Source organism: Streptomyces kanasensis (assembly GCF_043077165.1).
Classification (GTDB): domain Bacteria; phylum Actinomycetota; class Actinomycetes; order Streptomycetales; family Streptomycetaceae; genus Streptomyces; species Streptomyces changanensis.
Genome location: NZ_JBIBSF010000002.1, coordinates 489,202 through 546,872 on the forward strand (window position 1 = coordinate 489,202; position 57,671 = coordinate 546,872).

The 57,671-nt window shown below is 73.5% G+C and carries 52 protein-coding genes, 2 tRNA genes and 1 pseudogene (2 of these 55 only partly in view); 40 read left to right on the top strand and 15 right to left on the bottom strand.

What is annotated here, in order from left to right; genetic code table 11:
* Together ACF053_RS07335 and ACF053_RS07340 are read left to right on the top strand one after the other, a co-directional pair.
* Positions 1-314, top strand: partial view of an SCO2584 family spore wall biosynthesis protein gene (locus ACF053_RS07335; protein ID WP_391952960.1) — the 3' portion only. The gene continues 241 nt to the left of window position 1, outside the view; only the last 314 of its 555 coding nucleotides appear in the window; the start codon falls outside the window, past its left edge; the stop codon is at positions 312-314.
* Between the two features lie 143 nt (positions 315-457).
* A complete protein-coding gene (locus tag ACF053_RS07340; protein WP_391952961.1) occupies positions 458-1,618 on the top strand; it encodes an SCO2583 family membrane protein in 1,161 nt (386 codons plus the stop codon).
* Positions 1,619-1,936: 318 nt separating this feature from the next.
* Here the strand turns inward: ACF053_RS07340 and ACF053_RS07345 are convergent, their stop codons facing one another.
* Complete coding sequence (locus ACF053_RS07345) at positions 1,937-3,049, bottom strand: M48 family metallopeptidase (RefSeq protein WP_391952962.1); 1,113 nt, start codon at positions 3,047-3,049, stop codon at positions 1,937-1,939.
* A gap of 215 nt (positions 3,050-3,264) precedes the next feature.
* Between ACF053_RS07345 and ACF053_RS07350 the strand changes: the two genes are divergently transcribed.
* From ACF053_RS07350 to ACF053_RS07385, 8 genes are all read left to right on the top strand, one after another.
* Positions 3,265-3,432 carry a hypothetical protein gene (locus ACF053_RS07350; RefSeq protein ID WP_391952963.1) on the top strand — a complete coding sequence of 56 codons (168 nt, stop codon included), beginning with the start codon at positions 3,265-3,267 and terminating at the stop codon, positions 3,430-3,432.
* 53 nt (positions 3,433-3,485) lie between these two features.
* Positions 3,486-4,106: a nicotinate-nucleotide adenylyltransferase gene (nadD, locus tag ACF053_RS07355; protein ID WP_391952964.1), complete on the top strand. Its 621-nt coding sequence runs from the start codon at positions 3,486-3,488 to the stop codon at positions 4,104-4,106.
* Between the two features lie 19 nt (positions 4,107-4,125).
* Positions 4,126-6,171 carry an LCP family protein gene (locus tag ACF053_RS07360; protein ID WP_391952965.1) on the top strand — a complete coding sequence of 682 codons (2,046 nt, stop codon included), beginning with the start codon at positions 4,126-4,128 and terminating at the stop codon, positions 6,169-6,171.
* A 70-nt stretch (positions 6,172-6,241) separates the two neighbouring features.
* On the top strand, positions 6,242-6,706 hold the full coding sequence (gene rsfS / locus ACF053_RS07365; protein ID WP_391953202.1) for a ribosome silencing factor: 465 nt from the start codon (positions 6,242-6,244) through the stop codon (positions 6,704-6,706).
* Positions 6,703-7,356: a histidine phosphatase family protein gene (locus ACF053_RS07370; RefSeq protein ID WP_391953203.1), complete on the top strand. Its 654-nt coding sequence runs from the start codon at positions 6,703-6,705 to the stop codon at positions 7,354-7,356. Before rsfS ends, ACF053_RS07370 begins: the two co-directional genes overlap by 4 nt.
* A 73-nt stretch (positions 7,357-7,429) precedes the next feature.
* A tRNA-Ala gene (locus ACF053_RS07375) sits at positions 7,430-7,502 on the top strand.
* A gap of 228 nt (positions 7,503-7,730) precedes the next feature.
* Positions 7,731-7,895: a hypothetical protein gene (locus ACF053_RS07380; protein WP_391952966.1), complete on the top strand. Its 165-nt coding sequence runs from the start codon at positions 7,731-7,733 to the stop codon at positions 7,893-7,895.
* A 3-nt stretch (positions 7,896-7,898) separates the two neighbouring features.
* Complete coding sequence (locus tag ACF053_RS07385) at positions 7,899-8,132, top strand: hypothetical protein (RefSeq protein WP_030494108.1); 234 nt, start codon at positions 7,899-7,901, stop codon at positions 8,130-8,132.
* Here the strand turns inward: ACF053_RS07385 and ACF053_RS07390 are convergent.
* The gene (locus tag ACF053_RS07390; protein WP_391952967.1) at positions 8,111-9,502 is read right to left on the bottom strand and encodes a glycosyltransferase 87 family protein; all 1,392 of its coding nucleotides are present in this window, start codon (positions 9,500-9,502) and stop codon (positions 8,111-8,113) included. The genes ACF053_RS07385 and ACF053_RS07390 overlap by 22 nt on opposite strands.
* Before the next feature lie 145 nt (positions 9,503-9,647).
* Between ACF053_RS07390 and ACF053_RS07395 the strand changes: the two genes are divergently transcribed.
* Positions 9,648-9,720: transfer RNA gene (locus ACF053_RS07395), tRNA-Ala, on the top strand.
* Positions 9,721-9,777: 57 nt separating this feature from the next.
* On the opposite strand, the gene ACF053_RS07400 is transcribed toward ACF053_RS07395, so the two are convergent.
* Positions 9,778-11,358, bottom strand: coding sequence for an NADH-ubiquinone oxidoreductase-F iron-sulfur binding region domain-containing protein (locus tag ACF053_RS07400; protein ID WP_391952968.1), 1,581 nt, complete (start codon positions 11,356-11,358; stop codon positions 9,778-9,780).
* Positions 11,355-12,758 carry a ferric reductase-like transmembrane domain-containing protein gene (locus ACF053_RS07405; protein WP_391952969.1) on the bottom strand — a complete coding sequence of 468 codons (1,404 nt, stop codon included), beginning with the start codon at positions 12,756-12,758 and terminating at the stop codon, positions 11,355-11,357. Before ACF053_RS07405 ends, ACF053_RS07400 begins: the two co-directional genes overlap by 4 nt.
* Before the next feature lie 431 nt (positions 12,759-13,189).
* Here ACF053_RS07405 and leuS point away from each other — a divergent pair, with 431 nt between their 5' ends.
* From leuS to holA, 7 genes are all read left to right on the top strand, one after another.
* Complete coding sequence (gene leuS, locus ACF053_RS07410) at positions 13,190-16,057, top strand: leucine--tRNA ligase (protein WP_391952970.1); 2,868 nt, start codon at positions 13,190-13,192, stop codon at positions 16,055-16,057.
* Between the two features lie 129 nt (positions 16,058-16,186).
* Positions 16,187-17,095, top strand: coding sequence for a hypothetical protein (locus ACF053_RS07415; RefSeq protein ID WP_391952971.1), 909 nt, complete (start codon positions 16,187-16,189; stop codon positions 17,093-17,095).
* A 150-nt stretch (positions 17,096-17,245) separates the two neighbouring features.
* Positions 17,246-18,091, top strand: coding sequence for a DegV family protein (locus tag ACF053_RS07420; protein WP_391952972.1), 846 nt, complete (start codon positions 17,246-17,248; stop codon positions 18,089-18,091).
* Between the two features lie 830 nt (positions 18,092-18,921).
* Positions 18,922-19,650 (top strand): helix-hairpin-helix domain-containing protein, encoded by a 729-nt coding sequence (locus ACF053_RS07425; protein WP_391952973.1) that lies wholly within the window; start codon positions 18,922-18,924, stop codon positions 19,648-19,650.
* A gap of 56 nt (positions 19,651-19,706) precedes the next feature.
* Positions 19,707-22,229, top strand: coding sequence for a ComEC/Rec2 family competence protein (locus tag ACF053_RS07430; RefSeq protein WP_391953204.1), 2,523 nt, complete (start codon positions 19,707-19,709; stop codon positions 22,227-22,229).
* A gap of 160 nt (positions 22,230-22,389) precedes the next feature.
* Positions 22,390-22,617, top strand: a complete 228-nt coding sequence (locus ACF053_RS07435) for a hypothetical protein (RefSeq protein ID WP_391953205.1) — start codon at positions 22,390-22,392, stop codon at positions 22,615-22,617.
* Positions 22,618-22,708: 91 nt separating this feature from the next.
* The gene (gene holA, locus ACF053_RS07440) at positions 22,709-23,692 is read left to right on the top strand and encodes a DNA polymerase III subunit delta (RefSeq protein ID WP_391952974.1); all 984 of its coding nucleotides are present in this window, start codon (positions 22,709-22,711) and stop codon (positions 23,690-23,692) included.
* A 536-nt stretch (positions 23,693-24,228) separates the two neighbouring features.
* Here the strand turns inward: holA and rpsT are convergent.
* On the bottom strand, positions 24,229-24,495 hold the full coding sequence (gene rpsT / locus ACF053_RS07445; RefSeq protein ID WP_257375370.1) for a 30S ribosomal protein S20: 267 nt from the start codon (positions 24,493-24,495) through the stop codon (positions 24,229-24,231).
* 219 nt (positions 24,496-24,714) lie between these two features.
* Here rpsT and lepA point away from each other — a divergent pair, with 219 nt between their 5' ends.
* The 3 genes from lepA to hemW all read left to right on the top strand — a co-directional run bounded on the left by lepA (position 24,715) and on the right by hemW (position 30,296).
* Positions 24,715-26,583 (top strand): translation elongation factor 4, encoded by a 1,869-nt coding sequence (lepA, locus tag ACF053_RS07450; RefSeq protein WP_058945495.1) that lies wholly within the window; start codon positions 24,715-24,717, stop codon positions 26,581-26,583.
* Between the two features lie 372 nt (positions 26,584-26,955).
* Positions 26,956-28,845 (top strand): AMP-dependent synthetase/ligase, encoded by a 1,890-nt coding sequence (locus ACF053_RS07455; RefSeq protein ID WP_391952975.1) that lies wholly within the window; start codon positions 26,956-26,958, stop codon positions 28,843-28,845.
* Positions 28,846-29,054: 209 nt separating this feature from the next.
* On the top strand, positions 29,055-30,296 hold the full coding sequence (gene hemW, locus ACF053_RS07460; protein ID WP_391952976.1) for a radical SAM family heme chaperone HemW: 1,242 nt from the start codon (positions 29,055-29,057) through the stop codon (positions 30,294-30,296).
* A gap of 284 nt (positions 30,297-30,580) precedes the next feature.
* On the opposite strand, the gene ACF053_RS07465 is transcribed toward hemW, so the two are convergent.
* Complete coding sequence (locus ACF053_RS07465) at positions 30,581-31,396, bottom strand: DUF3097 domain-containing protein (protein ID WP_391952977.1); 816 nt, start codon at positions 31,394-31,396, stop codon at positions 30,581-30,583.
* Between the two features lie 84 nt (positions 31,397-31,480).
* Positions 31,481-32,218 carry an MBL fold metallo-hydrolase gene (locus ACF053_RS07470; RefSeq protein WP_391952978.1) on the bottom strand — a complete coding sequence of 246 codons (738 nt, stop codon included), beginning with the start codon at positions 32,216-32,218 and terminating at the stop codon, positions 31,481-31,483.
* A gap of 193 nt (positions 32,219-32,411) precedes the next feature.
* Here ACF053_RS07470 and hrcA point away from each other — a divergent pair, with 193 nt between their 5' ends.
* From hrcA to era, 14 genes are all read left to right on the top strand, one after another.
* Complete coding sequence (gene hrcA, locus ACF053_RS07475; protein ID WP_391952979.1) at positions 32,412-33,428, top strand: heat-inducible transcriptional repressor HrcA; 1,017 nt, start codon at positions 32,412-32,414, stop codon at positions 33,426-33,428.
* The gene (dnaJ, locus tag ACF053_RS07480) at positions 33,429-34,562 is read left to right on the top strand and encodes a molecular chaperone DnaJ (RefSeq protein WP_058945243.1); all 1,134 of its coding nucleotides are present in this window, start codon (positions 33,429-33,431) and stop codon (positions 34,560-34,562) included.
* Positions 34,563-34,752: 190 nt separating this feature from the next.
* Positions 34,753-35,826: a nitronate monooxygenase gene (locus ACF053_RS07485; RefSeq protein WP_391952980.1), complete on the top strand. Its 1,074-nt coding sequence runs from the start codon at positions 34,753-34,755 to the stop codon at positions 35,824-35,826.
* Positions 35,823-36,566, top strand: coding sequence for a 16S rRNA (uracil(1498)-N(3))-methyltransferase (locus tag ACF053_RS07490; RefSeq protein WP_391952981.1), 744 nt, complete (start codon positions 35,823-35,825; stop codon positions 36,564-36,566). Before ACF053_RS07485 ends, ACF053_RS07490 begins: the two co-directional genes overlap by 4 nt.
* Positions 36,567-36,831: 265 nt before the next feature.
* Entirely contained in the window at positions 36,832-37,191 is a 360-nt protein-coding gene (locus ACF053_RS07495) for a histidine triad nucleotide-binding protein (protein WP_058945240.1), read from the top strand.
* Between the two features lie 5 nt (positions 37,192-37,196).
* A complete protein-coding gene (locus ACF053_RS07500) occupies positions 37,197-38,102 on the top strand; it encodes a ribonuclease Z (RefSeq protein WP_391952982.1) in 906 nt (301 codons plus the stop codon).
* Between the two features lie 6 nt (positions 38,103-38,108).
* Complete coding sequence (locus ACF053_RS07505) at positions 38,109-39,113, top strand: adenosine deaminase (RefSeq protein WP_391952983.1); 1,005 nt, start codon at positions 38,109-38,111, stop codon at positions 39,111-39,113.
* A 323-nt stretch (positions 39,114-39,436) separates the two neighbouring features.
* Positions 39,437-40,558 carry a carbohydrate kinase family protein gene (locus tag ACF053_RS07510; protein WP_391952984.1) on the top strand — a complete coding sequence of 374 codons (1,122 nt, stop codon included), beginning with the start codon at positions 39,437-39,439 and terminating at the stop codon, positions 40,556-40,558.
* A gap of 158 nt (positions 40,559-40,716) precedes the next feature.
* The gene (locus ACF053_RS07515; RefSeq protein WP_391952985.1) at positions 40,717-41,709 is read left to right on the top strand and encodes a PhoH family protein; all 993 of its coding nucleotides are present in this window, start codon (positions 40,717-40,719) and stop codon (positions 41,707-41,709) included.
* Between the two features lie 30 nt (positions 41,710-41,739).
* Positions 41,740-42,237: an rRNA maturation RNase YbeY gene (gene ybeY, locus ACF053_RS07520; protein ID WP_228982569.1), complete on the top strand. Its 498-nt coding sequence runs from the start codon at positions 41,740-41,742 to the stop codon at positions 42,235-42,237.
* Positions 42,234-43,529, top strand: a complete 1,296-nt coding sequence (locus tag ACF053_RS07525; protein WP_058944698.1) for a hemolysin family protein — start codon at positions 42,234-42,236, stop codon at positions 43,527-43,529. Before ybeY ends, ACF053_RS07525 begins: the two co-directional genes overlap by 4 nt.
* A complete protein-coding gene (locus ACF053_RS07530; RefSeq protein WP_391952986.1) occupies positions 43,526-43,882 on the top strand; it encodes an MmcQ/YjbR family DNA-binding protein in 357 nt (118 codons plus the stop codon). The genes ACF053_RS07525 and ACF053_RS07530 overlap by 4 nt, the downstream gene beginning before the upstream one ends.
* A gap of 93 nt (positions 43,883-43,975) precedes the next feature.
* Positions 43,976-44,329 carry a cytidine deaminase gene (locus tag ACF053_RS07535; protein WP_391952987.1) on the top strand — a complete coding sequence of 118 codons (354 nt, stop codon included), beginning with the start codon at positions 43,976-43,978 and terminating at the stop codon, positions 44,327-44,329.
* 84 nt (positions 44,330-44,413) lie between these two features.
* The gene (gene era / locus ACF053_RS07540) at positions 44,414-45,364 is read left to right on the top strand and encodes a GTPase Era (protein ID WP_391952988.1); all 951 of its coding nucleotides are present in this window, start codon (positions 44,414-44,416) and stop codon (positions 45,362-45,364) included.
* Between the two features lie 21 nt (positions 45,365-45,385).
* Here the strand turns inward: era and ACF053_RS30230 are convergent, their stop codons facing one another.
* The 3 genes and pseudogenes from ACF053_RS30230 to ACF053_RS07550 form a co-directional block, all read right to left on the bottom strand.
* On the bottom strand, positions 45,386-45,610 hold the full coding sequence (locus ACF053_RS30230; protein WP_449336532.1) for a protealysin inhibitor emfourin: 225 nt from the start codon (positions 45,608-45,610) through the stop codon (positions 45,386-45,388).
* A 45-nt stretch (positions 45,611-45,655) separates the two neighbouring features.
* A pseudogene (locus tag ACF053_RS07545) lies at positions 45,656-45,799 on the bottom strand (protealysin inhibitor emfourin); the annotation flags it as partial.
* Positions 45,800-45,808: 9 nt separating this feature from the next.
* Positions 45,809-46,879, bottom strand: coding sequence for a M4 family metallopeptidase (locus ACF053_RS07550; protein WP_391952989.1), 1,071 nt, complete (start codon positions 46,877-46,879; stop codon positions 45,809-45,811).
* Positions 46,880-47,174: 295 nt separating this feature from the next.
* Here ACF053_RS07550 and leuA point away from each other — a divergent pair, with 295 nt between their 5' ends.
* Positions 47,175-48,932: a 2-isopropylmalate synthase gene (gene leuA, locus ACF053_RS07555; protein ID WP_391952990.1), complete on the top strand. Its 1,758-nt coding sequence runs from the start codon at positions 47,175-47,177 to the stop codon at positions 48,930-48,932.
* 157 nt (positions 48,933-49,089) lie between these two features.
* Positions 49,090-49,794 (top strand): TerB family tellurite resistance protein, encoded by a 705-nt coding sequence (locus ACF053_RS07560; RefSeq protein ID WP_391952991.1) that lies wholly within the window; start codon positions 49,090-49,092, stop codon positions 49,792-49,794.
* 84 nt (positions 49,795-49,878) lie between these two features.
* On the opposite strand, the gene ACF053_RS07565 is transcribed toward ACF053_RS07560, so the two are convergent.
* Positions 49,879-51,246: an FAD-dependent oxidoreductase gene (locus ACF053_RS07565; RefSeq protein WP_391952992.1), complete on the bottom strand. Its 1,368-nt coding sequence runs from the start codon at positions 51,244-51,246 to the stop codon at positions 49,879-49,881.
* A gap of 259 nt (positions 51,247-51,505) precedes the next feature.
* Between ACF053_RS07565 and recO the strand changes: the two genes are divergently transcribed.
* A complete protein-coding gene (gene recO, locus ACF053_RS07570) occupies positions 51,506-52,252 on the top strand; it encodes a DNA repair protein RecO (protein ID WP_058944707.1) in 747 nt (248 codons plus the stop codon).
* A 28-nt stretch (positions 52,253-52,280) separates the two neighbouring features.
* On the top strand, positions 52,281-53,141 hold the full coding sequence (locus ACF053_RS07575) for an isoprenyl transferase (protein ID WP_391953206.1): 861 nt from the start codon (positions 52,281-52,283) through the stop codon (positions 53,139-53,141).
* A gap of 131 nt (positions 53,142-53,272) precedes the next feature.
* Here ACF053_RS07575 and ACF053_RS07580 read toward each other — a convergent pair whose 3' ends face one another.
* The 4 genes from ACF053_RS07580 to ACF053_RS07595 form a co-directional block, all read right to left on the bottom strand.
* Positions 53,273-53,689, bottom strand: a complete 417-nt coding sequence (locus ACF053_RS07580; protein WP_391952993.1) for a Fur family transcriptional regulator — start codon at positions 53,687-53,689, stop codon at positions 53,273-53,275.
* A 128-nt stretch (positions 53,690-53,817) separates the two neighbouring features.
* A complete protein-coding gene (locus tag ACF053_RS07585) occupies positions 53,818-54,711 on the bottom strand; it encodes a metal ABC transporter permease (protein ID WP_391952994.1) in 894 nt (297 codons plus the stop codon).
* A gap of 2 nt (positions 54,712-54,713) precedes the next feature.
* Complete coding sequence (locus ACF053_RS07590; RefSeq protein ID WP_391952995.1) at positions 54,714-55,481, bottom strand: metal ABC transporter ATP-binding protein; 768 nt, start codon at positions 55,479-55,481, stop codon at positions 54,714-54,716.
* 37 nt (positions 55,482-55,518) lie between these two features.
* Positions 55,519-56,556 (bottom strand): metal ABC transporter substrate-binding protein, encoded by a 1,038-nt coding sequence (locus ACF053_RS07595; RefSeq protein WP_391952996.1) that lies wholly within the window; start codon positions 56,554-56,556, stop codon positions 55,519-55,521.
* Positions 56,557-56,700: 144 nt separating this feature from the next.
* On the opposite strand from ACF053_RS07595, the gene ACF053_RS07600 reads away from it, so the two are divergent.
* Positions 56,701-57,671, top strand: partial view of a glycine--tRNA ligase gene (locus tag ACF053_RS07600; protein WP_391952997.1) — the 5' portion only. It continues 412 nt past the right edge of the window; 971 of the gene's 1,383 nt are visible here — the first part of the coding sequence; its start codon is at positions 56,701-56,703; its stop codon lies off the right edge, out of view.

The following is a 57,671-nucleotide window of genomic DNA, read 5'->3' on the forward strand; positions in this document are numbered from 1 at the left end:
CCCTCCACGACGACGACCGGGACGACGACCCGTACGAGTCCTGCGACCCCTACGGGCCCTACGGCGGCGCCCTGCGTCCGTACCGGCCCGGATCGGGCTGGTACCGCCCCGTCGCCTGGATCGTCGCCCTGCTGATGGGCCTCGGCATGGTCGCCCTCGCCTTCGCCGCCGTGTACCGCAGCTCCTCCGGTGAGCGCGAGGAGCAGGTGCCGACACCGGCGAGCACCGATGTGAGCCCGGACGGGCCCCCGCCCCCCTCACCCCCCGCCGCCCACCCCGCCCCACCCGTCCCCGCCACCCACCACACCCCCTGATCCCCGCGGCACCCGCCCCGGCACCACGCCTGCCCCTGCCGGCGCGGCCGGACCCGAGGTCCGCCCACACCGCCGCCGCCCATCCCACCACTCGGGGCCGCGTGCCGCGTTTACCGGCTCCGCCTCGGACCCACCCTGAAGGTATGGCAGGGAGTGTCGACCCGCCCGACGAGACGCCGGAGGGCCTCCCCGGCGGAGGGGACGAGTACCGGTCCGTCGTCTTCGACGAGTCCTTCGTCCGCGCTGCCCGCATCAGGGAGCTCTCCGCCCTGGAGCGGATGGCCGATGACACCACTGCCGACCCCGAAGACCCCGGCATCCGGCACGGCGGATCCTCCGGCGGCGACGGCGACATGGCGATCGACGACGACCGGTACGCGTACCGCCCCGGCCGGGTCCGCCGGCGCGGTCGCGGCGCGGGCGCCGGTGCCCTGCTGGTGGTCCTGCTCGTCGCGGTGGTCTTCGCCGCCGCCGTCCACTTCGGTTCCCGCTACCCCTACCAGCCCCCTTCCGACCAGCGAGCGGAACCGCTCCGCATGACCCTCGTCGCCCTCGCCCCCGCGGGCGCGGTCACGGGCGGCGAACCCGGCGACCTGTTCGCCCGCGGACCCGCGGCCTCGGACCGTTCCGGTGCGGCCGGTGTCGCCCTGCCCGCCGCGCGGCGCACCACCCACTTCTCCGAGGGGCAGGTGACGGCCGCCCTGAGCGTTGCCAGGGACTACCTGGTGCGATCGTCCCTCGACCCGGCCGTCGTCACCGGCGCCACCGTCCGCCCGGTGCGGGCGCTGCTCGACCCGGGCCAGCTCGCCCAGTTCGACCGGAGCCTCGACTCCCCGGCCGCCGACGGGCAGCACGCCACGGGTGGCTGGCTCGTCCGCTTCGACCCGGCCCGTGTGGCACTGGCCGACCCCGGTGTCCGGGTCAGGGGATCCCTCCGGGTGGCCGAGGTGTCCGCGGGTGTCCTGGAGGTGACGGCCGACCACACCACCACCTACGCGTTGCGTCCCGCCGCCTCGGGCGGCGACTCCGCGGACGCCTCCCTCTTCACCGTCCGTCGTGAACTGCGCCTCCGCTTCGACCGCGACGACCTGCGGACACACCGCGTCGAGCTGGTGGCGAGCCACGTGCAGGCGGGTCCGATGGACTGCTCCGCCGACCTGTCCGGGGCCTTGCGCCCCCTGTTGGCCGGGGAGCGGGCCCGGGCCACGGCCCCGCCGGCGGCCGACCCGTACGCCTCCGCCCCCGCCACGGCCGCCCGCCACTGCGCGCCGCTGTCCCCCGCCTCGCAGCCCGCGCCGCCCTGACGCGCGGGGGCGCAGGCAGCGGACCACCCGGCCGCACCGGTCGGGGCCGCAGATCCACCCGACCCGGGCGCCGGTCCGAACCGATCCGCCGGGCGGCCTCACCCCGGCCGACCCCGGCTCGTCGGCACCTACTCGTCGGCCGCCCCGGCTCGTCCGCGCCGACCCATGGCCGCCCCGGCTCGTCCGGCGCGGGCCCGGCCCGCCGGGTCCGAGGCATCAGTCACCCTGGGGTCGAACCTCCGGTGTCGGCCCCCACCCGCTCGGCCCGGGACGCGGCCACCCGACGACCACTCGCCCCGGACGGACGCGCCCCGCCCCTCATGCCTTGCCGGGACCGTCCCCGTCGGCGCCGGCCGCCCCGCCACCGTCACCGCCCGCGCCGGTACTCGGGCGGTTGCCGCCCCCGCCCCCGCCTCCGGTGAACCTCTCGAAGAGCTTTCCGCCGAGGTCCCCGGCGCCACCGGCTATGTCACCGACCAGCTTCATCAGCGGGTCCTTGCTGCCGCGCACCGTGTCCGCGTAGTGGCCGGCGGACTCGCGGAAGGAGTCGGCGACCGAGGTGTCCCCGTCCTCCGAACGCCGCGTGTAGTGCCCGTCCATGATCCGCTGGTAGTCGCGGCTCTCGGACCACCTCTTCAGCTCGGCCGCCCGCACCGTGGTGAACGGGTGGCTGCGCGGCAGTACGTTCAGGATCTTCAGCACCGAATCGCGCAGGTCACCGCCCGCCTCGTACTCCTCCGCCTGTGCCAGGAAGGCGTCGACGTTCATCTCGTGCAGGTGATGGCCGCCCGCCAGCTTCATCAGACCGCGCATCGAGGCCTGCACGTCCTGGCCGACCAGGAGGCCGGCCCGGTCCGCCGACAGCTCCGACTTGCGGAACCACTCCCGCAGCGCCGTGACGATCGCCATGATCGCCACGTTGCCCAGCGGTATCCACGCGACCTTGAGCGCCAGGTTCGTCAGGAACAGCAGCACCGTCCGGTAGACGGCGTGGCCGGACAGGGCGTGGCCGACCTCGTGGCCCACCACCGCCCGCATCTCCTCTTCGTCCAGCAACTCCACCAGGCTCGTCGTCACCACGATGATCGGCTCGTCCAGACCGATGCACATGGCGTTCGGCTTCGGATCCTGCGTGACGTACATCGGCGGGACCTTCTCCAGGTCGAGGATGTAACAGGCGTCCCGCAGCATGTCGTGGAGGTGGGCGAACTGGGCGTCGCTCACGCGCACGGAGTCGGAGAGGTACAGCAGGCGCAGGCTCCGCTCCGGCAGCAGTCCGCTCAGCGCCTTGAACACGGTGTCGAAGCCGGTGAGCTTGCGCAGCGCGACGAGCGCCGATCGGTCCGCCGGATGCTCGTAGGCGCGGGAGGAGATCCCGGGGAAGCGCCGGCGCGTACGGCTCGGCATCTTCTCGTGGCCGTTCTCAGTCATGGTTGCCCCCATATGTCGTACGAGATCTGCCTCGTCCCCCGGACAGACCTCAGCGTAGGCGCTGGTCTCAGAGACCGCCGAGGCTGTGGACAACGGCCTGTGGACAACGGCCCGTGCGACGACAACGCCTGAGTCGGCGTGAGCGTGCCCGCACCGCCCGCATACGATGTGCGCGAAGTCTCCGCCCCCGACCCCGATGGATTGGTCCGCAGAAGATGAGCAGCCTCCACACCGCCGCCGCCCACCTGGTCACGCTCGCCGAAGGCGGCTCCGGGCACGGCGGCAACCACGAGAGCCTCAACCCCTACCTCACCGGCGGCGGCGCGCTCCTCGCGCTGCTCTTCCTGCTCTGGGTCACCACCCGCTTCAACCGCGACCGCTGAGCCGGCGCCCGCCGGGACCAGGCCGCAGCGACGTGCCGTTAGGCTCTGCACGCATGGGAGAGCAGGAAGTGCCGAGAAGTCCCGGCAGACGCCGCCTTGGCGTGATGGGTGGGACGTTCGACCCGATCCACCACGGACACCTGGTGGCCGCCAGCGAGGTGGCCGCCCTGTTCCACCTCGACGAGGTGGTGTTCGTGCCGACCGGGCAGCCGTGGCAGAAGACCCACAAGGTGGTCTCCCCGGCTGAGGACCGCTACCTGATGACGGTCATCGCCACGGCGTCGAACCCACAGTTCTCGGTCAGCCGCATCGACATCGACCGCGCCGGCCCCACCTACACGATCGACACCCTGAGGGAGCTGCGCTCCCTCAACCCGGACACCGATCTGTTCTTCATCACCGGCGCCGACGCGCTGTCGCAGATCATGCCGGGCTGGCGCAACGCCGAGGAGCTCTTCTCGCTCGCGCACTTCATCGGGGTGACCCGCCCCGGTCACGACCTGTCGGACGACGGACTGCCCAAGGGCGGCGTCTCCCTGGTCGAGGTGCCCGCGCTCGCCATCTCCTCGTCGGACTGCCGCGCGAGGGTCGCCAAGGGCGACCCGGTCTGGTACCTGGTACCGGACGGTGTGGTGCGCTACATCGACAAGCGCCAGTTGTACCGGGGCCGATGAGGCACGGAGAGGGGCACCGGTGAACGACCGGAACGACCACCACGACCCGTACTACCCGCCGCAGCCGCAGATCGTCGGCTACGACGAGTACGGGCAGCCGGTGTACCAGCAGGGAGCCTCGGACCGGCAGCAGCCCGGGACGGGCCGGACGGGGGACGGCGGACCGCAGCAGTACGGGTACGGCTACGACCCGTACGCCCGGGCACAGCCGTACCCCGACCCCCAGCAGTACCCCCAGGCCCAGCAGTACCCCCAGGCCCAGCAGCACTCCGGAGACCAGCAGTACTCCGGAGGTCAGCAGTACCCCGGGAACCAGGGCCACCCGCGGGGGCAGGCGTACTCCCAGGACCAGCCGTACCAGGACCAGCCGTACCAGGACCAGCCGTACCAGGGCCAGGCCCACGCGGCGCAGCAGCAGCCCCGGCAGGCGCAGGCCCCCGGGCAGCCCCGGGACGACGGCCGGCCGTATGGCCACGACCCGTACGGCGCCCAGCAGTGGCAGCCCCAGGGGCGCCCGTCCGCGCCCGGACAGCCGGCCGCGCACGCCACACCCCAGGCCGCCCCGCAGGCCGCGTCCGCCCCGACCACCGGGCACGCCGTCGCGCCCGCGCCGGTGCCCGGGCAGCGGCGCCCCGCGTCGGAGCCGGAGCAGCCCGCGGCGCCCGAGACGCCCGCGCGGGGTCGCAGGGCCCGCGGCCCGCGCGACGAGCGCCGCGCCGCAGGGGAGCGCGCCGCCGGGCAGGCCCCCGGGCCCCGGGAGCGCCCGAAGACCGGGGACGCCCGCGGGGCCCGTGACGCCGGCGACTACAGCACGGAGCAGTTCGCCTTCGTCGACGAGTCGGACGAGGAGTCCGAGGACGTCATCGACTGGCTCAAGTTCACCGAGAGCCGCTCGGAGCGCCGCGAGGAGGCCAAGCGGCGCGGACGCAACCGGATGGTCGCGCTCGTCGTCGCCCTCGCCCTGGCGCTCGTCGGCGGCGTCGGTTACCTGTGGTACGCCGGGCTGCTCCCCGGCCTGTCCCAGGAGGACGCGCAGCAGGGCGGCGCCACCGCCACCGGCCCGCAGAAGCGGGACGTCATCGTCCTGCACCTGCACAACACCAAGGACGAGGCCACGTCCACCGCCCTCCTGGTCGACAACGCGACGACCAAGCAGGGCACGACCGTCCTCCTGCCGAACGCCCTCGCCGTCACCAACGACGACGGGACGGCCACCACCCTCGGCAAGTCCGTCGAGGACGACGGCTCCTCCGGCACCCGTGAGGCCATCGGTTCCCTCCTCGGCACCAGGATCACCGGCACGTGGCGGCTCGACACCCCGTACCTGGAGAACCTCGTGGAGCTGGTCGGCGGCATCGAGGTCACCACCGACGCGGAGGTGCCCGCCGCAAAGGAAGGGGAGCCCCCGCTCGTCAAGCAGGGCGAGAACCAGACCCTCGACGGCCGCATGGCCGTCGCCTACGCCACCCACCGCGGCGACGGCGAGTCCGAGGCCGAGCAGCTCCAGCGGTTCGGCCAGGTCGTCCACGGGGTCCTGCGGAAGATGTCGGACGACCCCGCGAGCGCCACCACGACGATCCAGTCCCTGGCGCAGATCCTCGACCCGTCCCTCCCCGACAAGGATCTGGGCGCGTCCCTCGCCAAGCTCGCCGAGCACGCCAAGAAGGGCGCCCACAAGACGGCGATGCTGCCGGTGGAGGGCGACGGACGGCTCACCGAGGAGGCCGGGCGCAGCGTGGTCGAGGACATCCTCGGCGGCTCCGTCACCGCCCCCGAGCAGGGCTCCGTCGTGCGCGTCGGCGTCCGCAACGCCAGCGGCGACCCCGACGCCACCGAGGCGGCGCGGATCGTCCTCGTGAACGGCGGCTACGCGGTCGTCGACGGCGGCAGGACGGACGGCACGGAGAGCACCTCCGAGATCGTCTACGGCGACGCCGCCCAGAAGGCCAAGGCCGACGAGGTCGCCAAGACCCTGGGCCTGCCGGCCAAGGCGGTCCGCCAGGGCAAGGCGTCCGCCAACGCCGACGTCACCGTCGTCCTGGGCAAGGACTACGAGGTCCCCTGAACGGTTGGTCGGGCTGTCGGCGGCACGTGAGACCCTTGAGGTGTCCTTGACCGCCGACGAAAGCCTGCTTGTGACCGCCACGGACCGTTCCATCGAGCTCGTCAACGCCGCCGCCCAGGCGGCCGCCGACCGGCTCGCGCACGACATCATCGCGTACGACGTCAGCGACGTGCTGTCGATCACCGACGCCTTCCTGCTCGCCTCCGCGCCCAACGACCGCCAGGTCAAGTCGATCGTCGACGAGATCGAGGAGCGGCTCAACAAGGAGCTGGGCGCCAAGCCCGTGCGCCGCGAGGGCGACCGCGAGGCCCGCTGGGTCCTCCTCGACTACGTGGACATCGTCGTCCACGTCCAGCACAGCGAGGAGCGGGTCTTCTACGCCCTGGAGCGGCTGTGGAAGGACTGCCCCGAGCTGCCGCTGCCCGAGGACGCCGTGAAGACCCGCGGGAAGGCCGAGGAGCACGCGCGGCTCACCGGCGCCGACGCCTCCGAGGGCGACGACCTCGGTGCCGGTACGGACGGTGAGCTGCGCTGAGCGCCACCAAGGGCGGCAGGGGCCGCCGCATCGTCCTCTGGCGCCACGGCCAGACCTCCTGGAACCTGGAGCGCCGGTTCCAGGGCAGCACCGACATCGAGCTGACCGAGACGGGCGTCGGCCAGGCGCGCCGCGCCGCCCGGCTGCTCGCCGCCCTGAAGCCGGACGCGATCATCGCCTCCGACCTCAGGCGCGCGGCGGCCACGGCGGCCGAGCTCGCCGCGATCACCGGCCACCAGGTCACCCACGACGCCGCGCTCCGCGAGACGTACGCGGGTGTGTGGCAGGGCCTGACCCACGAGGAGATCCTCGCCCGGCACGGTGACGAGTACCGGGCGTGGAAGCGCGGGGAGCCCGTCCGGCGCGGCGGTGGGGAGCTGGAGACCGAGGTGGCCGACCGGGCGGCCCCCTTCGTGCTGCAGCACGTCGAGAAGGTGCCCGAGGACGGCACCCTCGTGGTCGTCAGCCACGGCGGCACCATCCGCACCACCATCGGTCGGTTGCTCGGCCTCGACCCGCACAGCTGGGAGAGCCTCGGCGGCCTGACGAACTGCTGCTGGTCCGTGCTCGGTGAGGGCGCCCGCGGCTGGCGGCTGATGGAGCACAACGCCGGCACGCTCCCCGAGCCGGTCCTCGGCGACGACGACTGACCCGGATTTCACTTTCGGGCAGGTGACAGGCTAAAGTTCTTCTTGTTCGCAGCGCGGAGCGCGAAGAACACGAGGGGCTATAGCTCAGTTGGTAGAGCGCTTGCATGGCATGCAAGAGGTCAGGAGTTCAATTCTCCTTAGCTCCACAGTCAAGGATCCCGTCCCCGTCAGGGGGCGGGATTTCTGTTTGCCCTCGCAGTGCCGCCCTCGGCCACCTGGTACGGGCTGTCTGACCGGCCCTCCCGGCGGTTCCGCCCGGCGCCCCCGGTCGGTCACCCGCCCCGTCACCCGACCGCACTCCCGGCCGCGCGGGGCCATGGCAGAATCGGACGGCCGGAGGGGGCTGACGGACCGGACGGGAGGAGTGCGCGCGCATGGCCGCCAGGAGTAACGAGGAACCCGCCGCCCGGCTCGCCACCCCGAAGGCGCGCACCGCCCTCAGCTGCCCCGCGTGCGGTTCCGCGGACGTCGCGCAGGTGCTCGGTGACAACGGCGGCGTGACCTACGTCTGCACGTCCTGCGGCCACAGCTGGAGCTGAGTGATGGGTGCACACAGGCGGAAGTGCGACTGGTGCGGCAGTGGCACGCCGATCGTCCGCGACATGGATCCGGTCAACCCGGACTACCAGTACTGGTGCGAGGAGTGCGCGCGGGCGCTGATCATAAAAGGCGACCCCATCGAGACCTACCGGGAGCTCGAAGGGGAGCCCATCTACGGGCGCCTGCTCGACGAGCACTGCACCCTCAAGCGCTTCTACTCCTTCGCGACGGCCTGACCCGACCGGGCGCCCTCCATGGCCGCGCCCGAACCCGCAGGGGCCTCGTCCGGCCCCGCCGGGCCCTCGCCCGACTCCGAGCCGGGCCGCGACTGCGGGTGGTCCCCGGCCGGCCCCGCGCCGGGCCGCGCCGCCGTACGGTCCCGCACGGCGGCGACGGCGAACACCGCCAGCAGTGCCAGCCCCAGCAGCGTGTAGAGCCCGGACAGCAGCATCTGCCAGCCGTTCTGGTGCAGTTCGAGCCGTACCGGCGCCGGGGCGTGCGGAACCCACCACAGGGAGAACGACCCGAAGACCAACGCCACCCCGGCCACCCACAGCGGCCGCACCCGGCTCGCCAGCAGCACCAGCGCCGGCACGCACCACACCCAGTGGTGCGACCACGAGATCGGGCTCACCAGCAGCGCCGTCACGGCACACGCCACCACGGCCACCGGCCAGTCGCCGTCCAGCGCCGCCCGTACCGCCACGGCGAGACCCGCCGCGGCCACGAGGGCCGCCGCCACCACCCACCACAGCCCCGGGTCGGTGGTGTGCAGCAGACGCGCCAGCACCCCGCTCAGCGACTGGTTCGCCGTCTCCTCGCTGCGGCCCACCCGGCTCGTCTCGAAGATCATCTCCGTCCAGAAGCGCCGCGAGTCGTACGGCAGCAGCACCGCCGACGCGACCGTCACCACCAGGAACGTCACCGTCGCCCGCACCCCCCGGCGGAGCCACTCGTTCCACCGATCGGCGCCACCCCTGAGCGCGCGTGCCACCCCGACCGCGAACAGCAGCACCACGAACAGCCCCGGTGTGAGCTTCACCGCAGTCGCCAGCCCGATCCCGACCCCCGCCCACCGGCTGTCCCCGCGGCGCGTGAGGTCCCACAGCACCGCGACCGCCATCAGCAGGTTGATCTGCCCGTACCGGAACGTCTGCCACACGGGCTCGCACCACACCAGCGCCGCGGCCACCCACAGGGCCGCTCCCGGCCGCTCCCAGAAGGCTCCGCCCCGGCGCAGCCGTCCCGCCCCGCCCGACGCCACCAGGCGCAGCGACAGGTGCGCCAGGGCCACCATCAGGAGCATGTTCCCCAGCGTCGCCAGCACCCGCATCTCCGCCACGCCCACCAGGGTCAACGGCGTGAACAACAGCGCCGCGAACGGCGGGTACGTCGTCGGCAGGTTCGCCGAGGTGGCGCGCATCGCGTACAGGTCGCCGCCGGCCAGGACGGTCTCGCCCTCCGCCCGGTAGACCGACAGGTCCAGCATCGTGACGTGGGCGGCGCGCTGCGCGACCCAGAAGGCCACGAACGACAGGAGGCAGACCCCCAGGGCTGCCAGCGGCAGCGTGCGGAGGCGGGAGCGGATGGTCACGGTCACGGTCACGTGGGCCGACGCTACCCGCCCCGTCGTGGCCGCGACCGGGGGGCCGGGGAATCGATTTGGTGGTTCACCGGGGGGACCGTGTAATGTTCTCTGTGTCGCCGCGAGGGAAGCCCGCAAGGGAAACCGGACAGGCGGCACACCGCAAGGGGCTATAGCTCAGTTGGTAGAGCGCTTGCATGGCATGCAAGAGGTCAGGAGTTCAATTCTCCTTAGCTCCACAGCACGAGAAGGCGGGCCATCCGATTCGGATGGCCCGCCTTCCGCGTTCACGGGGGTCAACTCCTGCCGCTGCCCAGCGCCTTGCGGTTCGAGGTGGGCAGGGCGGGGCGCTCCTTGGGCGCGGCCGCCTGCTCCAGGCGCAGCGCCAGCGCGGGGCAGCGGCCCACGGCGCGCTGCGCCCGCCCGCGCAGGTGCGTCGGCACGGACGCCTCCGCCAGCACGGGGAAGCCGTCCGCGCCCATCCGGATCAGCTCCGGCACGATGTCCGCACACAGCCCGTGCCCCTGGCACAGCGTCCAATCCACGGCCAGCCGCTCACCGCTCGGAACGGACTCCTCCACGTCCTGGTAGCCGGGCGCGGGCAGCGGCAGCACCCCCGTCGTCGGACGGCCGCAGCCCCCGTCCAGGACGTGCGCGGCGAGATCGTCGGTGAACGCGGACAGCGTCGAGGCGAAGAAGCGCGCCGAACCGTCCGGGTGCTTGCACGCGCCGCGCCCCTTGACGGCCTGCACGACCTCCCGCAGCGCCTCCAGCGCCGCCGGGCCGCCGCCGTTCAGGACGTCCGACAGGCCCCCGGCCGCCGCAGGCAGGCCCAGCCTGCACGGCCCGCACTGCCCGGCAGTCTCCGCGGCCAGCCAGTTCGCCACGCGCTGCGCCTCGCCCAGTGGACAGGTCTCCGGGCCGATCGGGAGGATGGCACCCGCCCCCAGGGAGCCGCCCACGGCGGCCAGGGACGCCCGGGACACCACCGCCTCGTGCACGGCGGCGGAGTCGATCCAGTTGCCGTGGTACCCACCCGTGAGCACGCCCTGCGGGACCGGCGGGGCACCCGCCAGCTGGAGGACGTACCGCAGCGGGACGCCCGTCGGGACCTCCACCACCATCGGGCGGGCCACCGCGCCCGACAGGGTCAGCAGCACCGTTCCCGGCTCCTGCTCCAGCCCGGCGTGCGCGTACCGGTGCGCACCGATCCGCGCGGCGACCGCCAGCTGCGCGAAGGTCTCCGCGTTCGACAGCAGCGTCGGCGCGCCGCCCACCCCGGACTCCGAGGCCCGCTCGCGGCGGCCCGGCGGCAGAGCGGGACCGCCCCCTATGGCGCGGATCACGGCGGACGCCTCACCCGACACCATGCGCTCCGGCGTGCGCACCACCCGCGCGCGCAGCTGCTGCCCGCGCCGGTCCGACAGGCCCCGCTCGGCGAGTGCCGCCCGGAGGGAGATCTCGGTGGAGTTGCGGGTGACCGCGACGACGAGCATCCGGGCGCCCAGGGCCTCCGCGGCCAGCAGGGCGCCGTCCAGGATGAGGTGCGGGGCACGGTTCAGCAGGACCGTGTCCTTGCGGCAGGCGGGCTCGCCCTCGCTGCCGTTGACGACGACCACCGGCCGCACCCCGCGGCGTATCGCGGCCTCCGCGACCGCCCGGAGCTTGCGGCCGAAGGGGAAGCCCGCGCCGCCGCGGCCGCGCAGGGAGATGTCGTCGGCGAGACGGGCCAGCCGCTCGCCGCCCACCGGCTCCAGCGGGCCGTGCACCTTCAGGTGCATGGCCAGGTCCAGCCGCTCGATCAGGTCGAAGCCCTGGGTCAGCTGGGGGAGGCCGACGACACGGACCTCGGGGACGTCGGGCAGAGGGGTGTTCACGGGCGTTCTCCTGCGGGTGCTGTCCACGGCTCGCCGGCGGGCGGGCGGTGGAAGGGGCCGGGCGTCGGCTCGGCGGTACCGCCGTACGGGGACGGCGGCTGAGCGGGGTCGTACCGGGAGGGGGAGGGCGCCGCGAGCGGGGGCTCCGAGGGGGGTGCGGGAGCGTCGTACGCGGACGGGGACGGGGACGCCGGAGCGTCGTACACGCGCGGGGGCTCGGACGGTGGCGGGGGAGCGTCGTACGCGCGCGGGGCGGGGGACTGGGCGGGCGGCGGCGGTGACGGGGTGGGCCAGTAACCGGCGCGCACGGGCTGCTCCCCGGAGATGACGGGCAGCTCCTCGGTCATGGGTACCCGCTCGGCGAACGGCACCTCCTGGGGGGCCGGTTCCGCAGCCGCGTCACCGCCGCCCAGGGAGACGGCGCGGTACCCGGCGGCGAGACCCGCCCCGGCGCGACCCGGGCGGCGGCCCTCGGCCTCCGGCGGGACGGGACCGGGCAGGCGCTCGGCCTGCGCGCGGCGCGGGGGCTCCCAGCGGGCCTCCGGCTCGTACGGGTGCGGGCGGGGCGCCTCACCGGGGTCGTACGGCCCCGCGCCGGTCGTGCCGGGCAGCGGCTGGGTCGAGGGGTCGCGGCGCGCCGGCCGGGATCCGGGCCGGGCCGGGCCGAAGCCGGCGGCAGGGCCCGCGGCGACGGGGTCGGGGAGGGGCCCCAGGAGGTTCAGGAACCGCTCGGTGAGGTCGCGCTGCAGGTGGGAGGGGAGCAGCCGCACCGAGACGGCCGCCGCGACCGCCGCCAGTGACGTGCCGTACAGGACCATCACCCAGGGCGCCGCGGGGCGTCCCGCGTACAGGCCGTGGATCAGCGCCGCGCACCAGGCCGGGTAGGCGAGCATGTGCAGGGGGCGCCAGCGGGCGGCTATCGCCCCGCGGCCGGCGAGGGCGCTGCGCAGGGCGCCGGTCGACGCGACGACCACCATGAGGAGGCCGGCGAGCGACCCGAAGCCGATGAGGCCCGCCGAGCCCGTGACCCCCAGCCCGAACGGCACGAGGGCGCCGATGAGTTCCACGTGCCCGAGGGACACCTTCACGGTGCCGTGCAGCAGGAGGAAGCCCAACGACGCGACGGCCGTGCCGCGGTGGACGGCCTGGGCGAGCAGCCGCTGGCGCGGGGTGAGCAGCAGCCGGTCGGTGGCGACCAACGCCCACGCGACGGACGCCGTCAGGGAGACGAGCGACAGGACGCCGGTGCCGAAATCCAGGAACTCGCGGAAACCGTCGCTTCCGCCGATGACCAGAAGGGGCAGGAGGACGAGAGCTGCCGCGTACAAGCCGCCCTGTACCGGCCGGCTCAGGCCCGCCTTCTCGGCAGGGGAGGAACGGATCTTGCGATGAGGGGTCATGGGCGACTCCGAATGGTGCGGATGAGGTCCCGTCGGCGCATGCTATGGCCGCGCATACCAGCGAGTACGGCGTTTCCGGGTTTACGGAGACGACTGGCCGACAACTGACTCGGGGGTTGCCCGGGAACGCGCCGATACGCCGAGTAACCGTTCCTGCAGGGGTAGCGCGACCGTCACGCGACTGTCCGTGTCCGCGTGGTGGGACGGTGCGATGCGGCCCGCGGGGGCCCTGCGGTACCCTGACGCCATGCGTGCCGTACGCCTCCTGCTTAGCGAGCCGCGCTGATCAGTGCCGGCGGATGAGAAATCCGACCGGAATCGGCGCGGCGTCCCCTCCTGTGCGAGGGGTTTTTTCATTTCGCCGTGCCGACCGAAATCGGGGCGCGGCGGCGGCAGCGACGCAGAGACGATCGATGGAGCTTCAGAGGATCATGACCGAGACGAATTCGGCTGCCGAGACGGCGGCCCCGCATCGTTATACGGCGGCCATGGCGGCCGACATCGAGGCACGCTGGCAGGACTTCTGGGACGCCGAGGGGACCTACGCGGCGCCCAACCCCGTGGGTGACCTGGCGGGCGACCCGCGGGCCGTCGCGCGGCCCAAGAAGTTCATCATGGACATGTTCCCGTACCCCTCCGGCGCCGGCCTCCACGTCGGCCACCCGCTGGGCTACATCGCGACCGACGTGTACGCCCGGTACCAGCGCATGACCGGCCACAACGTCCTGCACACCCTGGGCTTCGACGCGTTCGGCCTGCCCGCCGAGCAGTACGCCGTCCAGACCGGCACGCACCCCCGGGTGTCGACCGAGGCCAACATCGAGAACATGAAGGCCCAGCTGCGCCGGCTGGGCCTGGGCCACGACAAGCGCCGGTCGTTCGCCACGATCGACCCCGAGTACTACAAGTGGACCCAGTGGATCTTCCTGCAGATCTTCGAGTCCTGGTACGACGAGGAGGCCGGGAAGGCCCGCCCGATCGCCGAACTGGTCGCCCTCTTCGAGAGCGGTGAACGGCCCGTACCGGGCACCACGCGCGCGTGGAGCGAGCTGAGCGCCGCCGAGCGCGCCGAGGTGCTGGGCGACTACCGCCTGGCCTACGCCTCCGACGCGCCGGTCAACTGGTGCCCCGGCCTGGGCACCGTCCTGGCCAACGAGGAGGTCACCGCCGACGGCCGCTCCGAGCGCGGCAACTACCCGGTCTTCAAGGCGAAGCTGCGCCAGTGGAACATGCGCATCACCGCCTACGCCGACCGGCTGCTGGACGACCTGGACGCGCTGGACTGGCCCGAGGCCATCAAGCTGCAGCAGCGCAACTGGATCGGCCGTTCCGAGGGCGCCCGCGTCGACTTCGCCGTCGGCGACGACGCCATCACCGTCTTCACCACGCGACCCGACACCCTGTTCGGCGCCACCTACATGGTCCTGGCCCCCGAGCACGAGCTGATCGAGAAGATCGTCCCGGAGGCGTGGCCGGCCGGCACGCAGGCGCTGTGGACCGGCGGGCACGCCACCCCGGCCCTGGCCGTCGACGCGTACCGCAAGCAGGCCGCCGCCAAGTCCGACGTCGAGCGGCAGGCGGACGCCAAGGAGAAGACCGGTGTCTTCACCGGCGCGTACGCGGTCAACCCGGTCAGCGGCGAGCGGGTCCCCGTCTTCATCGCCGACTACGTCCTGATGGGGTACGGCACCGGCGCCATCATGGCCGTCCCGGCGCACGACACCCGCGACTTCGCCTTCGCCCGCGCCTTCGACCTGCCCATGCGCTGCGTCGTCGAGCCGGCCGACGACCGGGGCACGGACCCCGCCGCGTGGGCCGACGCGTTCGACTCGTACGACGCGCGGATCATGGCCTCCGCCAACGACGACGTGTCCCTGGACGGCCTGGGCGTCGTCGAGGCCAAGGCGCGCGTCACCGAGTGGCTGGAGTCCCGCGGCATCGGCGAGGGCACCGTCAACTACCGGCTGCGCGACTGGCTGTTCAGCCGCCAGCGGTACTGGGGCGAGCCCTTCCCGATCGTCTACGACGAGGAGGGCGTCGCCCACCCGCTGCCCGAGTCGATGCTGCCCCTGGAGCTGCCGGAGGTCGACGACTACGCGCCGCGCACCTTCGACCCGGACGACGCCGACACGCAGCCCGAGACGCCCCTGTCGCGCAACGCGGACTGGGTGAACGTCACGCTGGACCTGGGAGACGGCCCCAAGCGGTACCGCCGCGAGACCAACACCATGCCCAACTGGGCCGGTTCCTGCTGGTACGAGCTGCGCTACCTGGACCCGCACAACAGCGACCAGCTGGTCGACCCGGAGATCGAGCAGTACTGGATGGGTCCGCGGGACGGCATGCCGCACGGCGGCGTCGACCTGTACGTCGGCGGTGCCGAACACGCCGTCCTGCACCTGCTGTACGCGCGGTTCTGGTCCAAGGTGCTGTACGACCTGGGCCACGTCTCGTCCGCCGAGCCGTTCCACCGGCTGTTCAACCAGGGCATGATCCAGGCGTTCGTCTACCGCGACGCGCGCGGCATCGCCGTCCCGGCCGCCGAGGTCGAGGAGCGCGACGGTGCGTTCTGGTACGGGGGCGAGAAGGTCAGCCGCGTCCTCGGCAAGATGGGCAAGTCCCTGAAGAACGCCGTCACCCCGGACGAGATCTGTGCCGAGTACGGCGCCGACACGCTGCGCCTGTACGAGATGGCCATGGGCCCCCTGGACGTGTCCCGGCCGTGGGACACGCGCGCGGTGGTGGGCCAGTACAGGCTGCTGCAGCGGCTGTGGCGCAACATCGTCGACGAGTCGACCGGCGAGGTCACCGTCGTCGACGCGGAGCCGGACGAGGACACGCTGCGCGCCCTGCACAAGGCCGTCGACGGCGTGTCCCAGGACATGGCCGCGATGCGCTTCAACACCGCCATCGCCAAGATCACCGAGCTGAACAACCACCTGACCAAGTCGGGTGGCGCGGTGTCCCGGTCGGTCGCCGAGCGGCTGGTCCTGCTGGTCGCGCCGCTGGCCCCGCACATCGCCGAGGAGCTGTGGCGCAGGCTGGGCCACACCGGCTCGGTCGTCCACGAGGAGTTCCCGGCCGCCGACCCGGCGTACGTCGTGGACGAGTCGGTGACCTGCGTCGTGCAGATCAAGGGCAAGGTCAAGGCGCGTCTCGAGGTCCCGCCGTCCATCACGGACGGGGAGCTGGAGGCGCTGGCGCTGGTGGACCCGGCGGTCGTGGCCGCCTTGGGCGGCGCGGGCATCCGCAAGGTGATCGTGCGGGCGCCGAAGCTCGTGAACATCGTCCCGGCGTGACGGAACACCGGGGCGCCGAGCGGCGCCCCGGGTTTTTCCCCTAGGGGGCGGGTCGAGGGGTCCCTAGGAACCCCCGACCCGCCCTTCGCCGTTTACCGTGGAGAGAACAACCGACGGCGAGGGGACCCCATGTCAACCGCGATCGTGATCTTGGCGCTGCTCTTCGTGGCCCTCGTCACCCTCGGCGTGTACGCGAGCGTGAAGGCGATCGGGGCCGCCAAGCGCGGGGTCGACCGCACCCTCCACCAGGCGCGCCGCACCGTCGAGGACACCACCCTCCGCGCGAAGAGCATCGGACAGGGCGGTGTCGCGGGTGAGCTGGCACAGCTGCGGCTGTCCCTGCGGACCTCGATGCGCGCCACGCAGGACGCCCTCGCGGCCGGTGCGGCGGAGGACGCCTCCCTCCAGGAGTCGCTGGATCTGTTCAAGCGGCTGAGCGCCCACGGGCACGAACTGGACGAGGACCTCAAGCGGATGGAGCGCGACCCGGACCGGGTTCGGGTGGCCGCCCACCTGGACGACCTGCGGGAGCGCACGCGCCGCATCACCGACTCGGCGGACGCGCTGCGGTGGGCGGCCCGGGAGCGGGCGCAGAAGTTCGCCGACGAAGAGTTGGACACGCTCAGCGCCCAGATCGACATGGAGGCCGGCGCCCTGCGCCACTGGACCACGTCCGAGACCCCCGGGACGACGGACCGGCGACCCCCGGAGACGTCGGGTACGCGGTCTCCCGGGGCCCCGGACACGCAGGCGGCGGAGCCCGCCCCGCCGTGGACGGCACGGCCCGAGACCCAGGACCGCACACGGACGTCGTGGCCCGAGGCCGGCGCCGGGCAGACGGCCACGCAGACGTGGCCCGCCGACGCCGACGGAGACCGGGACGCCGCGGCGGACCCCGCCCGGGGTGCCGCCGCGGGTGGCGACCGGGGCGCCGGTGGCGCGGCGGAGGGCGCCCGACCCGCGATCACCGCGCGTGACCCCCGTCTGGAGACCGGCTACCCGTGGCAGAAGGCCCCGCGGCCCGAGACCACCAACTGACCGCGCGGCAGGAGCGGGGCGCCTGCCGGCCGCAGGAGCCCGGGCCTCGGCACTTCCACCGGGCCCGGCCGGGGCGGTCGGGCCTGCCGGAGCCGGAGCCTGACGGGGCCGGGCTGCTTCCGCACGCCGCCTGCGGGTAACCTCCGGGTCATGTCCCGCCATGTCGCGATCGTCACCGACTCCACGGCCTACCTGCCGCCACAGACGATGGAGCGGCACGGTATCAGCGCGGTACCGCTGACCGTGGTCCTGGGGGACCGAGCCCTTGAGGAGGGCACCGAGATCTCGGCGCGGTCCCTCGCGCAGGCCCTGCAGAAGCGGCGTTCCGTCACCACGTCACGGCCCAGCCCCGAGGTGTTCGCCGCCCGCTACCGCGAGGTAGCCGAGGCGGGTGCCACCGGCATCGTCTCGCTGCACCTGTCGGCGGAGCTGTCCGGCACGTACGAGGCCGCGCTGCTCGCCGCCCGCGAGGCGCCGGTACCGGTCCGCGTCGTCGACACCGGGATGGTCGCGATGGCGCTGGGCTTCTGCGCCCTCGCGGCGGCCGAGGCCGCGCAGGCCGGATGCACCCTGGACGAGGCTGTCGCGGCGGCCGAGAAGCGCGCCGCCGGCACGTCCGCGTACTTCTACGTCGACACCCTCGACTACCTGCGCCGCGGCGGGCGCATCGGCGCGGCCCGTGCCCTGCTCGGCTCCGCCCTGGCCGTGAAACCGCTGCTGGAGCTGACCGGCGGGCGGATCGAACCGAGGGAGAAGGTCCGCACCGCCTCGAAGGCCATCGCACGCCTGGAGGAGATCGCCGTCGAACGGGCGGGCAGGGCCCCCGTCGACATCGCCGTGCACCACCTCGCCGCGGCGGACCGGGCGGAGACGCTCGCCGGGCACCTGCGCGAACGCGTTCCCGGGCTGGCCGACCTCCACGTCAGCGAAGTCGGCGCCGTGATCGGCGCCCACACCGGGCCGGGGTTGCTCGGAGTGGTCGTCGCACAGCGGTGACCTCACCCTGAAGAGTGGCCGAGTTATCCCCAAGTGCCGTGTTATCCACGGAAATCGATACGGCCGCCCACGCTCGCACGCTTGTGTCTACCGTGTGATCCATGACGACACGAACACACTCCGTGACCGGCCACGCGGCCGCCCTTCCCCGATCCTCCGCGGCCACGAGCGGACCCGGCAGGCCTGCGGGCTCGGACGGCCGGACGCGCGGCCGAACAGGCGCGCCGCGGGCACGCGGACGACACCGTGCCCGCGGCGACGCGGCACGGGACGCGCTGGCCGCGTACGCGCTCCGACGCAGGGCGGACGCGCTGATGGCGGGCACTCCCCGGCCTGCGCGTGCGCGCCCGCCCGTGAGCGAAACACCCGTGTCCGCGCCACCTGCGAGCGAACCACCCGCGCCCGCCGCGCCTGCGCCCGAGCCGCCCCTGTCCCCAGCGCCTGCGTGCGAACCGGCCGTGTCCGAACCCCTCGCGTCCACAGCGTCCGTGCCCACACCGTCCGTGGCCACACCGCCCGTGCCCGCACGGCTCGCCGGCGGTGAGCCGGGTGCGGGGGAGGTGGGCGTCGGTGAACCGCTCGCGGGGGAGGCGGGCCGCGACGAGCCGGTCAGGGTGACCGCCACGGGAGGACCCGTCGCGGAGCCGCCGGCTGCCCGCCCGTCCGTGATGGGGCCGTCGCAACCGCCGCCGCGCGCGGTCCCGCCCCGGCGGGGGCGACTGACCGGGCATCCGGAGCCGCCGCCTTCCCCGGGCGCGCCGCAGGCACGGCGACCCTCCCCGTCCCTGCCGCCGCCCCGGACCGGCGGGGCGCCCGAACCCCCTTACCCGGTGCCGTCGCCCGTCGCGCGGCCGCAGCGGTGGCTCGCCCTGCGTGAGCGGTTACCCCTGTGGGTGCAGCTCCGGTGCGGTCTCGAACGCCGCACGCTGGCCGCGCTCGCCGTCCTGCTGGTCGTGGGCGTCGTGCTCGCCGGACGCCTCTTCTGGTCGGGCCGACCCGAGACGGTCCACGCCCCGGAGGTGGTGGTGCGCGCCGAGCCCGCCGCCACCACTTCGGCGGACCCCGTGCCACCGGCCGACCGTCAGGTCGCCGCGCCACCGGCGGCGGCGCCGTCCGTGGTCGTCGTCGACGTGAGCGGCAAGGTGCGGCGTCCCGGTGTGCTGAGGCTGCCGACCGGCGCCCGGGTCGTCGACGCGCTGCGGGCGGCCGGAGGCGTCCCGCCGGGCACGGACACCACCGGGCTCAACAGGGCCCGGGTCCTGGTCGATGGCGAACACGTCCTGGTCGGGGTGCCCGCGACCGCCGGCCCGCCGGGGACGCTGCCCGCAGCCGCCCTGGAGGGCGCCGCCGGAAGCGCCCCGGCGGGCGGGCCGATCAGCCTCAACAGCGCCACCGTCGAGCAGCTCGACACGCTGCCCGGCGTGGGCCCGGTCCTCGCCCGCCACATCGTCGACCACCGCACGCGGCACGGGGGCTTCCGGTCCGTGGAGGAGCTGAGGGAGGTACGCGGCATCGGCGCCCGCCGATTCGCCGACCTCCGTACGCTCGTCAGGCCGTGACCCGCCCTCAGACGCCGTCCGCGCACCGGTCGGCCGGGCGGCCGGGCACGGGCCACGTGCCGGGGCGGTCCTCCCGGCCGCCGGTCCACAGCGCGTCCGGTCACCGGCTCGGAGCCGCCCGTCCACGGCAGGAGGTACCAGCCGATCTGAGGCTGGTCGGACCCGCCCTGGCGGCCTGGGGAGCGGCCGCGCTGGCCCTGGGCGTGCCGGGCTGGTGGACCGTCCTCGGTGTCACCTCGTGCGGGGGTGTGGCTGCCGTCCTCCTGCTCCGTGGGCGGACGGCGCGGAGACCGGCGCCCGTCGCGCGGCGGGGGAACACCACCGTGTGCGCCGCGGTGTTGCTGTGCGCGGCGGCCGGGGCGGCGTCCGCCGGACTGCACGGCGCGGACCTGCGGCGTGGGCCCCTCCCGGGTCTGGCGGCGGAGCACCGGCGGATCGGGGCAGAGCTGTCGGTCGTCTCCGACCCGCGCGCCGTGGTCCCGCGCGTGCGCGGCAACCACGCGATGCCCGCCTCGATCATGCTGAGCGCCGAGGTGACGCGGGTGACGGCACTCGACGGGGCCGTCGCGCGGGTCCGCACCCCGGTCCTGCTCCTCGCCCGGCCGGGCAAGCGCCACGGCGACGCGGCCGCCTGGCTGCGGCTGCTGCCCTCCACCACGCTCCGAGCGGAAGGCCGGCTGGCGCCACCGCGCCGGTCCGCCGACCCCTTCGCCGTCGTGCTGTACGTGGACAGCGGTCCGCCGCGGGTCACCGGCCCGCCGAACGGGCCGCAGCGCGTCGCGGGCCGGCTGCGCGCCGGACTGCGGGAGGCGACGGACGGTCTGCCGCCGGACGCGCGGGCGCTGCTGCCGGGCCTGGTCGTCGGTGACACGTCGCGGATCCCGGAGGACCTGGGGGCCGCGTTCCAGGCGACGGACCTGACGCACCTGTTGGCGGTTTCGGGGAGCAATTTGACCATCGTCCTGCTGTTGCTGATCGGGCCTGCGGGGAGAGCCCTGAACGCGGAGCGCGGTGGACTGGCACCCCGGCTGGGCGTGTCCCTGCGCGCGACGGCCCTGCTGGGTGGGGTCCTCACGCTGGCGTTCGTGGTGGTGTGCCGACCGGAGCCGAGCGTGCTGCGGGCGGCGGCGTGCGGGGCGGTCACCCTGCTCGCCATCGCCACGGGTCGCCGCCGGTCGCTGATCCCCGCCCTCGCCGCCGCCGTCCTGCTCCTGGTGCTGTTCGAACCCTGGCTGGCCCGCGCCTACGGGTTCCTGCTGTCCGTCCTCGCCACTGGTGCCCTCCTCACCATCGCGCCGCGGTGGAGCGCCGCACTCCAGGCACGCGGTGTCCCGCCCCGGCCGGCGGAGGCGCTGGCCGCGGCGGCTGCCGCACAGGCGGTGTGTGCCCCGGTGGTGGCGGTCTTCGCGGGTCGCGTGAGCCTGGTGGCCATTCCCTGCAACATCCTGGCCGAACTCGCGGTCGCACCGGCGACGGTGCTCGGGTTCGCCGCGCTGGCGGTGGCGCCGGTGGCCATGCCGGTGGCCCGGCTGTTCGCCGAGTGCGCGGCTTGGCCCGCCGGGTGGGTGGCGACCGTCGCGCGCACCGGAGCCGCGCTGCCCGGCGCGGAGGCCGCCTGGCCCGGCGGCTGGCGGGGCGGGCTGCTGCTCGCCACCGTGACGGTCGCGCTGGTGTTCGCCGTACGGCGGCTGCCGCACCGGCCCTGGGTGGCCGCCGGCTGCGTCCTCCTCCTTCTGGTGGCGGTCGTGCGGCCGGCGCCGCTCACCCGCGTCGTCACCGGCTGGCCGCCGCCCGGCTGGGTACTCGCGATGTGCGACGTCGGTCAGGGGGACGCGACCGTCCTGGCCGCCGGGGACGGCACCGCCGTCGTCGTCGACACAGGACCGGATCCCGAGCCGGTGGACCGGTGCCTGCGCGACCTGGGCGTCAGTCGCGTGCCGTTGGTGTTGCTCACCCACTTCCACGCCGATCACGTCACCGGGCTCCCCGGAGTGCTGCGCGGACGGTCCGTCGGTGTCATCCAGACCACCGGGCTCCACGATCCGCCCGCGCAGGCGGCGTTCGTCCACCGGACGGCGGCGGTCGCACGGGTGCCGGTGGTCCGTGCGGTACCCGGCGAGCGCCGCCGTACCGGACCGCTCGACTGGCAGGTGCTGTGGCCGGCGGTCCGGCCGGGGTTCGTCCCCGAGGGCCCCAACGACGCCAGCGTCACGCTGCTCGCGCGCACCCGGTCGGGGGTGACGCTGCTGCTCCTCGGCGACCTGGAGCCGCCCGCCCAGCGCGGCCTGGCGCTGGCGCACCCGGCGCTGCCTCCGGTGGACGTACTGAAGGTCGCCCACCACGGCTCCGCCCATCAGGACCCCGGCCTGCTCCACCGGGCGAGACCCAGACTCGCCCTGGTGTCGGCCGGCCGGGGCAACCCGTACGGTCACCCCTCCCCGCACACCCTGGACGCCCTGCGTGAGGCGGGCGCTGCGGTCCTGCGCACCGACCGGGACGGCGCCATCGCGGTGACCGGCTCCGGCCGTGACCTCAAGGCGGTGGCCATGCATCCGCCCCGCGGCCCGGACCCGCCGTGACCGGGGTCCCGCACGCGCACGCTCGCTACCGCCGGGGCCGGGCGTCCCGCGTTGCCGGTCCGGGTAGGGCCGACCTGGCGGCCGGTCGCACCGGAAGGGGTTGAACAATGGTCTCGTGAACGGAGTGAACGAAGAGAACCGCACCGACGACGTCCGGCACGTGCTGGTCCTGCCCGACCGGGACGCCGCCGCGGAGGTCGCCGAGGCGCTCGGTGAGCGGTTCGCACTGGACGAGGAGCCGCGCCTCGTCCGCGACGCCCTCGCGGGCGAGGACGACGCCGAGGACGCCCAGTGGCTCGTGGTGGTCGAGGACCCGGACGGCCGGCTCTCCGCTGCCGAGTTGGACGACCTGGCAGCCGAGTGGGACGGCTGGCGCGAGGAGCCGTAGGAAGCCGAAGCCGCCTGGGGCGACGGCGTCCCGGACCGTCGGGCGGGCAGGACGCGGCCGGGTGTCGGCGGGCCGTGGGATGCTGGGCGTGATGGCTCCCAAGAACCCGACCGACGACCCGCTCGCCCCCGTCACCCTCGCCGTGGGCCAGGAGGACCTCCTCCTGGATCGCGCCGTCCAGCAGGTGGTGGCCGCGGCCCGGGCCGCCGACGCCGACACGGACGTCCGTGACCTGACCGCCGACCAGCTCCAGCCCGGCGGCCTCGCCGAGCTGACCAGCCCCTCGCTGTTCGCCGAGCGCAAGGTCCTGATCGTGCGCAACGCCCAGGACCTGGCCGCGGACACCGTCAAGGACGTCAAGGCGTACCTGGCCTCGCCCGTCGAGGACATCTCGCTCGTCCTCCTCCACCCCGGTGGAGCGAAGGGGAAGGGCCTCCTCGACGCCGCCCGGAAGGCGGGCGCCCGAGAGGTCGCCTGCCCCAAGACGACGAAGCCGGCGGAGCGTCTGACGTTCGTGCGGCAGGAGTTCCGGGCGCAGGGCAGGTCGGCCACCCCGGAGGCGTGCCAGGCGCTCGTCGACGCGATCGGCAGCGACCTGCGCGAGCTGGCCAGCGCCGTCTCCCAGCTCACGGCGGACGTCGAGGGCACGATCGACGAGGTTGTCGTCGGCCGCTACTACACCGGCCGGGCCGAGGCCTCCAGCTTCAACGTCGCCGACCGCGCGGTGGAGGGCCGTACCGCCGAGGCGCTGGAGGCCCTGCGCTGGTCCCTGTCGACCGGCGTGGCTCCCGTGCTGATCACGAGCGCGTTGGCGCAGGGCGTGCGCGCCATCGGCAAGCTGTCGTCCGCGCGGGGCGGCCGGCCCGCCGACCTCGCACGCGAGCTGGGCATGCCGCCGTGGAAGATCGACCGAGTGCGCCAGCAGATGCGGGGCTGGACCCCGGACGGCGTGGCCGTCGCCCTGCGGGCCGTCGCCGAGGCCGACGCGGGCGTCAAGGGAGGCGGGGACGACCCCGTGTACGCCCTGGAGAAGGCGGTCGTCACCATCGCCCGCGCCGCCCGCTCCCGCCGCTGAGGCTCCCGCACGCGGTGGGCGGTGCCCGCCCACGGGGTCGGTGTCCGCACGCGGTGGACGGGGGCCGGCCGGGGGCAGGGCCGGCCGATGGGCGCGCCTGTAGAGGGTGCGGCCGGTCCGGGGGCGGGTTCGACCGGGTGGGTCAGACGTCCCGGTCCTGAGTCTCCGGTTCTGACGTCCGGTCCTGATCGTGGGGCCCCGCGCCTGGTCCCGCATCCGCGGTCCTGGCCGTGGTCCTGCGCCCTGGCCCCGGTGGCCCGGACCCGGTGGGCGTGGTGGCGTCCGGGCATGCCGAAGGCCCCGGAGCCGTTCGGGGAAGAACGGGCCGCCGGGGCCTTCGGTTCACGATGGTGAGCCCGTACCCGCGTGGCGAACGCAGGCCGCGTACGAGCTCGGGGGTGCCGGTCGGGAGCGTGGTTGAGAGGGCCCGCTTGGGTCCCTTCCGGCGATCAAGTCTTCCGGGTCGGGCACTCCGGGGCGTGAGCCCGGGAGGTTCCGGCCGGTTCCGGGGACGGTGTCCCCGGGACGGGGGAAGCTCAGCCCTGCAGGGTGGCGACCCGAGCAGCCAGCGCCGACTTCTTGTTGGCGGCGGCGTTCTTGTGGATGACACCCTTGGAGACGGCCTTGTCCAGCTTGCGGGACGCCTCGCGGACCGCCACGGCGGCCTTCTCGACGTCACCCGCGGCGGCAGCCTCACGGGCCTTGCGGATCGCGGTCTTGAGCGACGACTTGACGGCCTTGTTGCGCAGGCGCGCCTTCTCGTTCGTCTTGTTCCGCTTGATCTGGGACTTGATGTTCGCCACGAAAGAGCCTTTTCAGGTTCGTAAGGATTCCTCGAATGTGTGCCACGCTGCTGAGAGGGCCACGAGACACAGCTGCCCAGGCTACCAGCAGCGCTTCGGGCGGCCCAAACCGAGCGCCCGTCCCCGTCCGTGGGACCATGGAAGCTACGTATCGATCCGACGTCGACCCGAGCAGAGACACCGGCGTACGCCCGTGCGTCTCGAGAATCAGGACCCTGCGTGCCCGCGACCCCCATCCACGTGCCCGAGCCGAGCCGTACCGACCCGGCACTGATCCGCAACTTCTGCATCATCGCGCACATCGACCACGGCAAGTCGACCCTTGCCGACCGGATGCTCCAGCTGACCGGTGTGGTCGAGCAGCGGCAGATGCGCGCTCAGTATCTGGACCGCATGGACATCGAGCGCGAGCGCGGCATCACCATCAAGTCCCAGGCCGTGCGTCTGCCCTGGGCCCCCACCGAGGGTGAGGGTCAGGGCAGGACCCACATCCTCAACATGATCGACACCCCGGGCCACGTGGACTTCACGTACGAGGTGTCCCGCTCGCTCGCCGCGTGCGAGGGCACGGTCCTCCTCGTCGACGCCGCCCAGGGCATCGAGGCACAGACCCTCGCCAACCTCTACCTGGCGATGGAGAACGACCTCACCATCGTCCCGGTCCTCAACAAGATCGACCTGCCGGCCGCCCAGCCGGAGAAGTTCGCCGAGGAACTGGCGAACCTGGTCGGCTGCGACCCGGACGACGTCCTGCGCGTCTCGGCGAAGACGGGTCTCGGCGTCGAGGCGCTGCTCGACCGCGTGGTCAGGGAGGTCCCGGCGCCGGTGGGCGTCGCCGACGCCCCCGCCCGCGCGATGATCTTCGACTCGGTCTACGACTCCTACCGCGGTGTCGTCACCTACGTCCGTGTCATCGACGGACAGCTCAACAAGCGCGAGCGCATCCGCATGATGTCCACCGGCGCGACCCACGAGCTGCTGGAGATCGGGACGAACTCGCCGGAGATGCTTCCGGCCGACGGTCTCGGCGTCGGCGAGGTCGGGTACCTGATCACGGGTGTGAAGGACGTCCGGCAGTCCAAGGTCGGTGACACGATCACCACCCTGCACAAGGGCGCCACGGAGGCCCTCGGCGGGTACAAGGACCCCAAGCCGATGGTGTTCTCCGGCCTCTACCCGCTCGACGGCTCCGACTATCCGGAGCTGCGCGACGCGCTCGACAAGCTCCAGCTCAACGACGCCGCGCTGGTCTACGAGCCGGAGACCTCCGCGGCCCTCGGCTTCGGCTTCCGCGTGGGCTTCCTCGGCCTGCTCCACCTCGACGTGATCCGTGAGCGGCTGGAGCGCGAGTTCGGCCTCGACCTCATCGCCACGGCGCCGAACGTGGTGTACCGGGTCCTCATGGAGGACGGCACCGAGCACACCGTCACCAACCCGAGCGAGTTCCCCGAGGGCAAGATCAGCGAGGTGTACGAGCCGGTCGTCCGCGCGACGATCCTCGCGCCCTCCGAGTTCATCGGTTCGATCATGGAGCTGTGCCAGACCCGCCGCGGCACCCTCCTCGGGATGGACTACCTCTCCGAGGACCGCGTCGAGATCCGCTACACGCTCCCGCTCGCCGAGATCGTCTTCGACTTCTTCGACCAGCTGAAGTCCAAGACCCGCGGCTACGCGTCCCTCGACTACGAGCCCACCGGCGAGCAGAGCAGCTCCCTGGTCAAGGTGGACATCCTGCTCCACGGCGACAAGGTCGACGCCTTCTCCGCCATCACGCACAAGGACGCGGCGTACGCGTACGGCGTGCGGCTCGTGGCGAAGCTGCGCGAGCTCATCCCGCGGCAGGCGTTCGAGGTGCCGATCCAGGCGGCCATCGGCTCCCGGGTCATCGCCCGCGAGACCATCCGCGCCATCCGCAAGGACGTCCTCGCCAAGTGCTACGGCGGCGACATCTCCCGCAAGCGGAAGCTGCTGGAGAAGCAGAAGGAAGGCAAGAAGCGGATGAAGATGGTCGGCTCCGTGGAGGTCCCGCAGGAGGCCTTCATCGCCGTCCTGTCCAGCGACGAGTCGGCGGGCAAGGGCAAGAAGTAGCAGCCCGCGACCGGCCCCGGCGAGCCACGCCGGTAGTCCGGCGAGCCACGCCGGTTGCCCGGCGACGTGTGGCCGCCGGCCCCGGCGACCCAGCCCGGTGACCCACGCCGGCGGTCCGGCGACCGCTGCGCGGAGGCGCCCGTTCGGATGACGGACGGGCGCCTCCTCCTTTTTGCCCCGCTCCGCAGTCGTTATGAACCGGGTATGAATCCCGAGGCCGCTGCCCCTTACGCCGGGGACAGCCGCGCTCTACCCTGATCCCGCTCGGGGGTTACTCGCGAGTTAAACAACCAGCCGTTGATCCACGCTTTTCCCGCAGCAGTGAACAGCCCGCACGACGTGCGGCACCTGCCAGGCCCGCCGGAGGACGCCGTGAGCGACACACAGAGCCAGATCGAGAACCGGCCGCCCTCCGTGGCGGCCCTGTTCCTTGAGCGTGTGGCCAGGACCCCGGACGCGGAGGCCTACCGCTACCCGGTGCCCTCCGCCACCGGCCAGGGGCCCGACGACTGGAAGGCGCTCAGCTGGGCCCAGGCGGCGGACCGCGTGTTCGCCGTCGCCGCCGGCCTCGTCGGCCTCGGCGTACGGCCCGAGGAGCGGGTCGCCCTCGCCTCCGCGACGCGCGTCGAGTGGATCCTGGCCGACCTCGGGGTCATGTGCGCGGGCGCCGCCACCACCACGGTCTACCCGCAGACCAACGCCGAGGAGTCGGCGTACATCCTCGCGGACTCCGGGAGCCGCGTCCTGATCGCCGAGGACGGCACCCAGCTGGCGAAGGCCCGGGAGCGCCGCGCCGACCTGCCGGACCTGCACCACGTGGTCGTCATCGACGCCGCCGCCGCGCAGCCCGCCGAAGGCGACCCCGAGGGGTGGGTGCTCTCCCTCGACGAGCTGGAGGAGCGCGGCCGCGCCTACCTGAAGGAGCACCCGGCAGCGGTCGAGGAGCGCGTCGGGGCGATCACCGCCGACCAGCTCGCCACCCTCATCTACACCTCCGGCACCACCGGCCGCCCCAAGGGCGTGCGCCTGCCGCACGACAACTGGTCGTACATGGCGAAGGCCATCGGCGCGACGTCCCTGGTCCGCGAGGACGACGTCCAGTACCTGTGGCTGCCCCTCGCCCACGTCTTCGGCAAGGTGCTGATCTCCGGGCAGATCGAGGTCGGGCACGTGACCGCCGTCGACGGCCGCATCGACAAGATCATCGAGAATCTGCCGGTCGTGCAGCCGACCTACATGGCGTCCGTCCCGCGCATCTTCGAGAAGGTCTACAACGGCGTCGCCGCCAAGGCGCGTGCGGGCGGCCCCGCCAAGTACCGGATCTTCCAGTGGGCGGCGGGCGTCGCCCGCGAGTACGCCAAGGTCACCCAGGACAGCTTCCGGCGCACCGGGCAGGCGAAGGCGCCCCTGGGCCTCACCGCGCAGCACAAGGTGGCCGACGCGCTGGTCTACTCGAAGCTGCGCGAGGCGTTCGGCGGGCGGCTGCGCGCCGCCGTGTCAGGCTCCGTCGCGCTCGCGCCCGAGATCGGGTACTTCTTCTCCGGCGCGGGCATCCACATCCTGGAGGGCTACGGCCTGACGGAGTCGTCCGCCGCCTCCTTCGTGAACCCGGGCGAGGCCTACCGCACCGGCACCGTCGGCAAGCCGCTGCCCGGCTGCGAGGTGCGCATCGCCGACGACGGCGAGATCCTGCTGCGCGGCCCCGGCATCATGGAGGGCTACCACAACCTCCCCGAGAAGACGGCCGAGGTCCTGGAGCCCGACGGCTGGTTCCACACGGGCGACATCGGCGAGCTCTCCGCCGACGGCTACCTGCGGATCACCGACCGCAAGAAGGACCTGTTCAAGACCTCCGGCGGCAAGTACGTCGCGCCGACCGAGGTCGAGGGCCACTTCAAGGCCCTGTGCCCGTTCGTCTCGAACATCGTCGTGCTCGGCGCGGACCGGAACTTCTGCTCGGCCCTCATCGCCCTCGACGAGGCCGCGCTGCAGGGTTGGGCGAAGGACCACGGACTCGCCGACCGGCCCTACGCCGAGCTGGTCGCCACCCGGCAGGTCGAGGAGATGGTCCAGGGCTACGTCGACCGGCTGAACGAGGGCCTGCAGCGCTGGCAGACGATCAAGAAGTTCCGGCTGCTGCCGCGTGACCTCGACGTCGAGCACGGCGAGCTCACGCCCAGCCTCAAGCTGAAGCGGCCGGTGGTGGAGCGCGAGTACAAGAACCTCATCGAGGAGATGTACGAGGGCGCCCGCGAGGCCTGACACGGGCGAGCGCCCGGCCCGGCCCGGTCCCGCGCGGCCCCACGGGCAGGGCGGGCAGGGCGGGCGGCCGGGTGCGGGGCCACGGGCCCCGCACCCGCACGGCGGCGGCGCACGAGGCCGTGACGGGCGGGGCGGTGACGGGCGGGCGCGCGGGGTGACCGCTGGGCCGCCGTCCGCCCGTGAACCGTCCCGCCCGGCGGTGACGGACAATGGACCCCATGCCTTCCGTACTGCCCGATGGTGAGCCCATGCCCGAGGACGGGGCGCTGCCCCCGTCCGCCCTGCACGGGGGCGCGGACCGGCCGCTCGGGTTCTACCTGCACGTGCCGTACTGCGCCACCCGCTGCGGCTACTGCGACTTCAACACCTACACCGCCACCGAGCTGCGCGGCTCCGGCGGCGTGCTCGCCTCGCGCGACAACTACGCGGAGACCCTCGTCGACGAGGTGCGGCTCGCCCGCAAGGTCCTCGGCGACGACCCCCGCCCGGTGCGGACGGTCTTCGTCGGCGGCGGTACGCCCACACTGCTCGCCGCCGCGGACCTCGTGCGCATGCTCGGCGCGATCCGCGACGAGTTCGGGCTCGCCGACGACGCGGAGATCACCACGGAGGCCAACCCGGAGTCCGTCGACCCGGCCTACCTGGCGGCCCTGCGCGAGGGCGGCTTCAACCGGATCTCCTTCGGCATGCAGAGCGCCCGGCAGCACGTCCTGAAGGTCCTCGACCGCACGCACACGCCCGGCCGCCCGGAGGCGTGTGTCGCCGAGGCCCGCGCCGCCGGCTTCGACCACGTCAACCTGGACCTCATCTACGGCACCCCCGGGGAGAGTGACGACGACTGGCGGGCCTCGCTCGAGGCGGCCGTCGGCGCGGGCCCGGACCACGTCTCCGCGTACGCGCTGATCGTCGAGGAGGGCACCCGGCTCGCCCGCCGGATCCGGCGCGGCGAGGTGCCGATGACGGACGACGACGTGCACGCCGACCGCTACCTGATCGCCGACTCGGTCCTCGCCGACGCCGGGTACGCGTGGTACGAGGTCTCCAATTGGGCGACCTCCGAGGCGGGCCGCTGCCTGCACAACGAGCTGTACTGGCGGGGCGCCGACTGGTGGGGCGCGGGCCCCGGCGCGCACAGCCACGTCGGCGGGGTCCGCTGGTGGAACGTGAAGCACCCCGGCGCCTACGCCGCCGCCCTCGCGGAGGGCCGTTCGCCCGGCGCGGGGCGGGAGCTGCTGTCGGACGAGGACCGGCGCGTCGAGCGGGTCCTGCTGGAGCTGCGCCTGCTGGACGGCTGCCCGCTGTCGCTGCTGCGGCCCGCCGGGCTGGCCGCAGCCGAGCGCGCGGTCGGCGACGGGCTGCTGGAGCCCGCGCCGTACGCGGAGGGCCGCGCCGTCCTCACCCTGCGCGGGCGGCTCCTCGCCGACGCGGTGGTACGGGACCTGGTCGACTGACCGCCCCGCCCACCGCCGGCACCGGGCCCGCCCACCGCCGGCACCGGCCGCACCCACGGCAGCACCACCGGGGCGCACCCACGGCGGCACCGACCAGCACCGACCGGCGCCGGCCCGCAGTCACGGCAGCACCGACCAGCCCGAGCCGGCGACCGGCTCGCCGTCACCTCCCGCCGGCGCCGCCCTCCGCCGCACCGGCTCGTCACCACGCGCCGTCGCGGCCGGGGCCGGGCCCACCCGCCGCACCGACCCGGCCGGGCCGTCGCGGCGGGTGGGCCCGGCCCTCACCCGCCGTGCGTGCCGACCGTCACGTGGTCGATGAGCCGCTCGACGGCCCCGAGCAGCTCCGGCTCCAGGTCCCGGTAGGAGCGCACCGCGCCGAGGATCCGCTGCCAGGCCGCGCCGGTGTTCTCCGGCCAGCCCAGGGCCCGGCACACGCCCGTCTTCCAGTCCTCGCCGCGCGGCACCGCCGGCCAGGCGGGGATGCCCAGCGACGACGGCTTCACGGCCTGCCACACGTCCACGTACGGGTGCCCGACGACCAGGACGTGCGGGTCCGTCACCGACGCGGCGATCCGTGACTCCTTCGAGCCGGGCACGAGGTGGTCCACCAGCACCCCGAGCCGGGCGTCCGGGCCGGGGCGGAAGTCGCGCACGATCGCCGGCAGGTCGTCGACGCCCTCCAGGTACTCGACGACCACGCCCTCGATGCGCAGGTCGTCACCCCACACCCGCTCCACCAGCTCGGCGTCGTGGCGCCCCTCGACGTAGATCCGCCCCGCCCGCGCCACACGGGCCCGCGCCCCGGGCACGGCCAGGGAGCCGGACGCCGTGCGCGACGGCCGCGCGGGAGCGCCGGAGGCCGGCCGGACCAGCGTCACCACGCGGCCCTCCAGCAGGAACCCGCGCGGTGCCAGCGGGAAGACCCGGTGCTTGCCGAACCGGTCCTCCAGGGTCACCGTCCCCGCCTCGCACCGGACCACCGCCCCGCAGAAGCCGCTGCCCGCCTCCTCGACCACCAGGTCCGGCTCGGCCGGCACCTCCGGCACGGGGGCCGGCTTCTTCCAGGACGGGGTCAGATCGGGGTCGTAACGGCGCATGACTCTCTCGGCTCCGGGTGCGTGACGGGCGCCGACCCGCCCCGGGGACGTCCCCCGGGCGCGGCGGCGCGCACGCGCCCGACGCTACGACACGGCGAACCGCCGGGCCAGCTCATCGCGTTGGGCGCGTACGAACGCGGCGTCGACCACCGCCCCGTGCCCCGGCACGTACGCGGCGTCCTCACCGCCCAGCCGAAGCAGCCGGTCCAGCGCGGCCGGCCAGCGGGAGGGCAGGGCGTCCGGCCCCGCCTGCGGCTCGCCCGACTCCTCGACGAGGTCCCCGCAGAAGACCACCCCGGGCGGCGCGTCCCCCTCCGCGCCCGGCACCAGCAGCGCCAGGTCCTGGCCGGTGTGGCCGGGGCCGGCGTTCGCCAGCAGCACCCGGCAGTCCCCGAGGTCGAGCGTCCACTCGGCGCACACCAGGTGGTGCGGGTGCACCAGCACGTCCACCGCCTCGCCGGCCTCCCGCTCGGACACGCCCTCCCGCACGGCGTCGGCCCGCAGCGCGTCCCGCTCCCGGACCAGCACCTCGTCGAGCCCCATCGCCCCGAACACCTGAGCACCCGCGAACGCCGCCGCGCCCAGCACGTGGTCGAAGTGCGGGTGGCTGAGTGCGATGTGCGTCACGCGGCGGCCGCCCAGCAACCCCTGCACCTCACCGCGGAGCGCGGCGCCCTCGCGCAGCGTCGACCCCGCGTCGAACAGCAGGACCGCCGCCTCGCCGACGACGAGCCCCACGGTGGCGTCCCAGCCCGGGAGCCGCCTGCGGCCCACGCCCGGGGCGAGGCGCTCCCATCCGAACTCTTCCCAAGCGACGTCCATGCCTCGACGCTATCGGCAACGCCCCCGCCCGGCGCGCGGTACCGTGAGCGGCCGCCGCGCCCATCGGGCACGACGCATCGCCCTTGCCAGGCATTGACCTCGGCGCCGTACACTGGCCGCGGGGATGACTGGCACTCGGACGCGAAGAGTGCCAGCAGACGTCAGCAGACCGAAAGCCAGCTGGAGGTGCGCCGTGCTCAGTGAACGCAGACTCGAGGTACTGCGCGCCATCGTCCAGGACTACGTCGGTACGGAGGAGCCCGTCGGCTCCAAGGCGCTCACCGAGCGGCACAACCTCGGCGTGTCACCGGCCACCGTGCGCAACGACATGGCGGTGCTGGAGGACGAGGGCTTCATCGCCCAGCCCCACACCAGCGCCGGCCGCATCCCCACGGACAAGGGCTACCGCCTCTTCGTCGACAGGCTCGCCGGCGTCAAGCCGCTGTCGTCACCGGAGCGCCGGGCCATCCAGAACTTCCTGGAGGGCGCGGTCGACCTCGACGACGTCGTGGGCCGGACGGTACGGCTGCTCGCGCAGCTGACCCGCCAGGTCGCGGTCGTGCAGTACCCGTCGCTGACCCGGTCCACCGTGCGCCACGTCGAGCTGCTGTCGCTGGCCCCGGCCCGGCTGATGCTCGTCCTGATCACGGACACCGGACGGGTCGAGCAGCGCATGGTCGACTGCCCCGCCCCGATCGGTGAGACGTCCGTCGCCGACCTGCGCGCCCGGCTCAACAGCCGGGTCGTCGGACGGCGCTTCGCGGACGTGCCGCAGCTGGTGCAGGACCTGCCGGAGTCCTTCGAGGCGGAGGACCGCGGCACGGTCTCCACGGTGCTCTCCACGCTGCTGGAGACGCTGGTGGAGGAGACCGAGGAGCGCCTGGTGATCGGCGGGACCGCCAATCTCACGCGCTTCGGGCACGACTTCCCGCTGACGATCCGGCCGGTGCTGGAGGCGCTTGAGGAGCAGGTCGTGCTCCTCAAGCTGCTCGGCGAGGCGACGGACCCGGCCATGACCGTGCGCATCGGGCACGAGAACGCCCACGAGGGGCTGAACTCCACGTCCGTCGTCGCGGTCGGTTACGGTTCGGGCGGCGAGGCGGTCGCCAAACTCGGCGTGGTCGGACCGACCCGCATGGACTACCCCGGAACGATGGGAGCGGTACGCGCAGTGGCACGTTACGTCGGACAGATCCTGGCGGAGTCGTAAGTGGCCACGGACTACTACGCCGTACTCGGCGTGCGCCGCGACGCGTCCCAGGACGAGATCAAGAAGGCGTTCCGGAGGCTCGCGCGCGAGCTGCATCCGGACGTGAACCCCGATCCGAAGACGCAGGAGCGGTTCAAGGAGATCAACGCCGCCTACGAGGTGCTGTCGGACCCGCAGAAGAAGCAGGTCTACGACCTCGGCGGCGACCCCCTGGCGGGCGGCGCCGGTGGCGCGGGCGGCTTCGGCGCGGGCGGCTTCGGGAACTTCTCCGACATCATGGACGCCTTCTTCGGCACGGCGTCCCAGCGCGGCCCCCGGTCACGGACCCGGCGCGGCCAGGACGCGATGATCCGGCTGGAGATCGAGCTCGACGAGGCGGCCTTCGGCACGACGAAGGACATCCAGGTCGACACGGCCGTCGTGTGCACCACCTGCTCCGGCGAGGGCGCCGCGCCCGGCACCTCGGCGCAGACGTGCGACATGTGCCGCGGCCGGGGTGAGGTGTCGCAGGTGACGCGGTCCTTCCTGGGCCAGGTCATGACGTCCCGCCCCTGCCCCCAGTGCCAGGGCTTCGGCACGGTCGTGCCGACGCCGTGCCCCGAGTGCGCGGGCGACGGCCGGGTGCGGTCCCGCCGCACGCTCACGGTCAAGATCCCTGCCGGTGTCGACAACGGCACGCGCATCCAGCTGGCCGGCGAGGGCGAGGTCGGCCCCGGCGGCGGCCCGGCGGGCGATCTGTACGTCGAGATCCACGAGCTGCCGCACCCGGTGTTCCAGCGGCGCGGCGACGACCTGCACTGCACGGTCACCATCCCGATGACGGCGGGCGCGCTCGGCACGAAGGTGCCGCTGGAGACGCTCGACGGGGTCGAGGAGGTCGACATCCGGCCGGGTACGCAGTCCGGCCAGTCGATCCCGCTGCACGGCCGGGGCGTCACGCACCTGCGGGGCGGCGGCCGCGGCGACCTGATCGTCCACGTCGAGGTGCAGACGCCGAGCAAGCTCGACGCCGAGCAGGAGCGCCTGCTGCGGGAGCTGGCGGAGCTGCGCGGGGAGGAGCGGCCCACCGGCCAGTTCGCCCCCGGCCAGCAGGGCCTGTTCTCCCGGCTGAAGGACGCGTTCAACGGGCGCTAGCCCACGCGCGTGACGGCTCCCCGCGGCGTCGCGGGGAGCCCCCGCCCGGACCCGCGGGCGCCCCGCGCGGAGCGGCCCGCCGGAGGCGCGGGGGCTTCGGGTGGCGGCCTCCGCCAGGTCCGGCGCGCCGCTCCGTGACGGGCGGAACAGGGGATTCGGCGCGTGCGCGGGGGCGTGACACCATGCGTGCATGCCCTCCGCGCTGACCGATCTCTGCCCCCACCCGATCGTGCAGGCCCCCATGGCCGGTGGCGCCTCCTGCCCCCCGCTCGTCGCCGCCGTCTGCGAGGCGGGCGGCCTCGGGTTCCTCGCCGCCGGCTACAAGACGGCCGACGGCATGTACCAGGAGGTCCAGCAGGTCCGCGCGCTGACCGCGCGCCCCTTCGGCGTCAACCTGTTCATGCCGCAGCCCGGCCAGGCCGACCCCGCCGCCGTCGAGGTCTACCGCCACCAGCTGGCCGGCGAGTCCACCTGGTACGACACCCCCCTCGGCGACCCCGACGCGGGCCGGGACGACGGGTACGACGCGAAGCTCGCCATCCTCCTCGACGACCCCGTCCCGGTCGTCTCCTTCACCTTCGGCTGCCCCACCCGCGACACCGTGCACGCCTTCGCGCGCGTCGGCACCCGCACGATCGTGACCGTCACCAGCCCCGACGAGGCGCGGGCCGCCGAGCTGGCCGGCGCGGACGCCGTCTGCGTCCAGGGCGTCGAGGCCGGCGGCCACCAGGGCACCCACCGGGACGACCCCGAGAGCGCCGACGCCGGCAACGGCCTCCTCGCGCTGGTCACCCGGGTCCGGGAAGCCGTGTCCCTGCCGATGATCGCGGCCGGCGGTCTGATGCGCGGCGCCCAGATCGCCGCGGTCCTCGCCGCCGGCGCCGAGGCCGCGCAGCTCGGCACCGCCTTCCTCGTCTGCCCCGAGTCCGGCGCGCACCCCCTGCACAAGCGCGCCATGACGGACCCGCTCTTCACCCGCACCGAACTGACCCGCGCCTTCTCCGGCCGCCCGGCCCGGGGCCTGGTCAACCGCTTCGTACGGGAGCACGGGCCGTACGCCCCGGCCGCCTACCCCGAGGTGCACCACCTGACCAGCCCGCTGCGCAAGGCCGCCGCCGCGGCCGGCGACCCGCAGGCCATGGCCCTGTGGGCGGGGCAGGGCCACCGCCTCGCCCGGGAGCTGCCCGCCGGGCAGCTCGTCGAAGTACTCCACTCGGAACTCCGGTCCGCGCTCACGGCGCTGGCCGTGGGAGGAGCGTCATGACCGCCCCCGTCTTCGTCGTCGACGACCTGGCGGCCGCCGCCCCCGGCGCGACGGTCGCCCTGGACGGTCCGGAGGGGCGGCACGCCGTGTCGGTACGCCGCCTGCGCACCGGCGAGGAGATCGTGCTGACGGACGGCGCCGGGCGCGGCGCGTACGGGACCGTCGCCGCCGTCGAGGGCAAGGACCGCCTCGACGTCGCCGTCGCCGAGGTGCGCGACGAGCCCGCGCCCGCGCCGCGCATCACCGTGGTCCAGGCGCTCCCCAAGGGCGACCGGGGCGAGCTGGCAGTGGAGACCATGACCGAGACCGGCGTCGACGCGGTCGTGCCGTGGGCGGCGTCCCGGTGCATCACCCAGTGGAAGGGCGAGCGCGGTCTGAAGGCCCTGGCGAAGTGGCGCGCCACCGCCCGCGAGGCGGGCAAGCAGTCCCGCAGGCTCCGGTTCCCGGAGGTCGCCGACGCGGCGAGCACCCGCCAGGTCGCCCGGCTGCTCGCGGAGGCGGACTTCGCGGCCGTGCTCCACGAGGAGGGCGCCGAACCGCTGGCCACCGCGCCGCTGCCGGCGACCGGCGACATCGTGCTGGTCGTCGGTCCCGAGGGGGGCGTCGCGCCCGACGAACTGGCCGCCTTCGCGGAGGCGGGCGCCAAGCCGTACCGGCTCGGCCGCAGCGTGCTGCGCACCTCCACGGCCGGCACGGCGGCGACGGCGCTGCTGCTGGGACGCACCGGCCGCTGGTCCTGACGCCCGCCGTCCGGGGCACCCCTCGCCCCGGGCCCTCGCCCCGGGCCCTCGCCCCGGGCCCTCGCCCCGGGCACCCCGCCGTCCGGGGCCATCCCTCGCCCCGGAGGCCCGGCGCCCGCGGCGCCCCGCGGCGTCCCGGTACCCGAAGCCCCACGTCCCGCGCCCGACGCCCGCCCGGTCCTGCGGGCGGCGCGGCGATAGGGTACGGAACGAACCAGTCGGGTACGCCCGTACCCGCCGCCGGAGTCGAGGAAGGGCCGCCAGCATGGCCGAAGAGCCGCGGAGTGACTGCCTGTTCTGCAAGATCGTGGCCGGGGAGGTGCCCGCGCAGGTCGTCCGCGAGACCGAGACGACCCTCGCGTTCCGCGACATCAACCCCCAGGCCCCCACCCACGTCCTGGTCATCCCCAAGGCACACCACCCCGACGGCGCCGCGCTCGCCGCCGCCGCGCCGGAGATCGCCGCCGACGTGCTGCGCGAGACGGGCGAGGTCGCCGCGCAGGAGAAGATCGCCGGCAGCGGGTACCGCGTCGTCCTCAACACCGGCACCGGCGCCGGCCAGACCGTCTTCCACGCGCACGCGCACGTCATCGGCGGACGCGGCCTGGAATGGCCCCCCGGGTAGCCACCGTGTCCGTACGCGAATTCGTCGTGCTGGGTACCGCGAGCCAGGTACCCACGCGCCACCGCAACCACAACGGCTACCTGCTCCGCTGGGACGGCGAGGGCATCCTCTTCGACCCCGGCGAGGGCACCCAGCGCCAGATGCTCCGCGCCGGCGTCGCCGCCCACGACATCGACCGGATCTGCGTCACCCACTTCCACGGCGACCACTCCCTGGGCCTCGCCGGGGTCATCCAGCGCATCAACCTCGACCAGGTGCCGCACCCGGTCACCGCGCACTACCCGGCATCCGGCCGGCGGTTCTTCGAACGGCTGCGGTACGCCACCGCCTACCGCGAGCGCGCCGACATCGTCGAGGCGCCGGTCGCCGCCGACGGCCCCGTCGCCGAGACGCCCGGCTACACCCTGGAGGCGCGGCGCCTGTCGCACCCCGTCGAGTCGTTCGGGTACCGCCTCACCGAGCCCGACGGCCGCCGCATGCTGCCCGAGCGGCTCGCCGCCCACGGCATCCAGGGCCCCGACGTAGGGGCCCTCCAGCGCGAGGGCGTCCTGCGCGGGGTGCGGCTCGACGAGGTCAGCGAGGTGCGGCGCGGCCAGCGCTTCGCCTTCGTCATGGACACCCGCCTCTGCGAGGGCGCGCGCGCCCTCGCAGAGGGGTGCGACCTCCTCGTCATCGAGTCGACCTTCCTCGACGAGGACACCGACCTCGCCGTCGAGCACGGCCACCTGACCGCCGGGCAGGCCGCCTCCGTCGCCCGCGACGCGGGCGTCCGCCACCTGGTCCTCACCCACTTCTCACAGCGCTACGCCGACCCCGCCGCCTTCGAGCGGCAGGCCCGCGCCGCCGGGTTCGACGGCGAACTGACCATCGCCGAGGACCTCGTCCGCATCCCCCTCCCCAAGCGCCCGTAGAGAGCGATGAACCTCCCCGAGAACCTCCCCAAGGCCGAACTGCACCTGCACGTCGAAGGCACCCTCGAGCCCGAGCTGGCCTTCGCCCTCGCCGCCCGCAACGGCGTCGACCTGCCCTTCGCCGACACCGACGCGCTCCGCGAGGCCTACCGCTTCGGCGACCTGCAGTCCTTCCTCGACCTGTACTACGCGCTCATGGCCGTCCTGCGCACCGCGGACGACTTCACCGAGCTCGCCGACGCCTACCTGGCCCGCGCCGCCGCCCAGGGCGTCCGCCACGCCGAGATCTTCTTCGACCCGCAGGCCCACACCGCCCGCGGCGTCCCCGTCGGCACGGTCGTCGAGGGCCTCGCCCGGGCGCTGGAGCGGGCGGAGGAGCGGCACGGCGTGACCACGCGGCTCATCATGTGCTTCCTGCGCGACCTGTCCGCCGAGTCCGCGATGGAGACGCTGGAGTCGGTCCGGCCGTACCTGCGGCACATCACCGGCGTCGGCCTGGACTCCGCCGAGGTCGGCCACCCGCCCGCGAAGTTCCGCGAGGTGTACGAGGCAGCCGGCGCGATGGGGCTGCGGAAGGTCGCCCACGCCGGCGAGGAGGGTCCGCCCGCCTACGTCCGCGAGGCCCTCGACGTCCTCGGCGTGGAGCGCGTCGACCACGGCCTGCGCGCCATGGAGGACCCGGAGCTGGTCGAGCGGCTGGTGCGGGAGCGGGTGCCGCTCACCCTGTGCCCGCTGTCGAACGTCCGGCTGCGCGCCGTGGACGTCCTGGAGGACCACCCGCTGCGGGCCATGATGGACGCCGGCCTCATGGTCACCGTCAACTCCGACGACCCGGCGTACTTCGGCGGCTACGTGGGCGAGACGTTCCACGCCGTCCGCGAGGCGCTCGGCCTCACCCCGGACGACCTGCGCCGGCTCGCCCGGAACTCCTTCGAGGCGGCCTTCCTCGACGACGACGAGGCCCTGCGCGCCCGCTACCTCGCCGAGGTCGACGCCTACACCTTCGACTGAGCGCCCCCAGGCGCCGGCGACCCCGCCCGCCCCGTTTCCGCCCGGCCTCCGGTCGCCCCGCCCCCGCCCGTGGCGGGACCGCGCGCCGGGGCGCCGGCCGGGTGCGCCAGGGCCTGTCTTTCGGATCGTGCCGGGCTCGCGGCGTCCGGTGCTGCGCCTCGCCGCGTCGTCGTCGGTCGCCCGTGCTCCGCGGTGGCTCCCTCCTCCGCCCCGCGGCCCACGGCACCGGACGCCGCTCCCTGATCCGGCCCCGATCCCGGAGCGTACGCGGGACGGATCGGGCAGACTGGCCGGAACCGCACCGCGCGACCGGGGAGCCCGCCGTGACCACACCCGAGCCCATCGGAGGACAGCAGCACCAGCACACCGCCGGTGTCGACCCGCTCGGAGGGCTCCGCACGCCCGAGGACCCCGAGTGCGACGTCTTCCTCACCGGCACCGTGTTCCTGGACATCGTCTTCACGGGTCTCGACAGCGCCCCCGTCCGCGGGACGGAGACCTGGGCCCGGGGCATGGGCTCCAGCCCCGGCGGCGTCGCCAACATGGCCACCGCCCTGGCCCGGCTCGGCCTGCGGACCTCCCTGGCCGCCGCGTTCGGCGACGACCACTACGGCGAGTACTGCTGGGACGCCCTCGCCCACGGCGAGGGCATCGACCTGTCGCGCTCGCGCACGGTGCCCGGCTGGCACTCGCCGGTGACGGTCTCCATGGCCTACGACGGCGAGCGGACGATGGTCTCGCACGGCCACGAGGCCCCGCCGCCCGAGGGGTCGGTCCCCACCTGTCCGCCGCGGGCGCGTGCCGCCGTGGCCTCCCTCGTGCCCGGCCGCCCCGAGGAATGGGTGGCCGGGGCAGCCCGCCACGGCACGCGGATCTTCGCCGACGTCGGCTGGGACGAGACCGGCCGGTGGGACCTGGGCGCGCTGGCGGAGCTGGAGCACTGCGGGGCGTTCCTGCCGAACGCCGAGGAGGCCATGCGCTACACCCGCACCGACTGCCCCCGGGCCGCCGCCCGCGCCCTCGCCGACCGGGTGCCGCTCGCCGTCGTGACGCTCGGCGCCGACGGCGCCTACGCCGTGGACGGGGCCACCGGCGAGACCGCCGAGGTGCCCGCCATCTCCGTGACGGCGCTCGACCCCACGGGAGCCGGGGACGTCTTCGTCGCCGGCTTCGTCACCGGCACCCTCGCCGGGTGGCCGCTCGCCGACCGGCTGGCCTTCGCCGGGCTCACGGCGGCGCTCTCCGTGCAGGAGTTCGGCGGGTCGCTCTCCGCCCCCGGCTGGGTCGAGGTGTCCGCGTGGTGGAGTTACGTGCAGAGCTGCTCCGACCAGGAGCCCGCGGCGCTGCGCCGGTACGGCTTCCTCGACGCGCTCGTGCCGCCGCCCGGCCGCCGGTGGCCGCTGCGCCGCGCGGTGCCCACCATCGGCTTCCGCAGGTCCGCCTGAGGCGGGGGCGGCTCCGCCCGGGACCGAGGCGGCTCCGCCCCGAGCCTGGGAAAAGCCTTCGGGCTCGGGTGCGGTACGCCGTACCCTGGACAGTCCAGTGGTTGTCGACAGGCGAGAACCCTGCAACAGGAGGTATGCGCAGGCCAGAGGGCCGGCCCATGACTCACACACCCACAGATCAGGTACGGGCCCACTTCACCGTGCCCGCGAAGCATCCGATGGTGACCGTGCTCGGCTCGGGTGACTCCCTGCTCCGCGTCATCGAGCGGGCCTTCCCCCGCGCCGACATCCACGTCCGGGGCAACGAGATCAGCGCGGTGGGCGACGCCGCCGAGGTCGCACTCATACAGCGGCTGTTCGACGAGATGATGCTGGTGCTGCGCACGGGGCAGCCCATGACGGAGGACGCGGTGGAACGCTCGATCGCCATGCTCAAGGAGGAGACCGGGGGAGAGGCCGAGACGCCGTCCGAGGTGCTCACCCAGAACATCCTCTCCAGCCGCGGGCGCACCATCCGCCCCAAGACGCTCAACCAGAAGCGGTACGTCGACGCGATCGACAAGCACACGATCGTCTTCGGCATCGGCCCCGCCGGCACGGGCAAGACCTACCTCGCCATGGCCAAGGCGGTCCAGGCCCTGCAGTCCAAGCAGGTCAACCGGATCATCCTGACCCGGCCGGCCGTCGAGGCGGGGGAGCGGCTCGGCTTCCTGCCGGGCACGCTCTACGAGAAGATCGACCCGTACCTGCGCCCCCTGTACGACGCGCTGCACGACATGCTCGACCCCGACTCGATCCCGCGCCTCATGGCGGCGGGCACGATCGAGGTGGCGCCCCTGGCGTACATGCGCGGCCGCACGCTCAACGACGCCTTCATCATCCTCGACGAGGCACAGAACACGAACCCCGAGCAGATGAAGATGTTCCTCACCCGGCTCGGCTTCGACTCGAAGATCGTCATCACCGGTGACGTCACGCAGGTCGACCTGCCGAACGGCACCAGGAGCGGTCTGCGGCAGGTGCAGGACATCCTGGACGGCGTCCAGGACGTCCACTTCTCCCGCCTCACGTCCCACGACGTCGTCCGCCACAAGCTGGTCGGCCGTATTGTCGACGCGTACGAGAAGTACGACACCCGAAACGGGCGTTGACCACCCGAAGCGAGAGACCGAAACAGCACCATGTCGATCGACGTCAACAACGAGTCCGGCACCGAGGTCGACGAGCAGGCGATCCTCGACGTCGCGCGCTACGCCCTCGCGCGGATGCGCATCCATCCCCTGTCCGAGCTCTCGGTGATCGTCGTGGACGCCGAGGCGATGGAGCAGCTGCACATCCAGTGGATGGACCTGCCGGGCCCGACGGATGTCATGTCCTTCCCGATGGACGAGCTGCGCCCACCGTCGAAGGACGACGACGAGCCGCCGCAGGGGCTGCTCGGGGACATCGTGCTCTGCCCCGAGGTCGCCGAGCGGCAGGGTCGTGAGGCGCCCACGCAGCACTCCATGGACGAGGAGCTCCAGCTCCTCACCGTCCACGGCGTGCTGCACCTCCTCGGCTACGACCACGAGGAGCCCGACGAGAAGGCCGAGATGTTCGGCCTCCAGGCGGCGATCGTCGACGGCTGGCGGGCGGAGAAGGGCCTGACCGGCCCCTCCCCGGCGCCGACCGTGTCATGAGCGGCCAACTCGTCCTGGGCGCGGTCGCGCTCGTCGTGGTCGCCTGGCTCGCTGCGTGCGCGGAGGCGGGCCTCGCCCGGGTGTCCAGCTTCCGCGCCGCCGAGGCCGTGCGGTCCGGGCGGCGCGGGGCGGCCCGCCTCGCCCAGGTCGCCTCGGACCCGACCCGGTACCTGAACGTGGCGCTGCTCGTCCGGGTGGCCTGCGAGATGGCCGCCGGGGCGCTCGTCACCTACGCCTGCCTGGAGGAGTTCGCGACGACGTGGGTCGCGCTGGTCGTGGCGATCGGCGTGATGGTCCTCGTGTCGTACGTCGCCGTCGGCGTCTCGCCGCGCACGATCGGCCGGCAGCACCCGCTGAACACCGCCACGGCCGCGGCGTACGTCCTGCTGCCGCTGGCCCGCGTCATGGGGCCGGTCCCGCAGCTGCTGATCCTCATCGGCAACGCGCTCACCCCGGGCAGGGGCTTCCGCAAGGGCCCCTTCGCGTCCGAGGCGGAGCTGCGGGCCATGGTCGACCTGGCCGAGCAGGAGTCGCTCATCGAGGACGACGAGCGCCGCATGGTGCACTCCGTCTTCGAACTGGGCGACACCCTGGTCCGCGAGGTGATGGTGCCGCGCACCGACCTCGTCTCCATCGAGCGGTACAAGACCGTCCGCCAGGCCCTCACCCTCGCCCTGCGCTCCGGCTTCTCCCGGATACCGGTGACCGGCGAGAACGAGGACGACATCGTCGGCATCGTGTACCTGAAGGACCTGGTCCGCAAGACCCACGTCAACCGCGAGGCCGAGTCCGACCTCGTCTCCTCCGCCATGCGGGCCGCGGCCTTCGTGCCGGACACCAAGAACGCCGGCGACCTGCTCCGCGAGATGCAGCAGGAGCGCAACCACGTCGCGGTCGTCATCGACGAGTACGGCGGCACGGCCGGCATCGTCACCATCGAGGACATCCTGGAGGAGATCGTCGGGGAGATCACCGACGAGTACGACCGGGAACTGCCGCCCGTCGAGGAGCTCGGCGACGGCCGCTACCGCGTGACGGCCCGGCTCGACATCGGCGACCTGGGCGAGCTCTTCGGGCTCGACGCCTACGACGACGAGGACGTCGAGACGGTCGGCGGGCTCCTCGCCAAGGCCCTGGGCCGCGTGCCCATCGCCGGCGCGTCGGCCGTGGTCGACCTGCCCGACGGCCGCGCGCTGCGGCTCACCGCCGAGTCCCCGGCCGGCCGCCGCAACAGGATCGTGACGGTCCTCGCGGAGCCGCTGCCGCCGGAGCCGGAGGACGAGGCCGCGTGACGCCCGAGCGGCTGAGGGCGTTGTGCCTGGGCTTCACCGCCGCGGTGGAGGAGTTCCCGTTCGGCCCGGAGACGTCGGTCTTCAAGGTCGGCGGGCGGATGTTCGCCCTCGGCGCGCTCGACGCCCGGCCGCTCCACCTGAACCTCAAGTGCGACCCCGAGGAGGCCCTGCGGCTGCGCGCCGAGCACCCCGGGCTGATCGTCCCCGGGTACCACATGAACAAGCGGCACTGGAACACCGTCACCGTCGGCGCCCTGCCCGCGCCGCTCGTCCGGGAGCTGGTCGAGGACTCCTACGACCTGGTCGTCGCCGGCCTCCCCCGGGCGGACCGCCTCCGCCTGGACCGGCCGTAGGCGCACCCCGTACGGGCGGACCGTCTCCGCCCGGACGGGGTGCGTGGGCCGACTGCCTCGGGAGGGCGCCGGGCGCCGACTTATCCTCGGGGCATGACACAGAGCACCGAACTCGACCCCGAGGACCGCAAGATCATCACGCTGGCGCGCAGCGCCCGCGCCCGCAACGGCGTCCCCGAGGGGGCGGCGGTACGGGACGAGACCGGCCGCACGTACGTGGCCGGGACGGTCGCCCTGGAGTCGCTCCGGCTCAGCGCGCTGCGCACCGCCGTGGCGATGGCCGTGGCCAGCGGCGCGCGGTCGCTGGAGGCGGCGGCCGTCGTCTCGGAGGCCGCGGCCCTCGACGACGCCGACCTCGCCGCGGTCCGCGACCTGGGCGGGCCGGCCACCCCGGTGCTGCTGGCCGGCCCGGACGCGGTCGTGCGCGCCACCGTGACGGCGGGCTGACCGGCGGGTCCGGCGGGCTCCGGCCGCCCCCGGCGGTGCCCGCCGGACCCGCGCGGTACGTGGCGCGTGTCCGGATCGGGGACAATGGCCCCCATGAGCGTTCGTAAACCAGAAACCGAAGCGACCCACCGGGCCGGCTTCGCGTGCTTCGTCGGCCGTCCCAACGCGGGCAAGTCCACCCTCACGAACGCCCTGGTCGGACAGAAGGTGGCCATCACCTCCAACCGTCCGCAGACCACCCGCCACACCGTGCGCGGCATCGTGCACCGGCCCGACGCGCAGCTCGTCCTCGTGGACACGCCGGGCCTGCACAAGCCGCGCACGCTGCTGGGCGAGCGGCTCAACGACGTCGTGCGCACCACGTGGGCCGAGGTCGACGTCATCGGCTTCTGCCTGCCGGCCGACCAGAAGGTCGGCCCGGGCGACCGGTACATCGCCAAGGAGCTCGCCGCGGTCAGGAAGACCCCGAAGGTCGCCATCGTCACCAAGACGGACCTCGTCGACTCCAGGACCCTCGCCGAGCAGCTCATCGCCATCGACCGGCTCGGCAAGGAGCTGGGCATCGAGTGGGCGGAGATCGTCCCCGTGTCGGCGGTGGGGGACAAGCAGGTGCAGCTCGTCGCCGACCTGCTGGTCCCGCTGCTGCCCGAGGGGCCGGCGCTCTACCCCGAGGGCGACCTCACCGACGAGCCCGAGCAGGTCATGGTCGCCGAGCTGATCCGCGAGGCGGCCCTGGAGGGCGTCCGCGACGAGCTGCCGCACTCGATCGCCGTGGTCGTGGAGGAGATGCTGCCCCGCGAGGGCCGCCCCGAGGACCGGCCGCTGCTCGACATCCACGCCAACGTCTACATCGAGCGCCCCAGCCAGAAGGGGATCGTCATCGGCCCCCAGGGCAAGCGCCTGAAGGAGGTCGGCATCAAGTCCCGCAAGCAGATCGAGGCGCTGCTGGGCACCCCGGTCTTCCTCGACCTCCACGTCAAGGTGGCGAAGGACTGGCAGCGGGACCCGCGCCAGCTGCGCAAGCTGGGCTTCTGAGCCGGGCGGCGGAGGGGGCGCTCACGCCCCCTCCCGCAGCACCCGCGACACCAGTTCCCGCTGCGCGTCGGTCAGGTCCGGTTCGGCGCAGTGCGCCGTCCGGCCGTCGACCGTGATCTCGTAGTGGAACCCGTCGGGCACCCCCGCCCCCCGTCCGGCGGACCCGTCGCCACAGGGCCCGTCCCCGGCCGCCCCGCCCCCGGACCCGCCGTCCGCCGTGCCGCCGTCCGCGGACCCGCGGCCCACCGTGCCGCCGTCCGCCGTGCCGCCGCCGACCGTGCCGTCGGCCGCGGCCCCGTCCCGGGCCGTGGCGCCGGGCAGGGCCGCCCCGACCAGCCGGTGCCACACGTCGGCGTCCGGCAGGTCGGAGGTGTCCACCCCCGCCCTGCGCTCGATGCCCGCGAAGCCACCCGTGCGCCGTACCTCGATTCGCATGGCCCACGTCTACCCGCCGGTCGGCACGCCCACCGTCGACCACGCCTTCAGCACCGCCTCGGCCTCAGCGCCGGAGGCGCCGTACCGCTCGCGCGCCGCCGCCGCGGTCAGCCGGGCGAACGCGGCGAAGTCCGCCGTCTCCTTGAGCTTGCCGCCGGTCAGCACGTCGTACCAGATCTGCCCGGCCCGCTCCCAGGCGTGCCCGCCCAGCGCCGTCGCCGTCAGGTAGAAGGCGTGGTTGGGGATGCCGCTGTTGATGTGGACCCCGCCGTTGTCGGCGGCCGTGTCGACGTAGTCCGCCATCCGCGCCGGCTGCGGGTCCTTGCCGAGGACGTCGTCGTCGTACGCCGTGCCGGGCGCCTTCATCGAGCGCAGCGCCTCGCCCCGCACACGGTCCGACAGGAGGCCCGCGCCGATCAGCCAGTCGGCCTGCTCGGCGGTCTGGCTTAGGGCGTACTGCTTCACCAGCGACCCGAAGACGTCCGACATGGACTCGTTCAGGGCGCCGGGCTGGCTGAAGTAGGCGAGGTTCGCCGTGTACTGGGTGACGCCGTGCGCCAGCTCGTGGCCGATCACGTCCACGGCCAGGGTGAAGTCCTCGAAGACCTCGCCGTCGCCGTCGCCGAACACCATCTGCTCGCCGTTCCAGAAGGCGTTGGCGTACTCCCGGCCGTAGTGGACGGTCGCGTCGAGCGGCAGGCCCGCGCCGTCGACCGAGTCCCGCCGGAAGGCTTCGAGGAAGAGCGTGAAGGTGGCGCCGAGTCCGGCGTACGCGCGGTTGACGGTCGCGTCGCCCCCGGGCTCCTGGCCCTCGGCGCGGACCTTCTTCCCGGGCAGCCGGGTGCCGTGCTCGGCGTCGTGGACCGTGCGGCGGGGCGCGCCGCCGGCCGCGTCGCGGGCGACCGTGCGGGTGCCCGTCACGGTGGCCAGGCGGCGTGCGGCGCGGTTGGCCTCGTCCGCGGCGAGGGTGCGGCGGGCGGCCGCGGCGGCCGCCGTGTCGCCGGAGCGGGCCAACCGGTCGAGGAGGTGCGGGGGGACGATCGTGCAGAACACCCGGGAAGGGCGAGGGAACGCAGTCATACCTCGCAATGTGGCAGCGTGTCACCGCAAAGTCACCGGTTGCGACGGGGATTGACGAAAAGGAGTGATTGCTCACCCTTTGGGGATTGGCGGCGCGGCGTCCCGCATACTGGAACGGCACCTCCGCCCCCGTCGCCCCTGGGCTAGGCTGCTGCGCATCATGCGTTTCGGGCTGCTTCTCCTTAGCCGCCGCGGCGAGGGCCTGTAGTCGTAGGCCGACCCCCTCCCCGCGGAGTCTGGTGCTGCTTCGACCCAGTCGGCCGTCCCGTGCAGGACACCCGAGGAGCCCTACGCCATGTCCCAGCCCGTCGGTCGCCCCACGCCCGTCACCAACGCCACGCACGCCCAGAAGCCGTCCGGGATGCCGATCCACAAGTACGGCCCGTACGAGGCCGTAGACATCCCCGACCGCACGTGGCCGGACCGGCGCATCACCAAGGCGCCCCGCTGGCTCTCCACGGACCTGCGGGACGGCAACCAGGCGCTGATCGACCCCATGTCGCCCGCCCGCAAGCGCGAGATGTTCGACCTGCTGGTACGCATGGGCTTCAAGGAGATCGAGGTCGGTTTCCCCTCCTCCGGCGAGACCGACTTCCAGTTCGTGCGCTCCATCATCGAGGACGGCGCGATCCCCGCGGACGTGACGATCTCCGTCCTGACGCAGGCCCGCGAGGAGCTGATCGAGCGGACCGTCGAGTCGCTGCGCGGCGCCCACCGGGCCACCGTGCACCTGTACAACGCCACCGCGCCCGTCTTCCGCCGCGTCGTCTTCCGCGGCTCCAAGGACCAGGTCCGGCAGATCGCCGTCGACGGCACGCGCCTGGTGATGGAGTACGCCGACAAACTGCTGGGCGACGAGACGGTCTTCGGCTACCAGTACAGCCCGGAGATCTTCACCGACACCGAGCTGGACTTCGCCCTGGAGGTCTGCGAGGGCGTCATGGACGTCTGGCAGCCCGAGGAGGGCCGCGAGATCATCCTCAACCTGCCCGCGACGGTGGAGCGCTCGACGCCCTCCACGCACGCGGACCGGTTCGAGTGGATGTCGCGCCACCTGTCCCGGCGCGCGCACGTCTGCCTCTCCGTCCACCCGCACAACGACCGCGGCACCGCCGTCGCGGCGGCCGAGCTGGCGGTCATGGCCGGCGCCGACCGCGTCGAGGGCTGCCTGTTCGGGCAGGGCGAGCGGACCGGCAACGTCGACCTGGTCACGCTGGGCATGAACCTGTTCTCGCAGGGCGTCGACCCGCAGATCGACTTCTCGCAGATCGACGAGATCCGCCGCACCTCCGAGTACTGCAACCAGATGGAGGTCCACCCGCGCCACCCCTACGCGGGCGACCTGGTCTACACCGCCTTCTCCGGCTCCCACCAGGACGCCATCAAGAAGGGCTTCGACGCGATGGAGGCCGACGCGGCCGCCGCCGGGAAGACCGTCGACGAGATCGAGTGGGCCGTCCCGTACCTGCCGATCGACCCCAAGGACGTCGGCCGCTCCTACGAGGCGGTCATCCGGGTCAACTCCCAGTCCGGCAAGGGCGGCGTCGCCTACGTCCTGAAGAACGACCACAAGCTGGACCTGCCGCGCCGGATGCAGATCGAGTTCTCGCGGATCATCCAGGCGAAGACCGACGCCGAGGGCGGCGAGGTCACGCCGAAGGACATCTGGGCCGTCTTCCAGGACGAGTACCTGCCGAACCCGGACAACCCCTGGGGGCGCGTCCAGCTGCGGTCCGGGCAGACCACCACGGACAAGGACGGTACGGACACGCTGACCGCCGAGGCCGTCGTGGACGGCGTCGACACCGTGCTGAGCGGTTCCGGGAACGGCCCGATCTCGGCGTTCTTCGACGCGCTGCAGTCCATCGGCATCGACGTGCGGCTGCTGGACTACCAGGAGCACACGATGAGCGAGGGCGCCTCCGCGCAGGCCGCCTCGTACATCGAATGCGCCATCGACGGCAAGGTCCTGTGGGGCATCGGCATCGACGCCAACACCACCCGCGCCTCGCTGAAGGCCGTCATCTCGGCGGTCAACCGCTCCGCGCGCTGAGTCCCCCGAGCCGCGTCGCCGAACCCCGTCCCCCGGTCGAGGACGGGGTTCGGCCATGTCGTTGGCGTTCTCCGGACGAGGTACTGACGGCGCATCACGGATGTGGCTAACATCACGTGCACGTCGGCAAGGTGGCCGAGGCGTCAGGAGGTGCGACGTGCAGACAACACGGGGATCGCGGAGATCACGTGGCCGGAAGCTCCGCATTTGTTCCGTCCACACCTCGTGGCACACCGTCGGCGACGGTGAGTTCTTCTGCCCCGGCTGCGGCGGTGACCGCAACTACCGACGCCGTACCGGCCAGCGCCGCCTCACCCTCCTGGGCGTCCCGCTGCTGGCGCGCGGGGTCACCGGCCCCGTCGTCGAGTGCGCCGCCTGCCACGACCGGTTCGGCACCGACGTCCTGGACCACCCCACCACGGCCCGGTTCTCCGCGATGCTCCGCGACGCCGTGCACACCGTGGCCCTCGCGGTCCTGGCCGCGGGCGGCACCTCCTCCGCCACGGCCGTGCGGACCGCGGTCCACGCCGTCCGGGCCGCCGGGTACGAGGACTGCACCGACGACAGCCTCACCGGCCTCATCGACGCCCTCGCCGCCGACACCGGCCGGTACCTCGGCGACGTGGACGGGCCGTGCGGCGCGGCCCTCGCCATCGAGCTGCACGAGGCACTCGAACCGCTCGCCCCGCACCTCGCCGCGGCCGGCCGCGAGTCGATCCTGCTGCAGGGGGCCCGGATCGCCCTCGCCGACGGCGCCTACAGCCCCGCCGAGCGGGAGGTCCTCGCCACCGTGGGCAACGCCCTGCTGCTGCGGCCCGACGACACCACCCGCCTCATGGAAGCGGCGCGCACCCCGCTCTGAGCCCCCGAGGGGCCCGGAACGGCGTACGCGCCGAGAAGGCCGCCGGCCGCCCGCGGCGGGGCAGCCGGCAGCCGGCAGCCGGTGTCAGACCTCGACGCCGCTCGCCCGCAGCATCTCCTCGCGCTCCACGATCTTCACGCGCTCCCGGCCCTCCGCCTCGCCGCGCGCCCGCTCGGCCGCGTCCAGCCGGTACCAGCCCTCCCAGGTGGTGTAGGCGACGCCCCGGCCCTCCAGGAACCGCACCACGGCCTCCTCGTCCGGCGCCTCGGGGCTCAGCAGGCGGCCCTCGCGGTGGTCCTCCAGCAGGTTCGCGACGGTCTCGTTCGCGTCACCCTTGGTGTGGCCGATCAGACCGATCGGGCCGCGGCGGATCCACCCCGTGACGTACGTGGAGCGGACGGGCTCGCCGCCCTCGACCACCCGGCCGCCCTCGTCCGGGACGGTGCCGGACGCCGGGTCCCACGGCAGCTTCGGCAGCTCCTCCGAGAGGTAGCCGACCGCGCGGTAGACGGCCTGGACGTCCCAGGTGGTGAACTCCCCGGTGCCCCTGACGTTGCCCGTGCCGTCCAGCTCGGTGCGCTCGGTGCGCAGGCCGACGACCCGGCCGTCCTCGCCGAGGATCTCGGACGGCGACTCGAAGAAGTGCAGGAACAGCTTGTGCGGACGGTCGCCGACGTCCCGGATCGCCCAGTTCTCCAGGGTCTTGGCGACCATGTCGACCTGCTTGTTGGAGCGCCGGGCGTCGATGGAGCCCTGGTCGTAGTCGATGTCCTCGGGGTTGACGACGACCTCGATGCTGGGGGAGTGGTCCAGCTCGCGCAGCTCCATGGGACTGAACTTCGCCTGGGCCGGGCCGCGCCGCCCGAACACGTGGATCTCCCGGGCCCGGTTGGCCTTGAGCCCCTCGTGGACGTTCGGGGGTATCTCCGTCGACAGCAGCTCGTCGGCGGTCTTGGCCAGGACGCGCGCCACGTCCAGGGCCACGTTGCCGACGCCCAGCACGGCGACCTTCTCGGCCTCCAGCGGCCAGGTGCGCGGCACGTCGGGGTGGCCGTCGTACCAGGAGACGAAGTCGGCCGCACCGTAGGAGCCGTCGAGCTCCACGCCCGGGATCCGCAGCTCCCGGTCGGCGTCGGCGCCCGTCGAGAAGACGACCGCGTCGTAGAAGGCGCGCAGGTCGTCCAGGGTGATGTCGGACGGGTAGTCGACGTTGCCGAAGAGGCGGATCTGCGGCTTGTCCAGCACCTGGTGGAGCGCCGTGACGATGCCCTTGATGCGGGGGTGGTCCGGTGCGACGCCGTACCGGATCAGGCCGAAGGGCGCCGGCATGCGCTCGAAGAGGTCGATGGAGACGCCCGGGTCGGTGGCGGCCTCGGACTTCAGCAGGGCGTCGGCGGCGTAGATGCCGGCCGGGCCGGCACCGACGATCGCGACCCGCAGGGGGCGGGGCATGGCAGGTTCCCTTCGACGGTCAGCACTTCTCGTCCGCCAGCCTCACAAGCGCGGGGGTGGAGCGGTACCCGGTTCTGGTCTATGACCACATAAGGCATGCTTATGGGGTAGCGAAGTGACGGTTGGGGCATCACGGTCCGGTCGGACCGAGATCACCACCCTATGGGGCCCGCGGCGGTGCCCCGGCCCGGGGGGTCGACGCCCGGCCACCCGCCGGGAGCGGCACCGGGCACCTCCGTCCGTACGGGAGAATGGGCCCATGAGCCTGTTCCGTGACGACGGCGTCGTGCTGCGCACCCAGAAGCTGGGCGAGGCCGACCGGATCATCACGTTCCTCACCCGCGGCCACGGGCGCGTGCGCGCCGTGGCGCGCGGGGTGCGCCGGACCAAGTCGAAGTTCGGCGCCAGGCTCGAACCCTTCTCGCACGTGGACGTCCAGTTCTTCGCCCGCGGCAGCGAGCTCGTCGGGCGCGGCCTGCCGCTGTGCACGCAGACCGAGACCATCGCCGCGTACGGCGGCGGCATCGTCACCGACTACGCCCGGTACACCGCCGGCACCGCGATGCTGGAGACCGCCGAGCGGTTCACCGACCACGAGGGGGAGCCCGCCGTCCAGCAGTACTTGCTGCTCGTCGGCGCCCTGCGCACCCTCGCCCGCGGCGAGCACGCCCCGCGCCTCGTCCTCGACGCCTTCCTGCTGCGCTCGCTCGCCGTCAACGGCTACGCCCCCTCCTTCGTGGACTGCGCCCGCTGCGGGATCCACGGGCCCAACCGGTTCTTCTCGGTGGCGGCGGGCGGCGTCGTCTGCGGCGACTGCCGGGTGCCGGGCAGCGTCGTACCCTCGGCGGAGGCCGTCGGTCTGCTCAGCGCGCTGCTGAGCGGCGACTGGGTCACGGCGGACGCGTGCGAGGCCCGCCACGTCCGGGAGGGCAGCGGACTGGTGTCCGCCTACCTGCACTGGCACCTGGAGCGCGGACTGCGCTCGCTCCGCTACGTGGAGAAGTAGAGAACTAGGAGATGTGAGCCGCATGGCCATGGCACGACGCGGAATCCTCGGGCGCTCCAAGCGTCAGTACAAGGACCCCGAGCCGCACCCGTCCGGCGCGCGCCCGCCGAAGCTCCCCGGCGAGCTCGTCCCCGGGCACGTCGCGATCGTCATGGACGGCAACGGCCGCTGGGCCAAGGACCGCGGCCTGCCCCGCACCGAGGGGCACAAGGTCGGCGCCGAGCGGGTGCTGGACGTCCTCCAGGGCGCGATCGAGGCGGGCGTCGGCAGCATCTCCCTGTACGCCTTCTCCACCGAGAACTGGCGGCGCTCCCCGGACGAGGTGCGCTTCCTGATGAACTTCAACCGGGACTTCATCCGCAAGACCCGCGACCAGCTCGACGAGCTCGGCATCCGGGTCCGCTGGGTCGGCCGGATGCCCAAGCTGTGGAAGTCCGTCGCCCAGGAGCTCCAGATCGCCCAGGAGCAGACGAAGGACAACGACCGGCTCACCCTCTACTTCTGCATGAACTACGGCGGCCGCGCCGAGATCGCGGACGCGGCGCAGGCCCTGGCGGCCGACGTGAAGGCGGGGCGGCTCGACCCCTCGAAGGTCACGGAGAAGACCTTCGCCAAGTACCTGTACTACCCGGACATGCCGGACGTCGACCTGTTCCTGCGGCCGAGCGGCGAGCAGCGCACCTCCAACTACCTGCTGTGGCAGAGCGCGTACGCCGAGATGGTCTTCCAGGACGTGTTGTGGCCGGACTTCGACCGCCGCGACCTGTGGCGGGCCTGCCTGGAGTACGCCCAGCGCGACCGCCGCTTCGGCGGCGCCGTGCCCAACGAGGAGCTCCTCGCGATGGAGAGCGCGATGCGGGGCGACGGGACGGCCGGCGCCGAGGGCTGACGGCGGCCCGCAGGGCGGCGCCACGGCGCCCGGGCAGACGTGGAGGGCGCGGCCGCCCCCGAGGGGGGCCGCGCCCTCCGTACGTCACTGCCGCGTCCCGGGGCGGTTCGTACCCGCCCGGGGCGCCTGGTTCAGCCCCCGGCCGCCGCGCACTCCGCGCAGGTGCCGAAGATCTCCACGGTGTGCGCCACGTTCACGAAGCCGTGCTCCGCCGCGACGGACTCGGCCCACTCCTCGACGGCCGGTCCCTCGACCTCGACGGCCTTGCCGCAGCCGCGGCACACCAGGTGGTGGTGGTGCTCGCCGGTCGAGCAGCGGCGGTAGACGGCCTCGCCCTCGCTGGTGCGCAGCACGTCGACCTCGCCCGCGTCCGCGAGGGACTGCAGCGTGCGGTAGACGGTCGTCAGGCCCACGGAGTCCCCGCGGTGCTTGAGCATGTCGTGCAGCTCCTGCGCGCTGCGGAACTCGTCCACCTCTTTCAGCGCCGCCGCAACGGCGGCGCGCTGCCGGGTCGACCGGCCGCGTACGCCGGATCCTGCCGTCGCCACAGGTGTCTCCTTGCCCTCGGCCCGCTCACGCGTACGTCGTGTGTGTACGTCCGCCTTCCGTCCGGCCATTCTGCCAGGCCCCGCGGCGGGGCCCGGCCGCCGTGATCGGCGGGCGCGGCCTGATCGGGTCAGACCTTGACGTCGTCGGCGGCGCCCGCGGAGGGCCGCGCGTCGTGTCCGTGCGCCGCCCCGGCCTCCCGGGCGGCCCGGGCGCGCCGCCGGGACAGCGGCGCGGCCAGCGCGGCGAACAGGACGAACACGGCGATGGCCAGCAGCACGATCGTGGCGCCGGGCGGGACGTCCTGGTAGTACGTCGTGACGGTGCCGGTCAGGGACACCGCCGTGCCGATGAGGACCGCCACCGCGAAGGTCGACCGGAAGCTGCGGGTCAGCTGCTGGGCGGCCGCGACCGGCACCACCATCAGGGCGCTGACCAGGAGCAGTCCCACGACCCGCATGGCGACCGTCACGGTGACGGCCGCCGTCACGGCGACGAGCAGGTTCAGCGCCCGCACCGGCAGGCCCGTCACGCGGGCGAACTCCTCGTCCTGGCTGATCGCGAAGAGCTGGCGGCGCAGCCCCAGCGAGACCGCCAGGACGAACCCGGCGAGCACGCAGATCGCGGTCACGTCCTCGGCGGAGACCGTCGCGAGGGAGCCGAAGAGGTAGCTCATGAGGTTGGCGTTGGAGCCCTCGGGCGACAGGCTGGTCAGCATCACGCCGCCGGCCATGCCGCCGTAGAAGAGCAGGGCGAGCGCGATGTCGCCGCGCGTGCGCCCGTACATGCGGATGAGCTCCATCAGGACGGCACCGGCGATCGAGACGAGGCCGGCGACCCACACGGGGTTGGCGGACATCAGGAAGCCGAGGCCGACGCCGGTCATGGCGACGTGGCCGATCCCGTCGCCCATGAGGGCCTGCCGCCGCTGCACGAGGTGGATGCCGACGGCGGGTGCCGTGATGCCCACCAGGAGGGCGGCGAGGAGCGCCCGCTGCATGAAGTCGTGGTCGAGGATTTCCATGGTCAGGTGAGCAGTCCCGTGCGGAGCGGCTCGTCGGCCGCGTGCGGATGTACGTGGTCGTGGCCGGGCAGCGCGTGCTGGCCGACGGCTTCCGGCGGCGGGCCGTCGTGGACCACGCACCCGTCGCGCAGGACGACCGCGCGGTCGATCAGCGGCTCCAGCGGTCCCAGCTCGTGCAGGACCAGCAGCACGGTGGTCCCGCCGCCGACCTGCTCGCGCAGGGTCGCCGCGAGCACCTCCTGGCTCGCCAGGTCGACGCCCGCCATCGGCTCGTCCATGATCAGCAGCTCGGGTTCGGAGGCGAGCGCGCGGGCGATGAGCACGCGCTGGTGCTGGCCGCCGGAGAGCGCCCACACCGAGTCCCCGGCCCGGTCGCCCAGGCCGACGAGCTCGATGGCGCGGTCCACGGCCGTCCGGTCGGCCTTGGCGTGCCGGCGCAGCAGCCCGGTGCGGGAGAGGCGGCCCGAGGAGACGACCTCGCGGACGGTGGCGGGCACGCCGCTGGCCGCGGTGGTGCGCTGCGGTACGTAGCCGACGCGCGCCCAGTCGCGGAAGCGGCGCAGCTCGGTGCCGAAGAGGGATATCGCGCCGCCGGTGAGCGGCACCTGACCGATCACGGAGCGCACGGCGGTGGACTTGCCCGAGCCGTTCGCGCCGAGCAGGGCGACGACCTCGCCGTGGTGGACGGCGAAGTCGACACCGCGCAGCACGGGGCGTGCGCCGAGCGTGGCCGTGGCCGCCCGGACCGAGATGACGGGCTCGATGCTCACCGTGCCTCCATGGGGTGTGCGGAAGGGGAGGGCGGGGTCACTTGGCGCCGAGGGCCTTCTGGAGGGCCGCCAGGTTGGCCCGCATGACCTCGAGGTAGTCAGCGCCCCGGGACCGGTCGGTGATTCCCTCCAGCGGGTCGAGGACGTCCGTCTTGAGTCCGGTGTCGGCGGCGAGGGTCTTCGCGGTCCGGTCGCTGGCGAGGGTCTCGAAGAAGACCGTGGTGACCTTGTCCTGCTTCGCGATGGCCTGGAGCTCCTTGATCCGGGCGGGGCTCGGCTCGGACTCGGGGTCGAGGCCGGAGATGCTCTCCTGGTCCAGGCCGTACCGCTCGGCGAGGTAGCCGAAGGCGGAGTGCGTGGAGATGAAGGTGCGGGTGGTGGTGTTCTTCAGGCCCTGCCGGAACGCGGTGTCCAGGCCGCCGAGCTCCTTCACGAGCTCGTCGGCGTTCTTGCGGTACGTGGCGGCGTTCTCCGGGTCGGCCTTGGCGAGGGAGTCGCCGACGCCCTTGGCGACCTCGGCGTACTTCACCGGGTCCAGCCAGACGTGCGGGTCGCCCCCGGCCTCGGTCTCGTGGGCGTGGTCGTGGGACTCCTCCGCGGGGGACTCCTGCGCGTGGGACTCCTCCGCGTGCGGCTCCTCGGCGTGCGCCTCGCCCTCGTGGGCGCCGTGGTCGTGGCCGTCGACGGTGGTGCCGTGCGACTCCAGGGTGGTGAGGGTGGCGGCGTCGACGGTGTTCGCCACGCCCGCCTGCTTGACCGCGTCGTCGACGGCGGGCTGGAGGCCCTTGAGGTAGAGGATGTAGTCGGCCTTGCCCAGATCGGCGATCTGGCGCGTCTTGAGCTCCAGGTCGTGCGGCTCGACCCCGGGCTTGGTGAGGGTGGTCACCGAGACCTCGTCGCCGCCGATCCGCTCGGCCAGGTACTGCATCGGGTAGAACGACGCCACGACGTCCAGTTTGCCGTCCTTGTTCCCCTCCGCGCCTCCGGAGGAGCCGGAGCAGGCGGAGAGGGTGACCAGGCCGAGGAGGGCGGCACCGGCGGCGGCGGTGGTGGATATGGGGCGTCGTACGTTCATGACACTCATTTTCAACTTTCCTGGAAACGATTGTCAACAAAGCGACCAAGTGGCCCCCGCCACCCACCGATTTGATCCCGAGGGTGCGCGCGCCGCTAATCTGAGGCATTCGCCGTTCGTCGTCGTCGTTATGAAGAGAGCACCGTGGCCGCCGACAAGATCGACACCATCGTCAGCCTGAGCAAGCGCCGTGGCTTCGTCTACCCCTGCAGCGAGATCTACGGCGGCCAGAAGGCCGCCTGGGACTACGGGCCGCTCGGTGTGGAGCTGAAGGAGAACATCAAGCGCCAGTGGTGGCGCTACATGGTCACCTCCCGTGAGGACGTCGTCGGTCTCGACTCGTCGGTCATCCTCGCCTCCGAGGTGTGGGAAGCCTCCGGCCACGTGGCGACCTTCTCGGACCCCCTCACCGAGTGCACCTCCTGCCACAAGCGCTACCGCGCCGACCACCTGGAGGAGGCGTACGAGGAGAAGCACGGTCGCCTGCCCGCGAACGGCCTCGCCGACCTGAACTGCCCCAACTGCGGCAACAAGGGCCAGTTCACGGAGCCCAAGCAGTTCTCCGGCCTGCTCTCCACCCACCTCGGCCCCACGCAGGACTCCGGCTCCGTCGCCTACCTGCGCCCCGAGACCGCCCAGGGCATCTTCACCAACTTCGCCCAGGTGCAGCAGACTTCGCGCAAGAAGCCGCCGTTCGGCATCGCCCAGGTGGGCAAGTCCTTCCGGAACGAGATCACTCCGGGCAACTTCATCTTCCGGACCCGCGAGTTCGAGCAGATGGAGATGGAGTTCTTCGTCAAGCCGGGGGAGGACGAGACCTGGCAGGAGTACTGGATGGAGCAGCGCTGGAACTGGTACACGGGCCTGGGTCTCCGTGAGGAGAACATGCGCTGGTACGAGCACCCGCAGGAGAAGCTCTCCCACTACTCGAAGCGCACCGCCGACATCGAGTACCGCTTCCGCTTCGGCGGCAGCGAGTGGGGCGAGCTGGAGGGCGTCGCCAACCGCACCGACTACGACCTGTCCGCCCACGCCAAGGCGTCCGGCACCGACCTGTCGTACTTCGACCAGGAGGCCGGCGAGCGCTGGACCCCCTACGTGATCGAGCCGGCCGC

Bases quoted from the DNA above. Each gene is read 5' to 3' on its own strand.
- ACF053_RS07340 (WP_391952961.1), top strand. From the start codon at position 458: ATGGCAGGGAGTGTCGACCCGCCCGACGAGACGCCGGAGGGCCTCCCC.
- ACF053_RS07345 (WP_391952962.1), bottom strand. From the start codon at position 3,049: ATGACTGAGAACGGCCACGAGAAGATGCCGAGCCGTACGCGCCGGCGC.
- ACF053_RS07350 (WP_391952963.1), top strand. From the start codon at position 3,265: ATGAGCAGCCTCCACACCGCCGCCGCCCACCTGGTCACGCTCGCCGAA.
- nadD (WP_391952964.1), top strand. From the start codon at position 3,486: ATGGGAGAGCAGGAAGTGCCGAGAAGTCCCGGCAGACGCCGCCTTGGC.
- ACF053_RS07380 (WP_391952966.1), top strand. From the start codon at position 7,731: ATGGCCGCCAGGAGTAACGAGGAACCCGCCGCCCGGCTCGCCACCCCG.
- ACF053_RS07385 (WP_030494108.1), top strand. From the start codon at position 7,899: ATGGGTGCACACAGGCGGAAGTGCGACTGGTGCGGCAGTGGCACGCCG.
- ACF053_RS07405 (WP_391952969.1), bottom strand. From the start codon at position 12,758: ATGACCCCTCATCGCAAGATCCGTTCCTCCCCTGCCGAGAAGGCGGGC.
- leuS (WP_391952970.1), top strand. From the start codon at position 13,190: ATGACCGAGACGAATTCGGCTGCCGAGACGGCGGCCCCGCATCGTTAT.
- ACF053_RS07415 (WP_391952971.1), top strand. From the start codon at position 16,187: ATGTCAACCGCGATCGTGATCTTGGCGCTGCTCTTCGTGGCCCTCGTC.
- ACF053_RS07420 (WP_391952972.1), top strand. From the start codon at position 17,246: ATGTCCCGCCATGTCGCGATCGTCACCGACTCCACGGCCTACCTGCCG.
- holA (WP_391952974.1), top strand. From the start codon at position 22,709: ATGGCTCCCAAGAACCCGACCGACGACCCGCTCGCCCCCGTCACCCTC.
- hemW (WP_391952976.1), top strand. From the start codon at position 29,055: ATGGACCCCATGCCTTCCGTACTGCCCGATGGTGAGCCCATGCCCGAG.
- ACF053_RS07465 (WP_391952977.1), bottom strand. From the start codon at position 31,396: ATGCGCCGTTACGACCCCGATCTGACCCCGTCCTGGAAGAAGCCGGCC.
- ACF053_RS07470 (WP_391952978.1), bottom strand. From the start codon at position 32,218: ATGGACGTCGCTTGGGAAGAGTTCGGATGGGAGCGCCTCGCCCCGGGC.
- ACF053_RS07485 (WP_391952980.1), top strand. From the start codon at position 34,753: ATGCCCTCCGCGCTGACCGATCTCTGCCCCCACCCGATCGTGCAGGCC.
- ACF053_RS07490 (WP_391952981.1), top strand. From the start codon at position 35,823: ATGACCGCCCCCGTCTTCGTCGTCGACGACCTGGCGGCCGCCGCCCCC.
- ACF053_RS07495 (WP_058945240.1), top strand. From the start codon at position 36,832: ATGGCCGAAGAGCCGCGGAGTGACTGCCTGTTCTGCAAGATCGTGGCC.
- ACF053_RS07505 (WP_391952983.1), top strand. From the start codon at position 38,109: ATGAACCTCCCCGAGAACCTCCCCAAGGCCGAACTGCACCTGCACGTC.
- ACF053_RS07515 (WP_391952985.1), top strand. From the start codon at position 40,717: ATGACTCACACACCCACAGATCAGGTACGGGCCCACTTCACCGTGCCC.
- ybeY (WP_228982569.1), top strand. From the start codon at position 41,740: ATGTCGATCGACGTCAACAACGAGTCCGGCACCGAGGTCGACGAGCAG.
- ACF053_RS07525 (WP_058944698.1), top strand. From the start codon at position 42,234: ATGAGCGGCCAACTCGTCCTGGGCGCGGTCGCGCTCGTCGTGGTCGCC.
- ACF053_RS07535 (WP_391952987.1), top strand. From the start codon at position 43,976: ATGACACAGAGCACCGAACTCGACCCCGAGGACCGCAAGATCATCACG.
- era (WP_391952988.1), top strand. From the start codon at position 44,414: ATGGCCCCCATGAGCGTTCGTAAACCAGAAACCGAAGCGACCCACCGG.
- ACF053_RS07550 (WP_391952989.1), bottom strand. From the start codon at position 46,879: ATGACTGCGTTCCCTCGCCCTTCCCGGGTGTTCTGCACGATCGTCCCC.
- leuA (WP_391952990.1), top strand. From the start codon at position 47,175: ATGTCCCAGCCCGTCGGTCGCCCCACGCCCGTCACCAACGCCACGCAC.
- ACF053_RS07565 (WP_391952992.1), bottom strand. From the start codon at position 51,246: ATGCCCCGCCCCCTGCGGGTCGCGATCGTCGGTGCCGGCCCGGCCGGC.
- recO (WP_058944707.1), top strand. From the start codon at position 51,506: ATGAGCCTGTTCCGTGACGACGGCGTCGTGCTGCGCACCCAGAAGCTG.
- ACF053_RS07575 (WP_391953206.1), top strand. From the start codon at position 52,281: ATGGCACGACGCGGAATCCTCGGGCGCTCCAAGCGTCAGTACAAGGAC.
- ACF053_RS07585 (WP_391952994.1), bottom strand. From the start codon at position 54,711: ATGGAAATCCTCGACCACGACTTCATGCAGCGGGCGCTCCTCGCCGCC.
- ACF053_RS07595 (WP_391952996.1), bottom strand. From the start codon at position 56,556: ATGAACGTACGACGCCCCATATCCACCACCGCCGCCGCCGGTGCCGCC.